Here is a 57,671-nt window from a genome sequence, read left to right on the forward strand (position 1 = left end):
CGCTAAAGTTTCCCCCGGTGCTACGAGCGATACGATCAATAATGCGGCTGCGACTGTCGGTCATGACTGTTTCTCTTTTTGCCGTTGCTGCCATTGAGACTGAAAACTAGACTTTTCCGGTGCGGGAAAATCTCTGTGCCGGGTCCAGCCAGATAAAAAGGGTAGAGATTGAAAACGGGGCTTTCGGCCGCGAGCGATAGCAACGAGCCTCAAGTTGAAATCATTGAGTCTTCTGTAAATCGCCGGGTGACGGCTAAGCCGGCAGAAAATCTTTACTGCCCATTGGGAGATACCTGCGTGTTTTTTCTCGCGCTGCTCGCGGTCGCGCAGTTTGCGCATCAGCCCCGGCAGGGGAATGCGAACGGGGCAGACGGATTCACAGCGGCCACAAAAAGTACTGGCGTTAGGCAGTTGATTGTCTTGTTCTTCGTGGCGCAGCAAGGGGGTGAGTACGGCGCCCATTGGTCCCGGGTAAACACTGTTATAAGTGTGCCCACCCACAGACTGGTACACCGGGCAATGGTTCATGCAAGCGCCGCAGCGAATGCAGTGCAGCATTTTTTCGTATTCGCTGCCCAGCAGTTCGGAGCGCCGATTGTCCAGTAGCACAATATGAAACTGTTCGGGGCCGTCTTTGTCTCGTTCTGAGCGCGCGCCGGTAAAAAATGAGGTGTAGGTGGTAATGTCCTGACCGGTGGCGCTGCGCCCCAGTACCCGCAAAATCGCGCTGGCATCTTCCCAGGTTGGAACAATTTTATCGATTGAGGTAGTAACAATATGGGTGCGCGGTAGTGTCGCGGTCAGATCGCCGTTACCTTCGTTAGTAACAATTGCCGCAGTGCCTGTTTCGGCAATTAACATGTTGGCGCCGGTTATGCCTACATCCGCTTGTAAAAAGCGATCGCGAATGACCGCGCGGGCTTCGTTAACAATATCGGCAACTTCGTCCAGCGCGCGCTCGCCGAGTGCATGATTTTCGCGAAACAGCGATTGTACCTGGGCTTTGGTTTTGTGCAGCGCCGGAGCCACGATATGGCTGGGGCGCTCGTTAGCCAGTTGCAGAACATATTCGCCCAAATCTGTCTCTTGCGGTTCTACACCGGCCGCCTCTAAGGCCTCATTCAGGTCCACTTCCTCGCCCACCATAGACTTACCTTTGGTGGCTGTTTTGGCGTTTTGCTGTTGGCACAGGCCGATTACCAGTTCGCGCATCTGTTCCGGCGTTTCGGCCCAATGCACTTGGCCGCCGGCCTCAGTCACTTTTTTCTCGAAGTGGAGCAGATATAAATCTAGGTTTTTGAGGGCGCGAGCGCGTACCCGCTGCGCCTGATCGCGCAGCTGCTCAAAGTTGCCAATTCTGTCAATCGCCGCTTGGCGCTTGTGGACAAAACCAGAGCCGGCTTCTTCTAGTGCTTCTTGCAGATGTTTGTCTACCAGCGAGGCGCGCGAGCGAATGATAAAGTCGGGTTGAGGTTCGTGCATCTGTACCTGGCTCATATCACTCTCCTTTCTCGAGCGCAGGAGAGTGTTCGCCGATGGCCGGGGTATTTAATTCTCCGGCCAAGACTTCTGCGATGTGGCGCACCTGTACCCGGTTCGGATTATCTGGCTCCAGGCGTTGCAACCTACCGGCGATATTGAGCAGGCAGGATAGGTCACCCCCCAGCACCATGCTGGCGCCGGAGCGACGAATATTATCCACTTTGTTGCTCACCATGCGGTTGGAAACATCGGAATACTTAACGCAAAAGGTGCCGCCGAATCCGCAGCAAACGTCTGTGTCCTGCATTTCGGTGACATCGAGATTGGCGCAACGCTTGAGCAGGGTGCGGGGTTGCTGCTTAATATTCAGCTCGCGTAAGCCGCCGCAGCTGTCGTGGTAGGTGACGCTTTGTGCGCTCAAGTCGAGTGCCGTTTGTGCGGGGGAATAATCCAGTACGTCGGTTAAAAATGTGGTCAACTCATAAACCTTTTCGCAAAACGCTTTTACCGCTTTACGTCGTGGGTCGTATTCGTCAAATAACTCCGGGTAGTGGGTTTTCATTGTGCCGCCGCAAGATCCTGACGGAAGGACGACATAGTCATACCTCTCAAACTGCTGCACGATATTCCAGGCAAGCGCACGAGCTTCCTCGGGCTGGCCGTTGTTGAAAGCCACCTGGCCACAGCAGCTTTGCGGGGGTACGTGAACCTCACAGCCGGCGCGTTCGAGCAGCGTGGCGCTCGCAAAACCGATGCTGGGGCGAACCAGATCAACCGGGCAGGTGACAAATAACCCGACTTGGGCTTTGGATTCTGATGGGGTTGGGGGCGTCTCAGTCATGGGCTTGATTGCGCTAGGCAGAAACAAAGGAAAGAAAAAAGTGCCGGCCGGAGAGATAACCGGCACCAAGGAGGATGCTACACAATACCGGAGCGGCTGCCGCCTGTGTCTGGCCGCGCTTTAGCGGTTTGCTGACGATAGCCGGAGGCTCGGTATATCGCGAGCGAATCAATGGCGGCGTTTTTGTTTTTTCGTGCCATCGCCAAAATGGGAGAGACGTCGGTATTAAAGGCGGCCTTCAACGTGTTGCTGGCCATAATAGCGTCGTTATCGTTTTGGTAGCCTTCCAGTGCTTTGCGGTCTACCAGCAGTGCTTTAATAAACGAACGCTGAACTTCGGTGGCTGAATTGATCAAACTTTCAATCGGGTCGGTCACATTGTGCGACTGATCCAGCATATAGGCGGGGGAAAAGCCCTCTTGTTTGCGGTGCTCGGCATCCACCAGTTCATTAAAAATTAAAAACTGTTGGTAGGGGTGCAGCGAGCCACTGTCCAGATCGTCATCGCCGTATTTACTGTCATTAAAATGGAAGCCTCCCAGTTTTTTAAACTGGATTAAACGCGAGACAATCATTTCAATATTCACGTTAGGAGCGTGGTGCCCCAGGTCCACCAGAGATTTACAGCGCTCGCCGGTTTCCATGGCGGCGAGAATATTCGAGCCCCAATCCTGGATCACGGTGGAGTAAAAAGCCGGTTCAAACATTTTGTGTTCGATATGCATTTCCCAGTCGTTCGGCAGCCCCTGGTAAATGGCTTTGGCGCTGGCGAGATAGCGCTCAAACGCGCGCTGGAAGTGTTGTTGGCCAGGATGATTAGAGCCATCACCAACCCACACGGTCAGCACCTTAGAGCCGAGTTGTTTGCCCCACTCAATCACCTGCAGGTTATGGGCAATGGCCTGTTCGCGCACTGCTTTGTCGGCGTGACTCAGGCTGCCGTATTTGTAGGAGAGCTTCTGGTCTGGTTGATCCTGAAAGGTGTTGGAGTTTACCGAGCTCCAGCCCAGGCCGTACTGATCGGAATGCGCTTTCAGCTCGCTGAAATCGTCGACGGCATCCCAGGGAAAGTGTGGCGAAATTTCGCTGGTGCAGCCGGACATCTGGTTAATGACGGCGCAGTCTTCGACTTTTTCAAAAATATTGCGCGGCTCTCCGATGCCCGGAAAACGCGCGAAACGCGTACCACCGGTGCCAGTGCCCCAAGAGGGTACGGCGATGTCGAAAGCTTCGGCTTGCTCGGTTAGCGCTTGAATATTTAAACCGCGGCGCTCAAGTTGTTCGCCCAGGGCGTCGTAATCTTTTTGCAGGTCGGGGGTCAGTTGATCGTTTTTCTCGGCGACCAAATCCGGGGAAATAGGGTATTTCATATTATCGTCCCGTTGTTTCCGGTGGTTATTATGTGAGCGCCCCGGTGGGGCTTAGGGCGCTTATCTATTTATTTTATAGCTGCTCTGTTAGCGGGTAAACGAGGGCGCATGGCCCGCGTCGACGTTGATGATATTGCCGGTAGACTTGGCTGACAAATCCGCGGCAAAAAAGTAAGTTGCCTCGGCGATGTCTTCCGGTAACACAGAGCGCTTGAGCATGCTGCGCTGACGATAATGCTCTTCCAGTTCGTCGTTGCTGATGTCGTAGGCGGCGGCGCGCTCTTTGCGCCAGTCGCCGTCCCAGATTTTCGAGCCGCGCAGCACGGCGTCCGGGTTGACCACATTGCAGCGAATACCCACGGGCGCGCCTTCCAGGGCAATACAACGGGCCAGTTGTATCTCTGCCGCCTTGGCGGTGCAGTAGGCCGAGGCGCCGGGGGAGGCGACCAAGCCGTTCTTGCTGACCACGAACACCACCGAGCCACCGGTGTTCTGGCGCTTGAGCAGCTTAAAGCCTTCGCGCCCGACCAGGAAATAACCCGTGGCCAGAATATCGATATTCTTATTCCACAAGTCCAGGCCGGTTTCTTCCAGGGGTGCCGAGCTGGCAATGCCCGCATTAGACACCAGAATATCGATGCCGCCGTATTCGCGCGCCACGCTCGCCATGGCATCAACCACTGTGTCTTCTTTCGTTACGTCGCAATGAACTTGGCGCACGACATCTTTGCCAAACACGTTGATTAATTCTTCGCTGGTGTTCTCCAGTGCCTTGGCATCGATATCGGCGAGCATAACGCAAGCGCCTTCGCGCAGCATGCGCGCGGCGGTCGCTTTGCCAATACCACCGGCGCCGCCGGTAATAAACGCCACCCGGCCAGCAAGGGATTTGGGTTTGGGCATGCGCTGCAGCTTGGCTTCTTCAAGCAGCCAGTACTCGATATCAAAGGCCTCTTGCTCGGGCAGGCCTACATACTCACTGACACCGCTCGCTTCCCGCATAACGTTAATAGCATTAACGTAAAATTCGCCGGCAATACGCGCGGTGGCTTTGTCTTTGGCAAAAGTGATCATGCCTACACCGGGCACCAAATACACAACGGCGTTGGGGTCGCGCATGGCAGGGCTGTTGTCGCGCTTACAGCGGTTGTAGTAGTCCGCGTAGTCCTTGCGATAAGCTTCCAGTTGACTGTCTAGGCCTTGGGTGCAGCGCGCCAGCTCGTCTTCCAGGTTCGACGCGGTGGGATCAAAGTCCACCACCAGTGGACGAATTTTGGTGCGCAAAAAATGGTCGGGACAAGAGGTGCCCAGCGCCGCCAGGGGCTCCAGCTCGGCCGAGTTTACAAACTCGATCACTGTGTCCGAATCGTTAAAGTGGCCCACTTTGTATTGCTCGTTGGTAATTTTGCCGCGAATTAACGGCATCAGTTGGCTGGCCACAACTTTGCGTTGCTCGGCTTGCATTGGCTCTTGATATTTCGCGCCGCCGAAAGCCTCACTGTTATTGTTGGCTTCCAGCCAGTCCTGCGCCTTTTGAATAATATCCAGAGTGGTTAAGTAGCACTCTTTGGCGTTGTCGCCCCAGGTAAAAATGCCGTGGCCTTCGAGCATAATGCCTTTAATCTCAGGGTTGTTGCGGGCTACTTCTTCTAATTTCAAGCCCAGGTCGTAGCCCGGACGTTGCCAGGGCAGCCAACCCATCTGGCCGTCAAAAATTGTTTCGGTCAGCTCTTTACTGTTTTTGGTGCAGGCGATGGCAATGGCCGCATCCGGGTGCATGTGGTCCACATGTTTGTGTGGAATGTAGGCGTGCAGCGGTGTGTCGATGCTCGCGGCTTTGGGGTTGAGGTTAAAGGTGCAGTGGGGTAGGTAGCCCACCATTTCATCTTCGTGCTCAAGCCCGCGGTAAAGTGATTTGAGCTGCTGCAGCTTTTCCATATACAGAGTAGAGAAGCCGTCCAAGGCAATTGATCCCAGGTCGCCACCCGAGCCCTTAACCCACAGAACCTCGGCATCGCCACCGGTGAGAGGATCGGTCATGTTGATCTTGGCGGAGGTGTTGCCGCCGCCGAAGTTGGTGATGCGTAAGTCGGAACCGAGCAGATTTGATCGGTACTGCAACAGTTCCGGCTCGCTCATGCTGGCGGCTTTCTGATCATCCCATAGGTTTTGGAGTTTTAAGGACATAATCATTGGCTCTCATTTATCGGTGAACGGTCAACGGCGTCATGGGGCCGCCTTTCTGATTGACAATGATTGTATGTGATTAAAAGTGTGCGGTCAAGGAAGTAATTTGTGTGTATATTGCTTTATTAAGGTTGTTTAATTTCATTTTTAACGTTAGTGTTCATTAATAATCAAATACGTTCATGTTGAAGTTATTCGACTCCGAGCCTAGGAGTCGGTTCAGCCGGCGAGAATAAAAATGACGAATAATAATGAGTTCGAGCGCACCGCTGTGCGCCCCGAACGCCTTGAGCCCGCCCGCCATTTTGCGGCCAGTTACTCAGGTGAACATGTAGCGGGAACCGAGTTTGTAATCGGCGCACTGTTTGTGGCCTGGGGTGTGGGCGTGCACGACATTCTGTGGGGGCTGCTGTGGGGTAATCTGCTCGCGGTTCTAACCTGGGGCCTGATTTGCGCCCCCATCGCGGTGAATACTCGTCTGACCCTATATGCCTACCTAGAGCGAATTGGCGGTAAGGGCATCATTAACCTCTATAGCATTGTTAATGGTGTTCTCTTCTGCGTGTTGGCGGGGACCATGATTACCGTCTCGGCCTCGGCTGCGCGAATTTTGTTTGATATCCCGGCGCAAGTAAATTGGTATCCCACCAGCGCCGGGTTTGTGGCCGTTGCCGTTCTGGTCGGAGCCCTGGTTACGGTGATTGCCGCCAAGGGGTTTCGTCGCGTGGCGATCTTTTCTCAGATTTGCGCGCCCTGGATGATTTTGATGTTTGTGGTGGGCGCTTTGGCGATGTTGTCTGTGCTCGCGGCCCAAACGCCCGAGGTGCCCGGGCAGGGTGTGGGACAAAGGCTGCTGAGCATTGCCGATACCCACATATGGCAAGGCAATAAAGAGAGCGAGCTGGGTTTGTTGCATGTGGCCGCCTTTGCCTGGGTCGCCAATCTGGCGATGCATGGCGGCTTGTCGGATATGACCCTGTTGCGTTACGCGCGGCGCTCGTCTTATGGTTTTTTCTCGGCGCTGGGAATGTTTATTGGTCACTATCTGGCCTGGTTGTGCGCGGGTGTTATGGGGGCGGGTGCGGCTTTTGTGCTTAAGACATCGATACAAGAGCTGGATGCCGGTGCGGTGGCTTTTCAGGCATTGGGAGCAACGGGGATTCTGGTGGTTATCATTGCCGGGTGGACCACCTCCAATCCCACCATTTATCGCGCAGGTCTTGCGTTTCAATCGCTCTGCCCACGCTGGAGTCGCACCACGGTGACGGCGATTACTGGCGTGGTTACTACGCTGATTGCCTGCTTTCCATTTGTGTTTACCCAGTTGATGAGTTTTGTCGGGTTGATGGGGTTGATTCTAGCACCGGTCGGGGCTGTGATCGTCACGGAGCACTGGTTGTTTTCGCACCTGGGTTTAACCCGTTACTGGAGCCACTACCGCGGCAATTATATTAACTGGCCCGCCTGTATCGCTTGGTTTATTTCTCTGCTGGCTGCCTGGATTTTTCATTGGCTGGGATTGCACTTGTTTTTCCTGTTATTGCCCACTTGGGTTACCGCCACTTTGCTTTATATTGGCTTGGCGGCCTGTAGCGGCGCCAGAGCCCCTTATAATGAGCAGGCCACGGCGCTTGAGCAAAGTGAAGTTAAACGGCGCGAGCGCGAACGCGATTACCTATTGCAGTTTGCGCGAGACAAGTCGTTTGCCGGGTGCAGCAAAAGCTCTTTAGTGCGGATCGTTGCGCTGAGTGTGGCGGTACTCTCTTTGTTGTGGTGTTTGGCCTTGGGTGTGCAGGCGCTGCGCTCTGGCAATGCAGACTGGGTGAAAGACTGGCTGTTGATTCCCACGATACTTTATATGCTATCGGCCATACTCTGGTCGTTTTTAAAAGAACGGCAAGGGCCTGCTTGCCAAGAATAAATGAATTAAAAGATAGAAGCAGCTTGCTTGCAAAAGCACTGGCAGAAAATCTGAGGTTATTGAGTCGTATGGGTTACGTGGTTGTACTGGATATTGGCAAGACCAACATTAAAGTGCATGTGCTGGATGAGCGCATGCAAAGTGTTTTTGAGCAAGCAAAGTCGAACACGGTGGTGAATGCTAATCCTTACCCGCACTTTGATGTGGATGCAATATGGGAGTGGTTTCTCGATGTACTTAAAGGTGTGACAGACAAGTTTTCGATCGATGCCATCAGTGTGACCACCCATGGGGCCACCGCCGCACTGGTCGATCGAACGCGCTCCGATAACGGCTTGGTGCTTCCGGTGTTGGATTACGAGTTTAGCGGGCCGGATAGTGTCAATGACGACTACGCTCAAGTCCGCCCGCCGTTTACCGAGACGAGCTCTCCGGCGTTACCCGCCGGTATGAACCTGGGCCGTCAATTGTACTGGCAGCAAAACCAATTCTCAGAGGCGTTCGCTAAGGCGACAGATATTTTACTTTACCCTCAGTACTGGGTGTGGCGGCTGACTGGTGTTTGTTGCTCGGAAGTGACGTCTTTGGGTTGCCACACGGATCTGTGGCAACCGGCTCAGAAAGGTTTTTCCAGTCTGGTCAAGCGCATGGGTTGGCAATCACTGTTTGCCGAGCTAAAGCCCGCCGACACTATGGCGGGAGTGGTCACCCCCGAGGTGAGCGAGGCGACAGGTTTGCCTGCTTCTTGCCCGGTAACGGTAGGCATTCACGATAGCAATGCCAGCTATTTACGCTATGTAAAAGCAAGCAAGGGCGAGCCTTTCTCGGTTATTTCAACCGGCACCTGGGCGATTACCATGGCCAATGGTGGCGAAGGTGCCGTTTTGGATGAATCTCGAGATATGTTGATGAATGTCGACTTTCGCGGCACACCCGTGGCCTGTGCACGTTTTATGGCGGGCCGGGAGTACGAAAGTATCTGTAAGCAAATGGGTGCTTCCCCTTCTGAGCCATACGCGCTGCAAGACCTGGAAAGGATTATCGAAACGGGCGCCTATGCAGTGCCCGCCTTCTGCGAAAACTCAGGTCCTTTTGCGGGGCAGAGCGGATCGATCAACACGGATCAAGGTATTCATGGCGCTGCTCTTGCGTCTTTGTACTGCGCCTTGATGCTGGATCTGGAGCTGGACTTGTTAAAAGCCGAGGGCGATATTTTCCTGGAAGGCGCGTTTTTAAAAAATACATTGCTTTGCCAGCTGCTGGCCACTTTGCGCCCCGAGCAGCGCCTGTTTTTATCCGGTGATTCAACTGGTACGGTTAAAGGAGCGGCCGCATTAGCTGATCCTGACGTATCCGTCGCGGAAGAACGAGTGCGCTGTGAACCACTGTCGCTGAGTGGGCTTGTGTCCTATCGCGAGCGTTGGCGAGAGCGGTGTCAGTCTTTGTAAATAATGAGGTATAAATATAATGCGAACGCCCGTAAAAAAATCTTTTAAAAAAACGCTAAAACGCAAAGGGTCGAGTGTTCTGCTCTGCGGCCTTTCTCTGGCCGTGACGGCTTGTAGTTCGGGGCCGGAATCGGCAGGAAGCCAAAGCAGCTCAACACAGGCTTATTCTGGTGCTCGCCAGCTTGAACAGCTGGGTCGGGGGCTAATTGCCGTTCCTGCCGATGAGGGTGTTTTGGTGAGCTGGCGAAAGCTGCAAGGCGATTCGGACCAACTTTCGCTTTCTCTGTATCGGGGCGGCGAACTGATAGCAGAGCAAGCCGTCTCCCAGAGCACGAATTTTCTGGATCGGCAGGGAGGTGCGGGCACAGAATATGAGTTACGTGCGAATGGGCTGGTGTTGGCAAGTGTAACGGCCTGGGAGACGCCCTATCTGAACTTGCCCATTGATCAACCAAAAGACAGAACCACGCCCGATGGCGAGCGTTACTCTTATACCGCCAATGATGCCAGTGTGGGAGATTTAAACGGTGATGGGCGCTATGAAATTATCCTTAAGTGGGACCCCACCAATGCCAAAGACAACTCTCAGAGTGGCTACACCGGCAATGCTCTGATCGATGCCTACACCCTCGAAGGCGAGCGCTTGTGGCGCATTGATATGGGCCCCAATATTCGCGCCGGGGCTCACTATACCCAGTTTATGGTGTATGACTTTGACGGGGATGGTCGCGCTGAAATCGCCATGAAAACCGCTGACGGCACCGTTGACGGTGAGGGGAAAGTTATTGGCGACCCGAAGGCGAACTGGGTGTCGGGCGAGCAAAAACAAGAGGTGCGAGATCGCACTGGCTCGCAAGTGACCTCAGATGGACGCTACATCGGCAATTTGAAAGGTCGCATTTTAAGTGGGCCTGAATACTTCTCGGTGTTTGAGGGCGCTACAGGTCGCGAGTTGGATACCGTTGCCTATATCCCGCAGCGCGCGCCCGGTAACGACAACCCAAGCTCTGAACAGATGAAAAAAATCTGGGGCGATGGCTACGCCAATCGTTCCGAGCGCTATCTGGCAGGCGTTGCTTACCTGGATGGCGAGCAGCCCAGCGTAGTCATGGCGCGCGGTTATTACGAGCGCAGTGTGATTGCCGCCTACGATTTTAGAGACGGTGCCATTTCCACGCGCTGGGTATTCGATTCAGCAGCGCCGGGTGTTCCCGATCATTTTGGCGGCCAGGGCAACCACCAGCTGTCGGTAGCCGATGTTGATCGCGACGGTAAAGATGAAATTATCTACGGTGCCATGGCGCTTGATCATGACGGCTCCCCCAAGTGGACCACGGCTCTGGGCCATGGCGATGCTATGCATGTGTCGGATTTAGACCCTTCACGGCCCGGCCTGGAGCTGTTCGGCGTGTACGAGTCAGTTCGCCATAACGGTGGCATTGGTTCGGCGGTGATAGACGCCGAGGATGGCACTGTGTTGTGGAGTAAGAGCGCAGAAAAAGACAATGGCAGAGGTCTGGCCGCCGACATTGATCCGCGTTACCCGGGGGCAGAAGTCTGGGCTCTGAACGCGCCGGAGCTATTTAACATAAAAGGCGAGCCGGTAGCGCCGCAAAGGCCTAGGCAGGTGAACTTCGCCATCTGGTGGGACGGCGACCCGCTGCGCGAACTGCTGGACGGTACCACGATTTACAAATGGAACTGGAATGCTGGCACTTCCGAGCCGATTTTAGAGACCGAAGGCACAAGCTCCAATAACGGCACCAAGGCGAATCCCGCTCTGTCGGCGGATATTCTCGGGGACTGGCGTGAAGAGGTGATATTCCGCACGGAGGATAATCAGTCGCTGCGAATTTACTCTACGCCTATTGCCACCGATATCAGCCTGACAACCCTGATGCATAATCCTCAGTACCGTTTGTCAGTGGCCTGGCAGAACACCTCTTACAACCAACCCCCACACCTGGATTATGATGTGGGAGAGAAGGTAAAGAGTGCAAAACAATAGTGCTAGACACAAAACCGATACTCTATCGACAATAACTTTCTAGCCTAACCGGCTCTTCTGGGCCGGTTTTTATTTGTAACCTATATGTTTTGTCGGTCGCTTGGCGCGCTCGAACCGGCGTATGGCGGATCGATGAAAATCTTGTTTTGAGAATTTAAAAACCAATCATAAGCCGCAAAAATGGAGGCTATATGCCGCGAATAATCAATAAAAGCCTGGCGCGACGGGCGGGTAATCTCTCGTTGGGTTTGTTGTGTTGCGCGAGTGTCATTTCCTGCAGCTCCCAAACGACTCCTTCGGAAGATGACGGTTGGAGGTCACTGTTTAACGGTAAAAACCTGGATGGCTGGGTGGTCAAAATTCACCACCATGAGCTCGGCGATAACTACGCCAATACCTTCAGAGTTGTCGATGGTGTTGTTCAAGTTAATTACGATGGCTATGAAGGTTTTGGCGAGCGGTTTGGTCATCTTTTTTATAAAGAACCTTTTTCCGCCTATCACCTTAAATTTGAGTATCGTTTCACCGGGCAGTGGCTTGAGGATGCACCTGGTTATGCCTACAGAAACAGTGGGGTAATGTTCCACTCCCAGGCCCCGGATACCATTTTAAAAGAGCAGGATTGGCCAATCTCTGTGGAGTATCAAATGCTCGCAGACAGGGGGGATGGCAAACCCCGGCCCACGGGTAATATGTGCTCACCCGGTACCGATGTGTTTTTTAACGGCAAGCTCGATGAACGTCATTGCATCAACTCATCTTCGGCGACCTATGCCCCGGGCGAATGGGTTAAGGCAGAGCTTATTGTCGATGGCGACTCCCGGGTGGTGCATAAAGTTAATGGCGATAAAGTATTAGAATATACCGCCCCTCAAATGGGCGGCGGTGTTGTCAGTGGTTATGACGCAAAAATTTGGCGGCAAGGAAAGCCGTTGCAAGAGGGCTATATTGCGCTGCAGTCTGAAGGGCAGGGCGTAGAGTTTCGTAATATCAAAATTAAGCAATTAAGCAGGGGTTTCTCAAACTAATTTTTTAGCGCTATAGTAGCGCGATGATAAAAAAGCCCCGGTACACATGCCGGGGCTTTTTTTGTTCGTGGAAGGCGCCTTGCGACGCCTTTTAAGTCTTTGCGATTTACATTCTGTAGGTAAAGCCCAGGGAGAATTCGCGGCCAGACCACTGGAGGTCATTGGTGCGACCGACGCCTGAAGTTTCCAGTTTTACCTCTCTGCCCAGGTTGCGAGCGTCGAGGTAGAACTTCAGATTGTCGTTAAGGGTGTAGGCGATTTTACCGTCAATATAGCCGCTGGCGTCGACAAATACCGGCAGGCCATCAAACACGCGCGAGTAGAATTCATCGCGATAGTTATAGGCGACTTTGATGCTCCATGAATCATCCTCGTAGAAAGCTTCAAGGTTGTAGGAGTTTTCGGACTGCCCACGCAGAGGCATACGCTCGCCGGTCAGCGGGTTAAAGTCGTTGACGTTATCGGCGGTAATGTAGGTGTAGTTGGCTTTGGCACCCGTGTTAGCTAACAGCCCTGGTAAAAAGTCAAAGAAGGTAGACGCTTGCAGCTCAACACCCTTGGTCTTAATGCCTTGCTTGTTCACCTGTTGCGTTACATCCCACAGGGTACCGTCGTTAAAGAAATCAACATCTTGCTGTACTTCAGCGCCGAAGATATAGCTGCTGATATCCTTAATAAAATAGGCGCCCGAAATAATAGAGCTTTCATCCGGGTACCAGGTCAGTGCGACCTCGCCCTGGGTGGCGCGATAGGGGTCCAGATCCGGGTTACCTGCGGTACAGGTGTTGGGGGTCATCTGATCTACCGCGAGTGGGTAGTCGCGCAAGGTACAGTCGGCATTGATGTTAAGGTCGTTAATGTTCGGGCGGGACATTACCTTGGCGGCGCCTACATAAGCTTCCAAGCCCTCCATGATTTCCAAGGTCAGGTTAATGCTTGGCAAGACATCAACAAAGTCTTCTTCAACAGTTTGGCGGCCTTCAAAGGCACGTGGGTCGTCCGGATCTTCAACCCCTGCCAGATCTTCGCCGTTAGGGCCGTAAATTGGATTGCCGTCTTCGTCGGTCTGTTCTACCAATACGCGAATGCGCGAAAAACCTTCCGAGGCGGTTTCTGTGCGCGCCACACGCACACCGAAGTTACCGCGTAAAACCATGCTGCCTATATCTGTTTCAAAGTCGGCCTGAACATAGGCGGATTGAGTCTCAACGTTAATATCGTAACGGCTGTCAATCGGTGTCAAATTACCACGGGCCGCTTCGGCGGAGCTGTAACCGCTGCGCTCAAGCAGGGCGTTGAGGTAGGGGTCGGTATCGATGGCCATATAGCTTTCGATAACGTCTACATCCAGATCATAGTCGCGGAAGAACTGGTCTGTAGCAAAGCGGTTTTCAACCAGTACCGCTTCGTGGTCATCCTGAGTCCAGATTCGGGTTTCGCCGTCGACGGTATAAGGGTTGCCCACGGTTTGCATCAGGTTGTAACCCCAGGCGTTGTTGGAAAACTCCTGGTCGGTGAGAATAAAACCGGTACGGTATGCGGTAAAGATCGAGTCCTCGGGGTTGTAGATAACATCAAGCTTGGCGACATTTTCCGCAGCATCGTTCTGAAAGGGCGAGTATTTGAAGCGATCCAGTGAGGTGTACTGGGTGCCGTCGTTTATGTGGAACTTGTCGAAGGTGTCGTTGACGTCATTTTGGTTAATGATATAGGCATCGGAAAAATCGATTTCCGGCAGTTCGTTAACCTGGGTCACGACAATACCACCGACATTGTTCTGCGCCGATTGAGTGTCGCGCGAATCAATGTCTTCAAAAGTTGTCGAGCGGGCAATATAGCCATCGATAACCCAGTTATCATTGATGTAATCAAAGCCCGCATGCATAACTTCGCGCTCTTGATCCCAGTCGAAGTTGAGGGTCCGGTTTCTCACTGTGGCGCCAATGGGTGTGCCCGCAGCGTTAAACCCATTGGTGGTCAATTGGACAACGTTTTTGTTGTCATCGAGTACGGCATTTTCCAAATCAAAAGCCGAGCCTACCTCAACTTGGAAGTTGCGGTCGGTGGCCACTTTATCCCGGGTGCCTGAGGTGTAGGATACATCGAACGAAAAGTTGTCGGTCAGTTGGTATTGCACTTCTATGTTGGCCGACAGGCGGTCTTCTTCACGGCCCCAAATACTGTAACGTGGGGTGCTGGGGCTATACTCGTACCACTGCTCCAAACAAGCTGTTTCCCCGGCCGCATCAAGCCCGGCGTCCATACATTCCTGCTTGCTGGAGTAATCGGCGTAGAGTTGATCCACTGAGGTTTTGTTGGGGTCCATATCAACGTCGTGATACTTCTGCCAGTTGGTGTTGCGCAAACCGTTCAGCGTAGGGTTGACCTTTGATCCGGTGACGTTAACCAGAACGCCCAATCTGTCGGTGAATTTATAGACGCCTGTTAAATTGTATTTAGGCATCACATCGTCGAGCATGGTGTTGTATTGGGCTTCAGCGTTGACTGAGAAAAAGTGGTCGTCGAATTCATTGGGCTTGCGGGTGTTAATCTGAATGGTGCCGCCCACGCCACCTTCGGTGATTCGCGCTTCAGAGCCTTTATACACATCAATGGATTTAACCAGCTCAGATGCCATATCGCGGAAGTCAACGCTGCGGCTACCGCCCATGCCCATGGCCGAGACGCCATTCAGCTCAACCCGAACCAGGCCTGATTCGACGCCGCGAACGCTTACCGAGGTACCTTCGCCCATGTCCCGTTCGAGTTGGATACCTGATATACGTTGCAGTGCTTCGCCGATATTTTTATCGGGGAACTCACTGATATCTTCGGCAACAATGGAGTCCATCATGGTGCCGGCTTCGCGCTTGCGATCCAGTGCGCTGGTGTAGCTTTGACGAATACCGCTGACAATGATTTCTTCAAGCTTGTAAGAGTCGCTTTGCTCTTCAGGTTGGTTTTGTTCTTCTTGCGCATAGGCATGAGTCGTGGCCAGGGTGCCGATGGTGGCGCCCGCCAGGATAGAAGTGATCCGCTTGGCTAAAGAGTTTTTCTTGAACACAGGGGTCTGTGTGTTGATGCAGTCAAGGTTATTAGACTGATTGTAATTATTCATTATGAAGTCCCGCCCTTATTGTTAGTAAGTGGAAATTTTATTGAATAGTGACTTTTCTAACAGGGGTCATACTATAACCAAAAAAAATCAAATTCAATAAAATACAGCCAAATATGAACGTGAGGTCACCAGGGTAACGGTGTGTGATGATCGGTAACGATTGGTAACAGCTTTAGAGTTTAAGGAAACAAGGGCTGGTTTGCAGTGTTGCGACAGGTTTGTGTGTTGTTGGTTTGCGCGCACATTCTATTGCTGCAGACGCAGAGCATTAATAGTTGTGCGCTTTAATTCAGGGCTGTGCCCCAGTTGTAGCGGCTTGTGGCGAGGGGGTAGGCAGTTAGGGCTGGCCGCAATAGTGTTGATGGATTTTTAATTCTTGCGGTGCGCGCGCGCCCTAGGAGCGTACTCACAATGCTCGCAGGCTGGATTTACTGAAGAATCTTGGCAAGAGGCGCTAAAAAACACTAGAATCGTGACCAATCCTGATGTAATGTGATTGTTGCTGGTTGATTATTGGCGTAAAAATAACGATAAATGATTAGGTCCGTTGCTATTCAGCATTTATATGAACAACCCGGTTTCATCGCCACATAGTTTTCAGACTTAGCTCTATCACTACTTTCTTAGAATCACTTTCGGAGACAGCATAATGAGAAAAGACGGAAGGTATTTCAAAGGCAAACGTTACACCTCGGCAGCTCGGTTTGTGCCACTGGCACTAACCGCCATGCTCGCCGCCTGTGGTAGTGACGATTACACCCCGGCCGAACCCTATGAGGCTCCTCCTCCGGAGGACGTTGAGCGCGATACCACTGGCAGCTCCAATGTCGAATACTTGGATCGAGGGCTGGTGGTGCTGCCTGCCGAAGATGGCGGCAATGTGCTTAGTTGGCGTTGGTCAGGGCTTGATGAGCAGCGAATTCGCTTTGAAGTTTATAAGAACGATGAGTTTTTCAGAACGGTGCGCCCCGGTGAGCCAACCTTCCTGGAAGATATCAACGGCCAGGCCGGCGATAGCTATCAAGTGGTCGCGACCGTGGATGGCGAAGAAAAAGATTCTTCCGATGTTGTGCAGGTTCAGGAAAAATCCTATCTCAGTATTCCTCTCAATAAACCTGCTAACGGTTTTGTCGACGGGGTTGAATACAGTTATATCGCCAATGACGCGTCTGCAGCCGACCTGACCGGTGACGGTCAGTACGAGCTAATCCTTAAATGGGAGCCGGACAATGCTAAGGATAATTCCCAAGGCGGCAAAACCGGCGACGTATTGATTGATGCCTACACCCTGGAAGGGGAGCTTTTGTGGCGTATCAATCTGGGCCACAATATTCGTGCTGGCGCTCACTACACGCAATTTATCGCTTACGACTTTAACCAGGATGGCCGCGCGGAAGTTGCCATGAAAACCGCCGACGGTACCGTTGACGGGCGCGGCACGGTTATTGGTGATGCCGATGCCGACTATCGCAACGATGGCGGCTATGTGCTGGACGGCCCCGAGTTTTTAACCATGTTCGAAGGTGCAACCGGCGAAGCTTTAAGCACCGTTGATTACATTCCGCCGCGCGGCGACGATATCAACGCAATTTGGGGTGATGATTACGGCAACCGTGTCGACCGCTTTTTGGCGGGCGTTGCGTATTTGGACGGTAAAACTCCAAGCCTGGTAATATCTCGTGGTTACTACACCCGCGCGGTGGTGGCCACCTATAACTTCGATGGCAATAACCTAACTCAGAACTGGGTTTACGATTCGAATAACGATACCGGTGCGAGCCTTGCAGGGCAGGGTGCTCACAGCCTGAGCGTTGCCGATGTTGACAGTGACGGCGCAGATGAAATCATCTTTGGTGCCGCCACCTTGGATAACGACGGCTCTGTGCTTTACAGCACGGGATTAGGTCATGGGGATGCTCTTCATGTGACCGATATTATTCCAGGCAATGATGGCTTGGAAATTTTTATGGTGCACGAAAGTTCAGGAGCATATATCACCGACGAAGGTAACTTTGGTGTCGAAGTGCACGATGCTGCCACCGGCGAAATCTTGATTTCCCAGCCGAGTAATGGCGAGGGTGACGATGTTGGTCGTGGTGTGACTGGCGATATCGACCCGAACTATCCAGGTATGGAAAGCTGGGGTTCTCGCGGTGGTTTGATGGCCGCTGACGGTTCAATTATTTCCGAAAACAAGCCGGCCATGAACTTTATGGTTTGGTGGGACGGCGATCTTAACCGTGAAATGCTGGACGGCACCGAAATTACCAAGTGGAATTCGGAGTCTCTGCTGGTAGAGAAAGAACCTTTGTTTAACGCGGGCACTTTCTCTAACGGGCTGGCCGTTTCGAATAATGGCACCAAGGCCACACCGGCATTATCGGCGGATATTCTGGGGGACTGGCGCGAAGAGGTTGTTCTCGCCAACGAATCCAGCACCCGTTTGATGATCTACTCAAGCAACATTCCGACGGATATTCGTCTGCCGACGCTGATGCATGACCGCCAATATCGAACGGCTATTGCCTGGCAGAACGTGGGTTACAACCAGCCGCCACACCCGAGCTTTTATATGGGGTCGGACATGGAGTTGTATGACCATGTGATCAAGGAGTTGCCCCAATTTAAAACGCAGGCCGTCGCAGGCCAGGCGGCAACTGGGGTTACTGTTCAGGGTAATAACGACAATATTCTGGTCAAAGTTTTCCCAGGGGATGCCGCACTTGGCTCGGCCACTATCTTCCGCGCGACGGTCAATGATCGCTCAGCGGCGACAGAAGTGGGCATGCTGGAAGGTGGTCAAACGTCTTTTGTCGACGAGACAGCCGTTCCGGATGTGACCTATTACTATTGGGTTGAAGCCGATATTGCCGGGCTTGATGGCGCTTACGAGGCGCGTATGACGTCTACGCTTATCCCCCGGGTTGCGGTGGCAAGTATGGATAACTACGTGGATTTAACCTGGGCGACCAGTCTTAACCTGAGCGATGTTTATATTTATCGCGCACCCACCGACGAGGAAGGCATGGTTCCCGAAAAACCAACGTCCTCCTATGCGCAGGTGAATGGTAAGGCGAGAACCTGGAGCGATGCAGGTACCGAAGAAGGGCAAAAATACTATTACTGGGTTGAGCTGGTAACAGCTGCTGGTGATTCCATTGTTGCCGATCCAGTGTTTGGTGAAAATTTGGTTGTGCCTAAAACCAACCTCAATGCGACCTATGAAAACGGCGTTCTGAATGTTTGTTGGAACCTTGAGAATGTCGAGCCGGGCGCTACCTACAATGAACTCTACCGCAATGATCAGAATCAGGCGGGTGGTCGCACGCGGATTTATCCGATTAGCGATCCAGCTGTGATCTATGACGGTTGCTTTGAGGACGTAGGGCCTGAAGGTGGTTTCCCTGAGGGGCAAGGTTACTGGTATATGTTCAAGCAGGTGGGTAACACGGAAATTGTCGGTCCGTTTGGTAACGGCCTTGCGAGCAATGTAACCAACCTGTCTGCTGAGCTGGATCCTTTGCTAGGCACCATTAACGTAACCTGGAACCTTTGGAATTTTGGTCAGGATATCGTCAATGTTGATCTGTATCGCAATACCAGCGCCTCGATGAGTGGCCGAACTCTGGTGCGTGAAGATGTGCGCGCTCGTGACGGTCGTTTGCGTGACACAGGTGGTAATGACGGCTTTGTTGAAGGGGAAACCTATTGGTACTCCTTTGAAGTACTGCTGGCCGACAACACCGTGATCAATACCGACCCGGAAGGCGAAGTGCTGTTTGAATTGCCCGCGCCTGAAACAAATCTGATTACTCGTCTGGAAGACGGCGGTATTCGTATCGACTGGAATCTCGAGAACTTCCAGGGCGAAATGAGTCAGATCGAGCTGCTGCGCAATACTGAAGCGTCGGACCAAGGTGCTATGGTGGTTGCCTCTGAAGAGCTTGAGCCGCGCGGCGTTTACGCCGAGTACGACGGCCTGGTAGAAGGGCAGACTTACTGGTACATGATGCGCGTTACTATGGCGAACGGCGATATTATTACCGGCGAAGCTCTGGGCGAAATTGTGTACGAAGCTAATCCGACTACCACGAGCGTAACCATTAACGAAAATGAAGATGGTTATTGCGAGATTTCAAATGGTGCGATTGAGAGCAACTGGGCAGGCTTTGAAGGTGATGGTTTCTCCAACACGGATAATGCTGAAGGGGAATTTATTTCCTATAAAGTCAATATCCAGGAGGCTGGCACTTATCGCTTCTTGCTTCGCTATGCGAATGGTGCCGGAGATAACCGTTTCGCTCTTGTCGATATCAACAGCCAGATCGGTGCAGCGACAATCGATATGGAAAGCACCAGTGGTTGGGATGTTTGGATGGAAACCCACGTTGACGTCGAGCTCGAGCCGGGTGAGACGGACATCAAACTGCGCGCCGGCTCCGGTGGTGGTTTGGGTAACGTCGACTATCTGTTTATCGATGCCTTGACCACAGACAGTGCGCCACAACGGATTGCTTGCGCACCCTAAGTACCGGGTTAGTTTAAATAAAACCCGTTAGTAAAAGGCCAGGCGCAAGCCTGGCCTTTTTTATGGGGGATTGAGGATTAGTTTTTTGCTGTCGATTTCCCACGTTATCCGGGTGACGTTTTGTCCGTCCGGCATTTAGTCGCATTTCCAATAAAGCACGCCTTTTTATATTTCAATTGAACATTTCGTGGGTTACAATTGCCTGGTTATGATTGCAAATGACGTAACGTGATAAATAATAAGTAATGATGCCGAGTCACTTATAGGTGATCACAGGCTAAATGGTAGGAGAATAATAATGAGGGCTAACCCAAAGCAGCCCCATGCTCTAAAAGTGTTTTGCTCATGCGCCGCCATCGCGGCGACAGTGGCATTCATTGTTTACTTTGCGGTGGCCTCAAGCTCCAGCCGGGGCACGACACTTTTTGTCGCTTACGCTCAGAACAGTCAGCCTGTGATTGACGCTTTGCAGCTGCTGGGTGAGCGGGTTGAGCAGAAGACTGACGGCGCCGTGAAGGTCAAATTTTTTCCCGACAGTCAGCTGGGCGGTGAACGCGAATTAGTCGAGCTGTTGCAGGTGGGTGCGGTGGATATCACCAAAGTATCTGCCGGTCTTATGGAAAGTTTTTCGCCAGTTTACGGCGTCTTTTCCATGCCATTTCTTTTTGATAATACCGAGCATTTCTATCGCGTTATGGATAGCGCCGAAATTATGGCGCCGATTTATGCGTCGACGCAGCACAATGGTTTTGTGGGCATGGGTTATTACGATTCCGGTTCGCGCAGCGTTTACGTAAAGGATAGGCCTGTGCGTTCGGTGGAGGATTTAGCAGGCCGCAAACTGCGGGTTATGCAAAGTGAAGCGGCGATTGAAATGATGCGTCTGTTGGGCGCGACCCCGGTGGCGATGGGGCAGGCGGAAGTCTACACCGCCATGCAGCAGGGCATTTTGGACGGCGCCGAGAATAACGAGTTTGCGCTGACGATTGCACGGCACGCGGAAATTGCCAAGCACTACACTTACACCATGCACACCCGTATCCCCGATGTGGTGTTGATCAGCAACAAAACCTTGGAAAAGTTAACCGATGATCAGGTGGCCGCCGTTTACGAGGCCATGGAAGAATCCATCGAATTTCAAAAGCAGGCCTGGAGTGAATCGATTGAAGCGACTCGCCAACTTGCGGTCGATGAATTCGGGGTGACTTTTTATGAGGTTGATTTAAAGCCCTTCGTTGAAGCGGTGCAGCCCATTTACGAGGGGCTGAAACCTTACCCCGAACAGTACGAGCTTTACCGCGATGTTCGGGCATTGGGCGATTGAGTGCTGACTCGGATCGGTGCAATTATCTGGGAGTGGATCGGAGTAATCTATGATTAATCGCGTTCGCAAGACGCTGGACCGAATTATTGTGGCGGTGTGCAGCATCTGGTTGCTGGCCATGGTCGCCATGACCTGCTGGCAAATTATCAGTCGTTATTTACTGGGGGTTCCCAGTACTTACTCTGAAGAGTTTCTGCGTTTTTCTCTGGTGTGGGTGTCCATGCTGACAATTGCCTACGTGGTGGGCTTGCGCAAACACGTCAGGTTTACCTTGTTTTCCGATAAGGCCTCGGAGAAGGCGCAACGTTACTGGCAAATCTTGATTGAGCTGGCGTTTTTAGCCTTTGCTGTTTTTATCCTTGTGCAAGGCGGCTATCACGCCAGCAGCATCACCATGAACCAGATTTCCCCCTCCTTGGGCCTGCCCATGGGCTATGTCTATTTGGCTTTGCCCATCGCCGGGGCCGTGTTAGCGCTGTACAGCCTGCTCAATTGTATTCAGTTGTTTACCGGTGAGATGGATCCCGACGAGGAGGCTAACAATGCTTGATGCCGCTTTTGTTTTAATAGCGTCTTTCGCTTTGTTGCTGGTGTTGGGCATTCCCATTGGTATTTGTATCGCCGTGTCATCGGTGATCACTATTGCCTTGGTGTTACCTTTGGAAATCGCCCTGTTTACCACGGCGCAAAAAATATTTTCGAGTCTGGATAGCTTTTCCCTGTTGGCGGTTCCGTTTTTTATTTTATCCGGCGTGATGATGAACACCGGTGGTATCGCAATTCGCTTGGTGAATTTTGCCAAGCTTTTTAGTGGGCAGATTCCGGGCTCGCTCTCCCATACCAATATTGCTGGCAATATGATGTTTGGTGCGATATCCGGTTCGGCCATTGCGGCCTCTACCTCTATCGGTGGCGTGATGGTGCCCATGAGCAAAAAAGAGGGTTACAAAAACTCTTTTGCGGCGGCGGTCAATATCGCTTCGGCGCCTACGGGCATGCTTATTCCTCCCACCACGGCATTTATTTTGTATGCGCTCGCCAGCGGCGGCACTTCAATTGCGGCGCTGTTTGCCGGCGGTTTGATTGCCGGTGTGCTCTGGGGTGGTGGATGCATGCTGGTGACTTATTTTATTGCGCGGCGCCGGGGTTATCGCTCGGAGCGACTGGTGGAAAAAGGCACGGCGCTTCGGGTGACTCTTGAGGCCCTGCCGAGCTTACTGCTGATTATTGTAGTCGTGGTGGGCATTATCGCGGGCGTGTTTACCGCGATTGAAGCCTCGGCAGTGGCTGTGGTTTACACCGCCTTTCTTACCATGGTGGTGTATCGCTCGGTATCCATGGCGGGCTTGCGCGATGTGCTGGCGCAAACGCTGGTGATGTCCGGCATTATTATGTTCCTTTTGGGCACCTCGTCGGTAATGTCTTTTGCCATGGCCATTACCGGTCTGCCGGAATTGATCAGCGGCATGATTCTCGGCCTGTCGGATAATCCCATTATTGTGTTGTTGGTGATAACGCTTTTCCTGTTGTTGATCGGCACCTTTATGGACATTGGCCCGGCTATTTTAATTTTCACCCCAATCCTTTTGCCCATTGCCTTAAAGATTGGTGTAGACCCGGTGCACTTCGGCATTTTGATGGTTTACAACCTGTGCATAGGCACGATTACTCCGCCGGTGGGCAGTGGCTTGTACGTGGGCGCCAGTGTCGCCAATGAAAAAGTGGAAAAAATATTACCGTCTCTGATGCCGTTTTATGGCGTGATCATCTTGGTTTTGCTGCTGATCGCTTTAGTGCCTGAGGTGACTTTGTTTTTACCAAGAATCTTGGAGTTGTAGTCCCCGGTTTTGTCCGCACGGGCCCTTGGATCAGGACGTTACCATCACAAAAAATAATCAGTGGGAGTAGAAGAACATGCAGCTATCGAGACGAAGCGCTATGAAACTGATGGCCTCGGCGACGGGAATGGCGGCATCCGCCCCTTATGTTTACGCCGGCAGTAAGTCGACGCGCGGCGCTCAGCCTGCGACCCCATACCAGATGAATCGTTTGGTGCACGGCGTTTGCTATTACCCGGAGCTGTGGCCAAAAGAAGATGTTGACCGCGACATCGTCGAGATGAAAAAGTTGGGCATTAACCTGATTCGCATCGGGGAGTTCGCCTGGTCAAGCATGGAGCCGCAAGAGGGAAAAATTTCCACTCGTTTTTTTCGCGACGTGATGGATAAGTTCCATGACGCCGGTATCTCAGTGGTGTTCTGTACGCCCACGCCCACGCCGCCGCGCTGGTTGACTTACGGCCACCCGGATCGCTTGTTTGTTAACGCCGATGGCGAGCGCTTGATTCACGGCGCGCGCCAACATGTGAGCTACGAACACCCCGCCGTGCGCGAAGCCAGTTTCCGAATTATTAAGGCCATTGCGCAGGACTTGGGAGATCATCCGGCGCTGGTGGGGTGGCAAATTGATAACGAACTCAAATGTCATGTGGCGGAAGATTTTAGTCCCGCGGCTGTGGCTTCTTGGCATCGCTGGTTGAAAGAGCGCTTTGGCACCATTGAGCGACTGAACAAAGAGTGGGGCACCCACATTTGGAGCACCTACTACAATTCGTTTGAGCAGGTGCCTGCGCCTTTCAAAACGCCGTTTTTGCACAATGCTTCCCTAAGTACCGCGTATCGAATGTTTAACCGGGAGCGTATCGCTGAGTTCTCGGATCAGCAGTGCGAGATTATTCGCCAGTACTCTAAGGCGCCGATTACCCACAATACCAATCCGGCGTTCTCGGTGAATCACGAGCGTTTGTTTGAAAATTTGGACTTTGCCTCCTACGACGCTTACCCCTCCAGCGAACAGTGGGATGCGCTGGTGTTTCGCAGCGATATGTATCGCGCCGCTAAACCGGGGCGCCCCTTTTGGCTGATGGAAACCAGCGTCGCGCATAACGGCTGGTTGGGAAATCACAGCCCGATGCATCCCGAAGGTTTTCTCGCGGCCGAGGCCTCGCTGGTGTATGCCATGGGCGGCGAGGGGTTTTGTTACTGGCTCTGGCGTCAGCAGCGTACCGGGGCCGAAATTCCCCACAGCGCGGTGCTCAGCAGTTGGTATAAGCCGTCTATTGGTTACTCCCAGGTTGAAAAAGTTGAGCAGATGCGACAAAAGCTGGAGCCGCTGCTGGTAAACAGCCAACCGCTGGTGCCGGAAATTGCCGTCACCTGGTCCGACCACGCCCGGGCGATGATTGAAACCGAGCCCATGGATAAAGACGAAAATTTCCCCGATAAGTATCAGGGTGTGGTGCAACTGTGGCACAAAAAAGTCTTCGAGCTGGGGTACCACCGTGAAGTCCGGTTTGAAGGTGCCGCCCTTGATGGATTGAAGTTTTTGATCACCCCGGCCATGCCCTATGTCAGTGAAGAGTTTCTGCAGCGGGTAATTGAATTTGTCAAAGCCGGTGGGATCTGGCTGGCCGGGCCGGGCACGGGTATGCGTGGCCGCGAGCACAGTATTCCCACCGATTCCGGTCTGGGGCTGCTGGATGATGTGGCCGGTGTGAGCGCCGAGTATGTTTTCCCGCTGACCGGTACTGGCATACAGGGTAAGGCCGGCGGCAAGACGCTGGATTTCACCGGTTGGTGCGCGGCGCTAAAGGCGGACCACGCCGACACCCGAGTGCTGGGCACTTTGGAAACCGAGCTGGCGCCGGGCACGGCGTTTCTCACCGAGCGCCGACTGGGTAAGGGCAAGGTCGTACTGCTGTCTGCTCACCCCACTGGCGAGACCGGCGAGCAATTTTTGCGTGAGCTGATTCAGCGCTACGCCCGCGAGCTGCAATTGCGCCCGCCGTTTGAGGTGAGCGCCGGCACGGTGGTGGCGCCGCGAGTGGATCAACAGGGGCGCCGTTTGTGGATCGCCGTCAACATGGATGGCCAGGGTGGTCGCTTGGACCTGCCCAGCGGCGCCCGCGATGCTTCCAGTGGCGAGGCTTTGCAGGGCTCAAGCGTTACTGTTGCCCCCTATGGGTGGAAGGCAGTTGTGCTGCCGTCGTAAACCCTGATCTTGCGGCCCCAGGGGCCGCCTGCCCACAGCACGAGGTATATGCCATGAGCGATAAGCCCCTTCCCCCCGTTGCCGTTAATCGCCGCGCTTTTTTGCACGGCGCCCTGTCAATGGCTGCGCTGGCCGGTTGCACGTCGACCGCCCTGGTGAAAAAACAAGCCATGCCCATGGAGGAGGTTAACGTGTCGGCACCATTTGCCATGCCGACCCTGCGGATTCCCGACTTCTCCGGCCGTCCGTCCTACCGTATTACCGACTTCGGTGCCAGGCCGGATGACAAGGTGGCCAATGGTAAAGCCATTCACCGCACCATCGCGCTGGCCTCCGAAAACGGCGGCGGCACGGTGGTTATTCCTCGGGGCGAGTGGCTGACCGGTAAAATCCACCTGCAAAGTCACGTTAATCTGCACTTGGAAGAGGGCGCTGTTCTGCTGTTTTCTGAGGACCCGGCCGATTACCTGCCAGCGGTAAAGACTACTTGGGAGGGAATGGAGTGCTATAACTACTCGCCCCTTATTTATGCCTATGGTTGCGACAATATTGCCATTACCGGCAAGGGCATGCTCAAGGCCCGGCTGGATGTGTGGGAGGTGTGGTACGGCCGTCCCAAGCCGCACATGGATGCTCTGGCCGAGCTGTACCATATGGCCGCCAAGAGCGTACCGGTGCAAGAGCGTCAAATGGCGTATGAGGGGGCCAACCTGCGTCCTCATTTTGTGCAGTTTAACCGCTGCCGTCATGTTCTGGTGGAGGGCATCTCGATAGAGAATTCCCCCTTTTGGGTGCTGCACCCGTTTCTCAGTAAGGATGTTGTGATTCGCGGTGTGAGTGTGCACGCCCACGGTCACAATAACGACGGCGTAGACCCGGAAATGACGCAAAATATGCTGATTGAGAATTGCACCTTTGATCAGGGGGATGACGCCATCGCGGTTAAGTCGGGGCGCAACCAGGACGCCTGGCGACTCAACCGACCCGCCAAAAATATCGTTATGCGCCACTGCCGAATCAAGCAGGCGCATCAGCTGCTGGCCGTGGGCAGCGAGCTGTCTGGGGGCGTTGAAAATATCCTGGTCGAGCACTGCCAGTTTGACGACGGCACCGAGTACGCCGGTACCGGCAACCTGGTATTTATCAAAACCAACGAGCGTCGCGGTGGTTTTGTGCGCAATATTACCGTGCGGGACGTGACCGCCGTTGCCCTGGAGGGTGGGGCGCTCAGTATTGCCACGGATGTGCTCTATCAGTGGCGGGATTTGGTGCCCACCTACGAGCGCCGCCTGACGCCCATCGAGGGAATCACCCTGGAGAATATTCGCATTGAGCAAGCGCGCTACCTGTGCAAGATAAATGGCCAGCAAGCCCTGCCGGTAAAAGACGTCACCCTGAATAACGTTCGCGCCGACCAGTTGAAGGAAGCGGCCATTCAAAACACCCATGTGGTTCACTTTCAGCGCCGCTAACAGGACCGGTGTTTAGCGGCCTTAATCGGCCTCTCTCGTGATGCTTTTTAGCGGGGGCGGGCCGTGGAAGGCTTCAGGCACATTTTCTCCTCCCGTCAGCGGTTTTGCGCCCCAATTCGGCTCAGCGGTGTGTTTATTCACGGGGCCGGGAGGCTGCTCGATGGCGCCGGCACGGGTGGTGTGGGGTAGCTCTTTTGGTGATTGATAACAGTCTTAAATCAATCATATAAAAACAAAACAAATCAATAGTTGTCATTATGTGTCGAACATGCTAGTTTTTATCGGTAAATTACAGCCTTGTCGCTGTCTGATAACGATAAAACCGTGCGGGAATGATGCTGGATGAATCGACGTGAATTTCTCAAAAAGGGGGGCGTGGCCGCTTCTCTTCCCCTTGCGCTCCCGGCGCTCAACAGTGGTTGTGCGAGCAGCTCACCGGCGCAGGCCACCCAGGCGCGCCAGTCCGGGCACCTGAGCTGGCTAGAGGGCAAAGAGCCGGCGGTTAAGGCCGGTACAACCTGGGGGCACCCCTGGCCGCAGGGGGCTCTCACGCGCGAGCAGCCTTTGAGTTTGGTTAACGCATCAGGGGATAAGGTGCCCCTGCAGAGCTGGCCAACCGCCTATTGGCCCGATGGCAGCATCAAGTGGACCGCGCACGCGGTTCCGGCGGGAATCTCACTCGGAGATCAGTTTCAGGTAAAAAAGGAGCGTGGGCCCGCCCCGAATCTGCCGGTTCGAGTGACCACCTCCGCTGACTCAATCACGGTGGATACCGGTGTGGTGACAATTTCTGTCCCCACCAGCGGCGAGCATCTTATCAGCACTCTGTCACGCGACGGCCGCACGATAAGTAAAAACGCACGTCTGGTGGGATTGGTACAGGACCAAGTTGAGCCGGACGCCGTCGCCCAGGTCTTTGCGTTTCAATCCCAAACCCAGTCGGTTTCGGTCGAGCAAGAGGGGCCGGTGCGCGCGGTGGTTAAAATTGAGGGCGTTCACCAAATTGACAAGGGTAAGCAGTGGCTACCCTTCACCCTGCGCCTTTACTTATACAGTGGCGCCGAGTCGGTGCGAATCAGCCACAGCTTTGTGTTTGATGGCGATGACCAAAAAGATTTTATTCGCGGTCTGGGGTTGCGCTTTGATGTCGTGCAGCGCGATGAACTCTACGATCGTCATGTGCGTTTTGTGGGCGAAAATGACGGCCTGTGGGCCGAATCGCCCCAGGGTATTACCGGCCTGCGCCGCGACCCGGGCAAAGCTGTGCGCGACGCCCAGATTGCGGGCCGTAAAACGCCGCCTTTAAGCGAGTGGCCAAGCGATGTCAGCAGCAGATTGAAATGGGTTCCGGTCTGGAACGACTTCACCCTATCCCAGCTTAGCGCCAATGGCTTTGCGATTAAAAAGCGCACCAAAGCCGGCCACGCCTGGATCAATGCCGACCAGGGCCAGCGCGCGGCGGGCACCGCCTATGTAGGTGGCGCCTCCGGGGGTGTGTTGTTCGGTATGCGCGACTTCTGGCAATTGCACCCGGTACAAATTGATATTCGCAATGCAGGGCAGGAAGAAGCCGAAGCCACCTTATGGTTTTGGTCGCCCGAGGCGCCGCCCATGGACGTGCGTTTTTATCACGACGGCCTGGGGCAGGAAACCTACGAGCAGCAATTGGATGCGCTGCGCATTACCTATGAGGATTACGAGCCGGGTTTTGGTACGGCCTACGGCGTAGCGCGCACCACGGATTTTGTCCTGTGTGTGATGGGCGCTACACCCTCGCGCACCACCAGCGTCAACTGGGCCCGCGAAATTAACACCCCCGGGCAGGTGATGGCGGCGCCCGAAGATATTCTTAAAACCGGCGTGTTTGGCGGCCTGTGGAGTCTGCCAGATCGTTCCTCGCCGAAGAAAAAACAGATTGAAGATCGTCTCGCCTGGCAGGTGGATTACTACCGCCAGCAAGTGGATCAGCGCCACTGGTATGGCTTTTGGGATTACGGCGATGTCATGCACACCTACGATGTTGACCGCCACGTGTGGCGTTACGACATTGGCGGCTACGCTTGGGATAACTCCGAGCTCTCGCCGGATTTGTGGCTGTGGTATTCCTTTTTGCGCAGTGGCGATGCCGCAACTTTCCGCCTGGCCGAAGCCATGACCCGCCATAACCGGGATGTGGATATTTACCACCTGGGCCGTTTTAAAGGCCTGGGCACCCGTCACAATGTGCAGCACTGGGGTTGCAGTGCCAAACAGCTGCGCATCAGTACGGCGGCCTATCGCCGTTTTCATTATTATCTCACCGGTGACGATCGCACCGGCGATGTACTCAACGAAGTGATTGACGCTGGCGAAGCACTGACCCGCGTCGACCCCACCCGTAAGCTTGCCAACCGCGAGCCGGTGCCGGGGCCCGAGCGGATGCAAGTGGGCACCGACTGGGGGTCGGTGGCGTCAAACTGGCTGACGGCCTGGGAGCGCACCGGCGATGACCAGTACCGCCAACGACTGATCGGGGCCATGCGCACTATTGGCGGCAATGCCGATGGTTTTTTTGCTGGCACCTACGGGTTCGATCCAACCACCAAAAAGTTGTTTGCACCGGCGGATGGCGAGGCCCAGGTATCGCACCTAAGTGCGGTATTTGGCCTGGTAGAGATTAATGCCGAGCTAATTCAGCTGCTGGATGTACCCGAGTACAAAGCCGCCTGGCTGCGCTATTGTCGCTTGTACAATGCCAGCGATAAGGAAAAGATCGCCGCAGTGGGCAAAGCCTTTGGCACTCATTTGGAAGCCCCGCACTCGCGCCTGACGGCCTACGCCGCCGCGCAGAATAAAGATTCGGCTCTGGCCAAGCGCGCCTGGAAAGAGTTCCGCCTGCCGCAGGAATTCGCCCTGCAGTGGACGGGTGATCATCAGGCCATTCTCGATGTAAAAGGCCCACAGGTGCTCAACCCGGTAGTCGAGGCTCCCTGGTTGTCCACCAATGACAGCTCCCAGTGGGGCTTGGCCGCAATTCAAAATTTAGCGTTGATTGGTAATGCGTTGTAAACGCCGGACCGGTTTTTAACTCATTTAATACTCTAGAGGTTGTAACAAGTATGCCTACGGTTGCTCATAACATTGAATACACCAGCGTCCGCAACAGCATTGATAAGCTGATCGATAATCTGGTTAACATTAAAGACGAAACCGGCGAGTTTTTGCTTAAGCTGGAAGACGGCCGGGTAATTGATACCAAAGGCTGGGCCGGGTGGGAGTGGACCCACGGCATCGGCTTGTATGGCTTGATGAAATACTGGGACATCACCGGTGATGATAAGCCCCGACAAATTATTGAAGACTGGTTTAGTGATCGTTTTAAAGAAGGCACCACCACCAAAAACGTAAACACTTATTCGCCTTTTCTGACGCTGGCTTATATGTATGAGCGTGACGGCGACCGTTCCTACTTGCCTTATCTGGATGTGTGGTCAGAGTGGGTGATGCGCGATATGCCCCGCACCGCCGAAAATGGTCTGCAGCATATTGTCTACAACTCAGAGAACTACCAGCAGATCTGGGACGACACCCTGATGATGAGCGTTATGCCGCTCGCCAAAATCGGCTTGGTGCTGGATCGCCCGCACTATGTGGAAGAAGCCAAACGTCAGTTTATGCTCCACATTAAATATTTGTCCGATCGCAAAACCGGCTTGTGGTTTCACGGCTGGACCTTCGATGGCAACCACAACTTCGCCGATGCATTGTGGGCGCGCGGTAATAGCTGGGTCACCATCGCCATTCCCGAGTTTATCGAGCTGTTGGATTTACCCGAAACCGATGGCTTGCGTATGTTCCTGGAGGAAACGTTGGAAGCGCAGGTTAAAGCGCTGCAACAAACTCAACATGCCGATGGCCTGTGGCACACACTGCTGGATGACCCCGACTCATACCTGGAAGCCTCGGCCGCTGCCGGTTTTGCCTACGGTATTCTCAAAGGTATTCGCAAAGGTTACCTGGATAAAAAATACGAAGAAGTAGGCATTAAGGCGGTTAAAGCGGTGCTGGATAACATCAGCGCCGATGGCGAGTTGCAACAGGTTTCTTTCGGCACCCCGGTATTCGACGACCTGCAGGGATACCGGGATATTCCGCTAACCTCCATGCCCTATGGTCAGTCCATGGCAATTCTGCTGCTGGTGGAATACATGAACTACTACATCTAATTGCTGTTTACCCCGCCTTATTTTTTTAAAAGTAGGGCGGGGCTGCTTTATCAAATTCACAAAACCGCCAAGTCCATCCATTCGGAGTGTGAGTAATGGAAAAGATTGCGTTTGTTATGCAGCTTAAGCCCGGGTTCGAACAGGAATACCAAAAACGTCACGAAGAAATCTGGCCAGAGCTTGAGAAAGAACTTCGGGATGCCGGGGTGTCGGACTACTCCATTTTTCTGCACCCAGAAACCCTGCAGTTATTTGGCGTGCTTAAGCGCGAAGATAATCACACCATGGATGATCTGCCACAGACTCAGATTATGCAGAAATGGTGGCGGCATATGGCGGACATTATGGACACCCACGCCGACAACAGCCCGGTCACCACGCCTTTAAATAAAGTGTTTCATTTGGAGTAGTGCATGGGTGTGAGTCATAAAACCTTTGCCGCGCCCCAAGGGCTGTGTTTGCTAATACTCGCCTTAAGCTTGCTTTGGGTTGCGGGCTGCGCAACCGTACCCCCGCAACAGGTGCAAACGGATACTCTACCCGAGCCTGGCCCCTTGCTTTACCGCGCGGACTTTGCCAGTGCCGAATCGGTTTCTGACTGGGTAATGGAAGGCCCGGGTGAAGTTTATTTCGATCAGGGCTGGATGACGATGCTGTCCCCGGACGAGCAAGGTCATCACGTTTTTTGGTGCCCACAAGAGTTTCCCGATAATTTTATTGCCACCTGGGATGCGCAAAACCTGTATCTGGAAGCGGGCCTGGTGATTGTATTTTTTGCCGCTTCTGGCGTGAATGGTGAAGATATATTTTCCCCGGACCTGGCTCTCAGAGATGGCACCTTCACCCAATACACCGAGGGTGATATAAAAAGTTACCACATATCTTACTACGCCAATGCCGCGCACAACCCAAGCCGCGGCCACGCCAATTTACGCAAGAACAATACCTTTAGCTTGCTGCAAAAAGGCGAGCTTGGTATTCCCACAGAATCCACGCGCCCTCACGAGATCACCCTGGTAAAGGAGGGCAGTCGTATCCGCCTCTATGTGGATGAACGCAAGGTGATTGATTACACCGATGATACGCCGATGGTGGATGGTGTTGACACCGGCCCGTCACTGGCAGGGGGAAAGATGGGATTTCGGCAAATGAAGTGGACGCAGTTTCGCTACCGAAATTTTCGCGTTTACGCCTTGCCGTAACCATTGGCCGAAACCATCGACCGTAAACACCGACCCAAACATGCAAGCCCCGCAATTAATTGTCCGTGCCAGAGACGTGATAGGGGAAATCCATAATAAGAGGCGACAGCTCGCGTTTGCTCAGTGAATTTTACTCGCTGTTATAAAACACACTATTAGCCCGACAAGTTGAATGCCCAGGCGACAGACTTGAAAAATAATAACCACGACTTTTAGGAAGGCCATAACCATGAGATTTTGCAGAACCTTTGCCGCGTTGACGAGCCTGTTGTTGGCGGTAGCCTTGAGCGCCGAGGCGCAAGCTAAACCCGCGGTTAAACTGCATTGGCTGAAACCCGATGCCGCCCGCGCCAGCGTGGGCACCACTTGGGGCGCGCCCTGGCCCCAAGGCGCGGTTCAAGCGCAGAGCGAATTCACGCTTAGCGCTGAGTCCGGATCTTTGCCCGTGCAAAGTTGGCCGCTGGCCTACTGGCCCGATGGTTCTGTGAAATGGAGCGGTCACGCCATAGCGCCGCTGGCAGTGAACACCGACTCGCTGACCCTTGCGCCCGGTAATGGCCTTCAGCCCGAGCAGGCATTAACGGTGCGCGAGGACAAAAACAGTATTCGCGTGGACACCGGGGCTATTCAAGCGGTGCTCTCTAAATCTGGCACACAGCTGATTGAATCGATCAGTCGTCAAGGTCGGGAAACACTACACAATGGCCGCTTGGTTATTCTGGCGCAGAATCAGGCTGAGCCGAAAGTGGGCGAGCCTCTTACCGTCAATGCGTTTAACGGTCAGCTGAACACGGTCACCCTGGAGCAAGACGGGCCCCTACGGGCGGTGGTCAAACTCGAAGGCAAGCACGTCGGTGAGAACGGCCGAGCCTGGATTCCGTTTGTGGTGCGCCTGTACTTTTACGCCGGAGACGATTCGGTGCGGCTGGTGCATAGCATGATCTACGACGGCGACCAGAACCAGGATTTTATTCGTGGGGTGGGTGTCCGGTTTAATGTGCCTATGGACGGTCCGCTGCACGACCGGCATGTGCGTTTCTCGGGCGAGAGTGACGGGCTGTTTGCCGAAGGTGTGCGCGGCATTACCGGTTTGCGTCGCGATCCGGGTGAAGCGGTACGCCGGGCACAAATCGATGGACGGGCGACACCGCCGCTTAACCAGTGGGCCAAAAGTGTCTCTGACCGAATCAATGTTATTCCCGCCTTTGGCGATTACACATTGACTCAATTAAGCGCCGACGCGTTTTCAATTCGCAAGCGCACCCAGCCCGGCTTGGCCTGGGTAGACTCCGCCGCCGGCGGACGTTCGAGCGGGCTGGGTTATATTGGCAGCCCCGAGGGTGGGGTAGCCTTTGGTATTCGCGATTTCTGGCAGAGCCATCCGTCGCAATTGGATATTCGCAATGCGGCAACCGATAGCGCCCAGGTCACCCTGTGGTTTTGGTCTCCCGAATCTCGCGCTATGGACATGCGTTTTTATCACGACGGTATGGGGCTGGATACCCACGAGAAACAGCTGGATGCTATGGGTGTGACCTACGAAGATTACGAGCCGGGTTTTGCCGATGCCACCGGCGTGGCCCGCACCAGCGAGTTGCGGCTTTGGGCACTGCCCGCTACTCCCGATAGGGACACCACCGTGCAAATGGCGCGTACCCTGGCCGAGCCTCCGCAAATGGTAGCCCGCCCGAAAGATTATAAAGCGGCCGGCGTTTTTGGCGCGGCCCTATGGAGCTTGCCGGATCGCTCCACCCCGGCCCAAGCCGCCATTGAAGATCAGCTGGATTTTTATCTGGATCATTACCTGACTCAGGTCGAAGAGCACCACTGGTACGGCTTTTGGGATTATGGCGACGTGATGCACAGTTATGATCACGACCGCCACACCTGGCGCTATGACGTAGGCGGTTTTGCCTGGGCCAACTCCGAGCTTTCGCCGGACATTTGGCTTTGGTATTCCTTCTTGCGCACCGGTCGCGCCGATGTGTTTACCATGGCCGAAGCCATGACCCGCCACACCGGTGAAGTGGATGTATACCACCTGGGGCGTTTCGAGGGGCTGGGCTCGCGCCACAATGTTAATCACTGGGGCGACAGCGCCAAACAGTTGCGTATTAGCACCCCCGCTAATCGTCGCTTTTATTATTATCTGACCGCCGATGAACGGGTGGGGGATTTAATGCGCGCAACTCTGGGGGCCGAGCGACGACTGCTGGACGTGCCGCCGCTGCGTAAACTCAACCGCCCCCAACCGGATTTTGCCGGCAAACCCTACAGCATGATGATGGGGCTGGGCACCGACTGGAACTCGGTGGCGGCCGCCTGGCTGACCGAGTGGGAACGCACGGGGGAGCCCGAGTATAAGGACAAGCTTTTGCGCGCGATGCGCAGCATCGGCGAATTTAAACAGGGTTTGCTTTCATCGGGTACCGCTTACGATCCCGACACAAGTCGTTTTTACCGAGTGGGTGAGGGGGTGTCCGGCTCCCATCTGGCAATGGTGTTCGGCGGTGTAGAGATTAATGCCGAGTTGATTCAGTTGCTGGATGTGCCCGAATACGAGGCGGCGTTTATTCAGTATGGGCGCTTTTTTAATGCCTCTCGAGAAGAGAAAGCCGAGATTATCGGCCAGCCCTATAACCGCAATCTTAATCTGGAGCAGGCGCATTCCCGCATGACCGCATACTCTGCCTGGAAGCTGGACGATAAAGCATTGGCGGAGCGGGCTTGGGACGAGTTTTTTGAGGCTAAGGCGGGCATAAAAGTGTACGGCGCGCCTTATCCGTCGAAAACCATTACTCCGCCTGCGGTGTTGGCTCCGGTCACCGAAGCGCGCGGGGTGTCTACCAATGCCGTCTCGCAATTTGGATTAACGGCCATTCAGATTATGGCGTTGATTGGTGAGCAGGCGCCTGAAAATATTCCGGAGCGTGACTGATGCGATATTTTTTATTCCTGTTTTTGCTGCTCGCACTGACGGCCCAGGCCGATGATATTCGACCTCTTACAGCGCCGCCTGCTGACCATTCTTCAGCGACGGCATTCACACTCGTCAGTGGCAATCGGGCAGCGCCCATAGTCGTCGCTGAGAATGCAGCCAAGGTGATACAAATTGCCGTGCGCGATTTTGCTGCCGATGTCGAGCGTGTGACCGGCGTGCGGCCGGATATTCTCAACACGCCGCCTCGCAATACGCCTTTTGTTCAGGTGGGGCTCGCCGACGACTTACAAAATCGCTGGGAGGCGTTTCGGCTTTCGGCCGACTCGACAGTCTTGGCTGTTGAAGGCGCCGACCCGCGCGGGGTGGCTTTTGGTGTGTACGAGCTATCGCAGCGTATTGGCGTCTCGCCCTGGTATTGGTGGGCCGATGTGCCGGTTGAGCGGCGCGAGCATTTATATCTGAGCCTCGGGCGCGAAGCGGTGGATGCGCCTGCGGTAAAGTATCGCGGTATTTTTATTAACGACGAATGCTGGGGGCTGGGCGCCTGGGCCGAAAAAACCTTTGAGCCGGACGTGGGCACCCTGGGGCCGAAAACCTATGCGCGTGTTTTCGAGCTTATGTTGCGCCTGCGCGCCAATGCCATCTGGCCCGGCATGCACCCCTGTACCACGCCTTTTCATCAGGTAGAGGGCAATAGTGAGCTAGCCGATGACTACGCGATTGTGGTCGGCTCCAGCCACGCGGAACCCATGCTGCGCAATAACGTGGGCGAGTGGGATAAACCCAAAGACCAATACAACTTTTTGACTCACCGCGACACGGTGATGACTTACTGGGAGCAGCGGGTTAAAGAGCGCCGCTCCGGCGAAAGCCTGTGGACCCTAGGCATGCGTGGCATTCACGACAGCGGTATTGTCGGACCCGAATCCCAGCAAGAGCGCATCGCTGTGTTGGAGGAGCTTTTTGCTGCACAGCGCAATTTACTCGCTGAACATTTGGGCGATGGCGATGCTACCCAAGCGGCACAAATTTTTGTGCCCTACAAAGAAGTGCTTAAGGATTATAACGCGGGGCTCAAGGTACCCGAGGATGTAACCATTGTCTGGCCGGATGATAATTTCGGCTATGTGCGTCGCTACGCGACACCACAAGAGCGAGCGCGCTCCGGTGGGCTCGGGGTTTATTATCACCTGTCGTATTTGGGCTCGCCGCTTTCCTGGCTTTGGTTTGATTCGCAATCGGTGTCGCTGGTGTGGTCGGAAATGGTTCGCGCCTACGAGCAGGGCGCCCGTTCTTTTTGGGTGGGTAATGTGGGCGATTTAAAAGCCCATGAGTTAAGCACGGAGTTTTTTCTCGACCTCGCCTGGAACGCTGATCGAACTTCGCCCGAGGCGCCCATGCAGTTTTTGCAGGATATGGCCGCGCGGGATTTTGGCGCCGAGCATGGGAAGGCTATCGCCGACATCTGGAAACGTCATCAGCACTTGGCGTTTGCGCGCAAGCCGGAGCACCTGCAGTGGCATCTTTCTTTGCAAGACTATCACCCCACCGAGTTGACCGACGCGGAAATCGAACAGCGCTTGCAGGCCTATCAAAAGCTGGAGTCGGATACCGCGCAGATCGCAAGTTCAATTGCCCCAGCCGCACGGGATGCGTTCTATCAGCTGGTGGAATACCCGGTGCGTGCAGCGGCGGCCGCTAACCAGCGTTATTTTTTGGCAGAGCTTGCCAGGCGACAAAAAGCCCGTGGCGCACCCGCCGCTCCGGCGACCTTTGCAGCGGCTGAGCAGGCCGCAAAGCGTATAGAATCCTTAACCCGTAGGTACAACCGCGAGCTTGCCGCTGGCAAGTGGCAACATATTCTCACCAATGGTGGCGTCTCTCCCAAGGATTGGCTGCGTTTCCAACCCGAGCCTCTTCCGCCTTTGGGCGCGCAACAAAAGACGGTCAAAGAGTCGCTTAAACCTGCGATCAACAGTCGCGACTTGTCCACCGCGCAAATACCCTCCGATGCCCGAGTGGGAGACTTTTTTGAGTTCGAAGGGGTAGTGTCCATCAATGCCGGGCATTTCACCGCGCGCGAGGACAATGCCGAAGGCGGCTGGCGTTCGGTGGAAGGCCTGGGGCGCACAGGTTCAGCGGTGACGCTATTGCCATCGACTCTTACCGTTAACCCGGATGCCGCTCCGAAGCTTAGCTATCGCTTTTATGTGGCAAGCGGCGGCGAGGCCCAAGCGCATGTTCGCTTGTTGCCAACCCATCCGATTGTGCCCGGCAAGGGGTTGCGTTTGGCTCTGGCGTTGGATGATAACCAGCCGCTTGCGGTTAACGTAACCGAGGGCTTTGATACCTACAGTCAAGAGTGGAAAGAGCAGGTCTTAGCCAATGCCGCTCACGCGACTGTGCAGCTTCCCCAGGCGCTTGAACCTGGCTGGCATACCCTGCATTTAGTGGGCGTGGATGCCGGGGTTGTGGTGGATAAATTTGTGATTGATTTCGGCGGGTTAAAACCTTCCTACGATGGCCCGCCGGAAACCCGTGTTTTGCAAACCACGGCTTTAGAGTCCGACGCGAAAGTCTATCGGTTTGATTTTGGTTCCACTGCAGCGGAAGGCTATACAACGCTTGGCTCGCAAACACGATACTCACCTGAGCGCGGCTACGGATGGGTGGGCGTCAATACTCCCGATTGCGACGAGGGGGACGCTTGTGTCTCGGATAAACCTTTTACGCTGGCGGTGGATGTGCCGGAAGGCAATTATCAGGTGAAAGCTATTTTGGGTGCGGACCGTGCAGCCCAAACAACGATAAAAGCCGAATCCCGTCGTTTGCTGCTACGCTCTGTTGCAACGGCTGCAGGAGAGCAGACCGAGGCAAGTTTCACCGTAAACAGGCGCAGCCCCCAGCTCGAAAGCGGAGGGCGCGTAAGCCTTAACGCGCGCGAGACCGGCCCACAGATGATTGCGCACTGGGATAAGTATTTGACGCTCGAGTTTCTCGGCAGCCCCGCCGCCGTGAAAGCCCTTGAGATTACGCCGGTGCCAGAGACAACCACGGTGTTTATTGCCGGGGATTCCACGGTTACCGATCAGCGCAAAGAGCCCTGGGCCGGTTGGGGACAGATACTGCCGGCCTTTTTTGACGCGAACGTGGCCATCGCCAATCACGCCGAATCGGGGCGGGCGCTGTTTAGTTTTGAAGCGGAGCACAGGTTGGAAAAAGTACTGGGGGCCATGAAACCCGGAGACTATCTATTTATTCAGTTCGGTCACAATGATCAGAAAGATAAAACCGAGGGCGCCGGTCCGTTCACGACTTATAAGCAGGATTTACGTGAATACATTGCGGCGGTGCGCGCTAAGGGCGGTATTGTCGTATTGGTTACGCCCATGGAGCGTCGGCGTTGGAAAGATAACAAGCCCACAGAAACCCTGACCGATTTCGCCCAGGCGGTACGTCAGGTAGGGCAAGAGCAGGGCGTCGCGGTGATTGATCTACACCGGATGAGTTTGGAGATTTACGCCGCGCTTGGCGAGGCGGACTCTAAAGAAGCGTTTGTTCACTTTCCGGCAAACAGCTTTCCCGGCCAGACAAAACCTATTAAGGACGATACTCACCACAGTGTGTACGGTGCGGATCAGCTGGCGCGTGCGGTGGTTGAAGGTATTCGCAAGCATGTGCCTGCGCTGGCGGTGCATTTGCGCGATGAAGTGCCGCCTTTTGATCCGGCTACACCTGGCTCACCGGATTCTGTTGATGTTCCCCCAAGCCCGGTGTTTACCCTAGAAGCACCCGAAGGAAACTGAGCGACAAGCTGGGAAGTCGCTCAGTATTAAACTGTGGGGCTTTCCCGGGCGCTGGTTTACTCAGCGCACTGACGAAGATGCTGCAAAATACCCTGCACGTTATCCGGGTTAGTACTTTCCAGAATGGTGTGAATGCCTGGTTTGAGTTTTTGCAATTTTGCGATCAGGTGGCGGTGATCCATGTCGCCGCTACCCGAAGGCAAGTCGCCGTGTTTCAGGCCGTCTTTAATCACAAAGTCTTTGCTGTGAATCGCCACGATGCGATCGCCAAATAAATCGAAAGCCTCGTCCATTAGCGCTTGCTGTCGGTGGCATTGGTCCAGCGGGAAAAAGTTAACCGGGTCGTAAATCACCTGAACATTGGGCGAATCTACTAGCTCCAGAAGCTCCAACATTTTTTCGTAAGTGTGCACGGTATGATGGTGCGCCACACCTTCAATGCCCACAATAGTGCCGTATTTTTCGGCGGTGTCGGCCAGGCGCCGAACCGACTCCACCAACTCTAAAAATGATTCTTTTGTTCGGCTGTCTGGATGAAAAGTGCAATCGCCATTTTTTGAGCCAGTCTCGGTGCCCACAATCGCGCAGCCAAAATCCCGCGCAAAGCGCAAGTGCTCTTCAAAGCGTTTTAGCCCTTGTTCTTTGGCTACCGGGTCTGGGTGGATGGGGTTGATATAGCAGCCCAATACCGCAATGGAAATTCCCTGTGCGGCAAACGCATCGCGTACCTGATTGGCAAAGCCCGGGCTTAGTTGCCCGGGTTGCTCACCGATAAAGGGAAAGGATTTGGCGGGGGCAAGCTGTACGCAAGACGCGTCATATTGGCCGAGCCGGGCGGCGATCTCTGCGGGTGTGCCCTGGCCGTAGTCGTGTGCTCTCAGGCCCAAGTTCAGCATAGTGTTTTGTCCTATTTAATCGTTCGTCTTTGTAAAACGTTTCTGTTTTTCTGAGTGTGTTTTTTTAGCGCGTCTATTGCTATTGCAACCAGTCGGCCAGTTTATCGGCGACAATCTCGGCGGTGAACTTTGCCCCCTCGAGTGAGGTGTGGGTGTGCTCATCGGCAAAGAATGCTTCTACCTTTTCTGGGCCTAACTCGTCGTAGCGCTGGCCTACCAGTTCGTGCAGATCAATCAGTTTTACGCCGCTAATGCTCGCGACCTGGCGCGCCCATTGGGGGTAGCTGTCGTCGGGGCGGGCGATTTTATCGCCGCTGTCATCCCAGATTTTGCGGGGCACTGGGGTAAAAAGAATAGGCGTTACTCCCTGAGCCATCGCCTCGCCGATCATCTTGCGCAGGTACCAGCCGTAGGTGTGAACCGTCTCAGTTTTACCGGTCAGCATATTGTCGATGGTTTCCTGCGCTTCGCTTATGCCGTCAATGGTGCCCCGGGCGCGCTGATCGTCGTTGAGCGCTGCCGAATCATTGTGGCCGAATTGAATCAACACATAATCCCCGGGCCGGGTCATATTTAAGGCCCGTTGCCAGTGCCCGCCGGTAACAAAGGTGCGGCTGCTAAAGCCGCCAATGGCGCGATTGACCAGGTTGTAGGAATCATTCTCGAGGTAATCCCCCAGAAAATCGCCCCAGCCCCATTGGCCGCCGGCGCCATCGCCCCAGCCGTTGCGCACCGTGGAATCACCCACCATAAAAATGCTGGTTTTCTCGGGGGTGGCTACCACGGGCAGACGCAAAAAAGTCCAGTCGTAGGCGATAACCTCGCGACCTTTATCGGAATATAAATCGGCCGCCAGGGAGGGGCGCAGCCCTTTGAGCGCAGAGACAATAGTCTCGGCATGAATCTCGGCACCGGCGCCGTTAAAGTGGGTGTGATCTTTGGGGTAGAGTTCTGCCACCTTTGCGGGGCCGAGCTTTTCCAGTTTGTCGGCCACCAGGTTGGTGACATCGATAAACGGGGTTTCCAGCTCCCAGGCCAGTTGATGCATCCAGTAGCCGTACTGACCGTTGCGCCGTTCAATTCTCCCCTGGTCCCAGCGATTGCGCGCGGTTAACGACAGCAGAATCGGCGTGGCGTCTTGGGCGCGCACGTCGGCCACCATCTGGCGAATATAGTGGCCAAAGGTATAGACGGTTTCATCTTTGCCGGTCACTTGATTGGCAATATCGGTTTGCTCGTTGCCTAACCCAGGCAGTGAGCCGCGAGCGCGCCGGTCGTCATTAATTTCACCGGCATCGTTATGACCGAACTGAATCAGTACCAAGTCTCCGGATTCTACGTCTTCGATCAGCGCTTGCCATAAGCCTTCGGTGATAAAGGTTCGGCTGCTTCTGCCGCCGCGGGCGCGGTTGTTGACGGTGACTTGCTGTTCGTCAAAGTAAGATTGCAGCTGCGCCCCCCATCCCTGGTGGTCCTCTTCTTGGTAAGAGGCGGCGGTTGAGTCGCCGGCAATAAAAATGTGCGGTGGGCGCAAGTCATCGGCCAGACTGGGCTGGCTGACTAAAAGAGTTAGGACCATGGAAATAAAGAAACTGACTCGTCCCGTCCACATGCTGATTTCCTCGCGAGTTAAATGCCGGTGAATAATGCTTTTTATCATTGTCGATAGATCGGAAACGGCCAGACCAAGGCGCCGGGGTGTGTCTTATCGTGTCGCCCCTGAGTCTTGTCAGGCCAGTCTGCGGGGGTAAGACTATCATTATATGATCTTTAATGACTACAAATGGTTTAAATAGATTTTATGTGATTCTGGCAGACGCAGAATCAGCCACCTTAATAAAGCGCTTGTTAAAGGGCCACAATAAGGCTTTTCTTGAGTCGGTCCAAGCCGTACTAGTGCGGCTCAAACTCTATTTCTGCGGCGCCTGATGCCTTCTCGGCACTTTCTCATCGCCAGCCTGACATCTTATAGATTGTAGTTGATTTAAAATGATCGATAATGATAGTCTGTGATTTGTTGCTGCGTGACATCGCGATGCTCGGGTAACGAACCGTTTGCTCGGGAATATCGCTATTGCCCCTGTGGCCCAGCCCATTGTGTCTGGAGGGATTCCGCCCCTGTGTGCGAACAGTCCCTAAAGGCATTCCTACGTGCCGCGTGTATCAACGAGAAATGTTTTGACGATAACAAAAGTGTCGCAGGCAAACTTGGAAAAGTGCCCTGCGGTGACAAGATAATTGAGGTGAGAAAATGAAAGAAGACATTATAAGTTTGCTGGGCGAAGAAGCCGATTCTCTGCTAGAGCATCAATGCAAAGCGATACCCAAAGACAGCATCATTCAGCCCAGCCCGGATTATGTCGACAATATTTTTTCTGTGACCGATCGCCCCGCGCCGGTGCTGCGCAATTACCAGTCGTTGCTTTCAGTCGGTCGTTTGTCGGGTACGGGGTATATGTCTATTTTGCCCGTGGATCAGGGTATTGAGCACTCGGCGGGCGCCACTTTCGCGCCCAACCCGATCTATTTTGACCCGCAAAATATTGTCGAGCTGGCGATAGAAGGTGGCTGCAATGCGGTGGCGTCTACCCTGGGTGGTTTGGGTTCGGTAGCACGGCGCTACGCTCATAAAATTCCTTTTATTGTAAAGCTCAATCACAACGACGCGATGGTGTATCCCTCCAGTTACGATCAGCGCTTATTTGGCCAGGTGCGCCAAGCCTATGATATGGGCGCCGTTGGTATTGGCGCGACGGTGTATTTCGGCTCTGAGAGTTCACGTCGTCAATTGCAGGAAATTTCCGAAGCGTTTCAGCAGGCTCACGAGCTGGGTATGGTGACGATTCTGTGGTGCTACTTGCGTAACGATGGTTTTAAAACGGCTGACGGAGATTTTCACTTGGCGGCCGATTTGACCGGCCAGGCGAATCACTTGGGCGTGACCATTCAAGCGGACATTATTAAGCAAAAAACGGCGGAAACTAACGGTGGTTTTAATGCCGTTAAAGTGGGTAAAACGCACCCTAAGGTATACGGTGAGTTAACCACCGAGCATCCTATTGATCTGGGGCGTTATCAGGTTGCCAACTGCTATATGGGTCGTGTTGGGTTGATCAATTCCGGTGGCGCCTCAACCGGTGAGGGCGACTTTTCCGAGGCGGTTCGCACCGCGGTCATTAACAAGCGCGCCGGCGGTATGGGGCTGATATCCGGTCGCAAGGCGTTTCAGCGCCCGTTCGCCGATGGTGTGAAGCTGCTGCACACTATTCAGGATGTGTACTTGGATAAAAGCATATCCATTGCCTGATTGTTTTCCGGTTGAAATCTGAATGCATGCGCGGGTCGTTTTTTTGGCTCGCCGGAAAAAGGTGATTTGTTATGAATATTATTGAAGAACGCTACGCGGTTCATCGGGACGACTTCAAGTTTTACGATACCGAAATGCTGCGCCAGCACTTTTTGATCAAAAAAGTGTTTGCGCCCGATCAAGTGTTGTTTGTCTACACCCATTACGAGCGCGTGATGGTCGGCGGTGCTATGCCCGTTAAGGAAAAGGTAGCGCTTGAGCCCGTCTATCAACAAAAAGCCAGCCACTTTCTCGAGCGCCGTGAGCTGGGCGCGATTAATGTGGGCGGTAAAGGCTCGATTACTGTCGATGGTGAGGTTTTTGAGTTGGATACCAAAGAGGCGCTCTATATTGGTCGGGGCGCTAAAGATGTTGAGTTTGCCAGTGCCGACCCGGCTCAGCCGGCTAAGTTTTATATGAACTCTGCGCCGGCGCATCACGCTTACCCCCATAAAAAAGTGGGTATGTCAGACGCCAAGGTTCTGGAACTGGGTTCGTCGGAAACCTGCAACGAGCGGCGTATTAATCAGTTGTTAATTAACGAAGTAGTTGAAACTTGTCAGCTGCAAATGGGGATGACCGAGCTGCAGCCTGGCAGTATTTGGAACACCATGCCAGTACACACTCACAGCCGACGCATGGAGGCCTACTTTTATTTCAATGTTCCCGATGAGCAGGCGGTGTGTCACTTTATGGGGCCGGCCGAGCAAACCCGTCATATCTGGGTGGGTAACGAGCAGGCAGTAGTGTCGCCGCCCTGGTCCATGCACTCGGGGGTGGGCACCGCTAACTACACGTTTATCTGGGGCATGGCGGGTGAGAACCTCGACTATACCGATATGGACTTTCATAAACCCCATACCCTGAAATAATTTTAAACGCGAACTTAATATCAGGTGGCATTATGTCCAGCGAACTATTTTCCCTTAAAGGTAAGACGGCACTGATCACTGGGGCGACTCACGGTATTGGTATGGCAATGGCGATGGGTTTGGGTAAAGCGGGCGCAAAAATTGTTATTAACGGTCGCTCGTCTCAGGAGAAAATTGATCGCGCGGTAGAAACCTATCAAGCCGCAGGGGTCGAAGCCTATGGTTATCGTTTTGATGTGACCGACGAGGACCAAGTAGTAGTGGCGGTCGATAAAATTGAGCAAGAAGTAGGGCCTGTCGATATCCTGGTGAATAACGCCGGCATTATAAAAAGAGTTCCACTCTTGGATATGCCGGTGGCCGATTTTGAAGAAGTTATCAAAACCGACTTAACCGGTGTGTTTACCATGACCCGCCCGGTAGCGCGAAAAATGGTTGAGCGTCGCGCCGGCAAGATTATTAATATTTGCTCAATGATGAGCGAGCTGGGGCGCAACTCGGTAGGAGCATACGCCGCTGCCAAAGGCGGACTGAAAATGCTGACCCGCAATATGGCCACCGAGTGGGCCAAACACAATGTTCAGGTCAACGGTATCGGCCCCGGCTATTTTGCCACCAGCCAGACCGAACCCATTCGGGTGGACGGTCACCCGATGAATGATTTTATTATCAACCGTACACCCGCCAGCAAGTGGGGTGACCCCGACGATTTGCAGGGCGCAGCCATTTTTCTTGCCAGTAACGCCAGTAATTTCGTAACCGGCCAGGTCGTGTATGTCGACGGCGGCATTCTCGCCACCATCGGTCGGCCAGCAGGTGAGGACTAGACGCTGTTGCCCGTCAAAAAGGCTGAATGCTCAAGCCGACTCTATTGAAGGTGCTCCCACAGAGGATCAACCTATGTGGGAGAGTGAGGGGTGGGGCGTCGGAGGTCTGATGTCTGACGCGGAACCTAAGTAAAAAGGTGAGCGGGTTTTTATTCGCCGACCTGAACCCGTCAACCTTTTCTTTTATTTCCCGCTCACCGTCAACCGTTCTCCATTTCTATTCCCATCCGACATCCGACACGATAGCGTTCTGCGTGAAACGGAATTTTATTCGTGCACCGTATCCCGTCAGCCGTTCCCCACATTTATCAGCGTCAGACGTCCGACCTCAGACGTCTGACGTTTATTCATACTAATAAACCCCGCGAATATGCGCCGCAACTTCGTTTTGGTAAAACGCCTTGAGCTCTTCGTGCAGCGATTGCGGCAGCGAAGGCAGTTCACTGACTTTAGCGTTTTCCAGCACTTGTTCGGCGCGGCTGGCGCCGGGAATAATGGTGGTAACGGCAGGGTGGTCGAGAATCCAGCGCATGGCCATTTGCGCGGTGGTGTAGCCCTCTGGGGTTAGCTCTTTCACTCGCTCGGCCAGTTCAACGCCTTTTACAAAGGGAATGCCAGCGAAGGTTTCTCCCACATTAAACGCTTCACCGTCTTTGTTGAAGTTGCGATGATCAGTTTTATCAAATTGAGTATCGGGTTTAAATTTACCGCTCAGCAGGCCACTGGCCAGAGGCAGGCGTGCAATAATGCCAATATCTTTTTCATCGGCAATTGGCAGCAGTTCTTCTACCAGTTTCTGACGGAAGATATTAAAAATAACCTGCAGTGAGCTCAGGTCGTCGTGTTGCGCGCAAATCAGGCCTTCTTCAACAGTTTCTACACTGGCACCAAAGTACTGAATGTGTTTTTCCTGTTGCACGGTGCGCAGCCAGTCGAAAATTTCACCGCGCTGCATCACTTCGGTGGGAATACAGTGCAGCTGAATTAAGTCGATACAATCGGTTTGCAGTCGGTCCTGGGCGCGCTTAAGGCTGTCGCGCAAATCGGTCAGTGAGTAGCCGTCGGGGTAGGTGCCGGCGCCGCGCCCGTACTTGGTGGCAATATAAGGTTTGTTTGCCAGGCCCTGGGTGTGTTCGCCTACATAGGTTTCACTTTGTCCGGCGCCGTAGACATCGGCGGTATCGTAAAAATTAATCTTGGCTTCTTGGGCGGCATTAAATATGGCGTCGACGTTACTGCGCTCAATAGGGCCGAAATCGCCGCCCAGCTGCCAGCAGCCGAGACCGACTTCGCTGATTTTAAAGTCTGTGTTGCCGAGGGTTCGGGTTTTCATAGTCTCTCCTTGCAGTGAGTTTTCGCCGTGTTTCCGGCGATTAGTCAGTTATGCTACCACGACCGGTGTGACAGCTATGGTTCTTAACATTCTTTTAAATAGTGAATGTGCTCATAGGTTACTTGGCGCGAGCAGTGTTATTCGGTGAGGCAGGCCGGGTCAAAGGTATACTCGCCCCTGAGCCAGGCGATGATTTCGCGCGCAGCTTCGTGTTCGCTGAGAGGTTCATATCTTTTCAGCAGGCGCAGCCGTTCGCTATCGCCCAAATTGTTCAGTCCTTGTTGCGCGAAAAAATCCGCATCTTGCGCTAAAACGACCGCAAGTGGGTGGGGGAGGGTATGCTGCAGAGCGGATTCTAAGGTGGTGGGGCCGCCCTGCGTCACTCCCTGTGCAAGTGCGCATAGCGCCGGTAAAGACAGAGCAAACTGATTCATTGGGTTGGCGGCAATGCCGGCGATAGCGTCACGGTTGTGAAAGCGGCTGGCCTCTGGTGGTTGCAGATATAAATGTTTGGATTTTATCGCGCCATCATTGACCGGATAGTTATCCCAAAGAAAAGGTTTACGCCCTAGCTGATGGGCGGTTGCTTCGAGGTGCGCGAGTGGATAAGTCTCTGAGCATACTTTAGGGCCGGTCCAGAATATCTCTATGCTCGGGTCGAGCTCGCGCCCGAGTTGTGTCAGATAGCCTTTGGGGCGAGCGCCGAAGACTTTATCGAGCACAGGGTCATCGGAATAATAAGTGGGGCACAGCAATATCGTGCCGGCAGTGCTGCGTTGTGCTGCGCGGTGCGCAAGTTCGGCCTGGCGCTTGGCAAGGCCGGGTATATCACCGCGCATATCGTCGAAAAACAGGCCCAGCCAGTTCGGATCTAGCTCGTTGATTCGTTTTATTTTTCTATCCAGGGCGTCTGTGTCAGCCTCGCCGCTGGCACTGCACAAATCCAGCGGACTGAGCCCCAGGCCAAAGCTGATGCCCGCGGTGCGATAAGTGGCGCGCAACTGCTGCAGGGCCAGCCAGTCGTCGGCCGGCCAGTGCTCGCGCCACCGGCTGCGCAGATGACGGTCGGATTTCGGCGCGTAGAGGTAAAAATCAAACCCTTCGCGGCGCATAAAACTCGCCAAGCGCTGGCGCTGCTCCCAGCTCCAGCTGCGGCCGAAAAAGCCTTCAAGAATACCGATCGGTGGGGGGGCTGTCTGAGTCATAGCGCTAGCTTAATGGCTTTGTGGTGTCTTAGGAAGAGGCTGGGTACGTCTAAGTTTTACTGTAATTTCAATGACCTGTAGCGCTTAAGAAAGGAGCGAAGAGGGCGAGTCAGATTGACACAAAGGCCCTAGATGCCTATGATAGCCGCCTTTTTGCACCGCACTGCACCTTCGTTGGCGCTTCTTTGCGCTGGCACTTAATACACCAATAGGTAAACACGTCTGGCGCACCAACTTGGAGCGTCAATCTTAAGGGCGTGGCAGTGTGGGAGTCCACCTAAACATGACTGTAATAGAGGATGCGGAGTAACTCATGCCCAGCCGTACCGAATTGACTACCTGGCAAGCACTTCAGGCTCATGCGAGCGAAATGAGCAAACGTCACATGAGTGACCTTTTTGACGAAGACGATCTTCGATTTGCCAAATTTTCCCTCCAAGCCCCCAATATACTGCTCGACTACTCCAAAAACCTCATCACCGAAGAAACCCGCACCAAGCTGCTCGATCTGGCAGAAGCCTGCGAAGTAGAATCCTTCCGCGACAAAATGTTTGCCGGTGAAAAAATCAACCGCACCGAAGACCGCGCTGTGTTGCATGTCGCGCTGCGTGATCAGTCGGGTGAGGCTCTGGAAATTGATGGCGAAGATGTTCGCTCGCAAGTAAAGCACGAGCTTGAGCGCATGAAGTCGCTGGTGGCGCAGGTGCGCAGTGGCGACTGGCGTGGTTATACCGGCAAGGAAATGACCGACATCGTCAGCATCGGCATTGGTGGCTCCAATCTGGGCCCATTAATGGTCACAGAAGCGCTGTCCGCCTACGGCGATGGGCGCTTGAACGTGCACTATGTGTCAAACGTAGATGGCTTCCAGATTGCCGATACCCTGCGCGATCTCGATCCCGAAACCACCTTGTTTGTGGTCGCCTCGAAAACCTTTACTACACTGGAAACCATGACCAACGCGCGCTCGGCGGAGTCCTGGTTCCTGGATAAAGCTAAAGACAAGAGCTTTATCAATCGCCATTTTATTGCTGTGTCCTCAAACCGCGAAAAAGCCACCGAGTTTGGGGTCGCCGAAGAAAATATCTTCGATATGTGGGACTGGGTCGGCGGCCGCTTCTCGCTGTGGTCTGCGATCGGCTTGCCCATCGCTCTGAACTTGGGCTTTGAAATTTTCGAAGAGCTACTCGAAGGCGCCTTTGAAATGGACCAGCACTTTCGCACCGCGCCTTTGGCGAAAAACGCACCGGTTATGCTGGCGCTGATGGGTGTGTGGAACAACAACTTCCTGGGCCGTAAGGCACATGCGCTGTTGCCGTATGATCAGTGTCTGCACCGTTTGCCGGCTTATATGCAGCAGGCCGAAATGGAAAGTAACGGCAAGAGCGTTAACTGGGCCGGTGAGCGCATCGACTATTCCAGTGTGCCACTGATTTGGGGTGAAGTTGGTATTAATGGCCAGCACGCTTTCTATCAGTGTCTGCACCAGGGGACTCAAGTGGTACCAGCGGACTTTATCGGCTCGGTAGAGCCGTCTCTTGCCGTTAAAGGCCACCACGACGCGCTGATGGCCAACTTCTTTGCTCAGTCTGAAGCGATGATGCGCGGTATTACCGCCGAGCAGGTGCGCGAAGAGCTGACCGCCAAAGGCATGTCGCCCGAGCGCATTGAAGAGGTTGTGCCACATAAAGTGCACGAGGGTAACCGCCCCACCAATACCATTTTGATGCAGAAGGTAAGCGCTCGTTCGCTGGGTTCATTGATTGCACTGTACGAGCACAAGATCTTCGTTCAGGGCATTATTTGGGAGGTTCACTCCTTCGATCAGTGGGGCGTAGAGCTGGGTAAAGTTCTGGCCAATGGTATTCAGGCGGAGTTGGCCGCCGATGCCGAGATCGATGCAAAGCATGATGCCTCGACCCGCAATCTGATAGAATATTACAAAAATGCGCGGCCGTAAGGCCCGCCAGACCCTGACACAGGGCACACAAAGGGGCCGTTAGTGCCCCGCAAAGCGATACCGCGGCACAGCCCTAGTGCCGGGGTGTCGTTTTATTGTTTTTGCGCCGCTGATTTGACGGCCTTAAACGAGATTAAAAAGCAAGTCCAAGGCGTTATAAACGCCCGGCCATATTAGAGCGAAAAGCCCCATGGCCACCGCGCAAATTAGCGTGGGTTTGAGGAGAGAGTGACACACTATAGCCACACAAACGGCCTAGATTGGGGATTAACCCGGCGCGCCGCTTGTATTTCTGAGCATACTGGATCAGTGGTAACGAAATGACCGATAGCAAAATTGCTGCAATTACCGACCGAATAATCGAAAAAAGCCGTGCAACGCGCGAGGCCTATCTGGCCAAGATTGAGCGCGGACGCTCCAATGGCCCGGCCCGCAAGCGTTTGTCCTGCGGTAATCTGGCGCACGGCTTTGCCGCCTGTGGCTCTTCAGACAAACAGGCACTGGCTGAAGGCGACGCCCCCAACCTGGGGATTGTCTCGGCCTACAATGAAATGCTGTCGGCCCACGAGCCCTATCACAGTTACCCAGATTTAATTAAAAAAGCCGCCCACGGTGTGGGTATGACGGCGCAGTTTGCCGGTGGTGTACCGGCCATGTGCGACGGCGTAACTCAGGGTCGTGACGGCATGGATTTGTCGCTGTTTTCGCGCGATGTGATTGCCATGGCGACGGCCATTGCCCTGTCGCACGATATGTTCGACGGCGCTATGTGCCTTGGGATCTGCGATAAAATTGTTCCTGGGCTAACCATCGGTGCGCTGTCTTTTGGCCAGCTGCCAATTATATTCATTCCCGCAGGTCCCATGACGCCCGGCTTACCAAATGCCGAGAAAGTGCGCGTGCGTCAGTTGTTTGCCGAGGGCAAAGTGGGCCGCAAAGAACTGCTGGAAGCCGAAAGTGCCTCCTACCACAGCGCCGGTACCTGTACCTTTTACGGCACCGCAAATTCGAACCAGATGCTGATGGAGATTATGGGGCTGCACCTGCCCGGCAGCTCGTTTGTAAACCCGGGTACGCCACTGCGTGACGCGCTGACCGAAGCGGCCGTGCAGCAGTTGGCCAAGATTACTACCCACGGCAACTACACTCCCATGGCCGAGATTGTGGATGAAAAAGCTGTGGTTAACGGCATGGTGGGGCTGCTGGCTACCGGCGGTTCTACTAACCACGCGATTCACTTAATGGCTATGGCACGTGCGGCCGGTGTGGTGGTTGACTGGCGCGATCTGTCAGAACTGTCCGATGCGGTGCCGTTGATGTGCCGTATCTACCCCAATGGCCTCGCGGATATTAACCGCTTTCAGGCGGTGGGCGGCATGGGCTATTTGATGCGCGAGCTGCGCGATGCCGGAATTTTGCACAACGATGTCAAAACAGTGATGGGCGAGGGCGGTTTAGAGCCCTACACCAAAGAGCCTTTCCTGGAAGACGACAAGCTGGTTTGGCGCGATGCGCCGAAAGACAGTTTGGACGATGGTGTGCTGCGCCCGCCGAAAGCGGCGTTTAGCCCCACCGGTGGCATGAAGCTGCTTACCGGCAACCTGGGTCGCTGTGTAATCAAAGTATCGGCGGTCAAGCCCGAGCACCGTCATGTCAAAGCGCCCGCTATTGTGTTTCACACCCAAGAGGCTCTGCAGCAGGCTTTTAAAGCGGGTGAGCTGGATAAAGACTTTATTGCCGTGGTCCGCTTTCAAGGCCCCAAAGCTTGCGGTATGCCCGAGCTGCACAAGTTAACGCCGCCTTTGGGTGTGCTGCAAGATCGTGGCTACAAAGTGGCACTGGTGACTGACGGCCGTATGTCCGGGGCGTCGGGTAAGATTCCGGCCGCGATCCACCTGACCCCAGAAGCTCTGGATAAAGGGCCAATCGGTCTGGTGCGCGACGGCGATATTGTCGAAGTGGATGCCGAAAACGGCGTGCTGCAACTGCACGTTGATGACGCCGAGTTGCAGGCTCGCGAACACGCCGAGTGCGATCTCTCACCGAGCCATGAAGGCATGGGCCGCGAGCTGTTTGCACCGCTGCGCCAAACCGTGGGTTCGGCCGAAGAGGGCGCCACCGTTTTTCGCTGGTAAGAGTGAAACGGATACAGGCGTAAAAAATTTAGAACGAGTGGGATTTATTAATGCAAAAGCCTTTTGATTTTGTCATTTTTGGGGGCGCGGGTGATCTGGCTCTGCGCAAATTGATTCCGGCTTGGTACCGCGCGTACCGCGAGGGCCAGATGCCGAAGGGCTCGCGGATTTTCGGTACCGTGCGTCGCCACGAGCAGGCCGAAGGCTATCGCGAAATGGTGCGTGAAGCCGCCTACAGCTACCTGCGCGATGACGAAATCGATAATGACACCTGGAAAGAGTTTGAAGAATGTGTTCACGGTGTTTATATCAATATCACCGAGCTGGACGAGCACTGGCATTCGCTGGCAAAAACCCTCGAAGAGGGTAACGAAGAGCGCGTTTTTTACATGGCAACGCCGCCAGCGGTATTTTCCGAGTGCTGCAAAAACATTCACGATGCCGGAATGATTACCCCCACCTCGCGCGTGGTGGTAGAAAAGCCGCTGGGTTACGACGCCAAGTCGGCCGATTCCATTAACGCCGATATCGCCCAGTACTTCGAAGAAAACGCGATTTTCCGTATCGATCACTACCTGGGTAAAGAAACCGTTCAAAACCTGCTGGCGCTGCGGTTTACTAACTGTATTTTCGAACACCTGTGGGATTCCAAATCTATTGACCACGTGGAAATCAGTATTTCCGAGACTGTAGGTTTGGAAAGTCGTGCCGGTTTTTACGACGATGCCGGCGCTCTGCGAGATATGGTGCAGAACCATTTGATGCAGCTGTTGTGCTTGGTCGCCATGGAGCCGCCGAGCAAGTTAAACGCTGACAGCATTCGCACCGAAAAATTGAAGGTGTTGGACGCCTTACGCCCCTTGGTGGGTGACGATGTGGCTAAAAATACCGTGCGCGGTCAGTATGTGGCCGGTGAAATGGGCGGCAAGCAGGTGCAAGGTTATTTGGACGAGCTGGGCAAAGACAGTAACACCGAAACCTTTGTTGCGATTCGCGCGCACATTGATAACTGGCGCTGGTCTAACGTGCCTTTTTACCTGCGTACCGGCAAGCGTTTAAAGCAGCGCTGCGCAGAAATTATCATTCAGTACAAAACCCCGACCCATCATATCTATCCCGATTCTGCAGGGGCCATGATCCCCAACCGTTTGGTCATCCAGTTGCAGCCGGACGAGCGTGTGCAGATGATCGTTACCTCCAACAATCTGGAAAAACACGATGCCGAACTGGTGCCGGGCGTGATGGATTTGGGGCTGACCGATCGCTATGAAAAATTCTACTCGGACGCTTACAAGCGGTTGATGTTGGACGCTGCGGCCAATAACCCGGCGCTGTTTATTCACCGCAATGAGGTAGACGCGGCCTGGAACTGGATCGACCCCATTATCGAAGCCTGGCAACGCCCTGAAAACAAACCTAAGCCCTATGCGTCGGGCAGTTGGGGGCCGAAAGAATCCGAAGACTTGCTGCGCACCGATGGCAGCGCTTGGTTTAATGCAGGCGATAACATTTTAGGAGAATGCTAATGGCTGTCACAGAGCGCTTTTTTGACTCGCGTGAAGAAATGATCGATGCGGTATTTGATCACACTATCGGCGCATTAAAAGAAGCCATTGAAAAAGGTGATGGTGCCAGCTTTTTGGTGTCTGGCGGCAGTTCTCCGGCGCCCATCTATAAGCGTTTATCCGAAGCCGACTTGGATTGGAATCAAATAAAGGTCGCCCTGGTGGACGAGCGCTGGGTTGATTTTGATCACGATAAAAGCAACGAAGCCTTTATTGTAAAAACTTTGCTGCAAAATAACGCCGCCAACGCCAAGCTGATTGGTATGAAAAATACCAGTGATACTGCAGCTGCCGGGCTGGCGCAGTGTGAAGCGGCTTATCACACTTTGCCATCACCGTTTGACGTTACGGTGCTGGGCATGGGGCCGGATGGCCATACCGCCTCTTTGTTTCCGCACGCCCAGGGGCTTGCCGAGGCGTTAGAAACAAAAAACCTCTGTAGTGCTATTACCGCTATTAAAAGTGAGGTGACCGGCGATTGCACCGAGCGTATGACCTTGTCGCTAAATGGCATTGTCAATTCGCGCCATGTGCTGCTGCTGATTTCTGGCGAGGAAAAACTCGCCACCTATCGCGAGGCCCTTGAAGGCGATGATGTGGCTGCCATGCCCGTGCGTGCAGTGCTCAACCAGCAGGACGTAGCGGTAACCGTTTATTGGGCTCCCTAAGAGCAACAAACATTTGAATGTGAGGACAGATACGTGGGTTTATCCATTGATGAGATAGTAAAGGTTGCACCGGTCGTGCCGGTGATGGTTATTGAAAACCTGGAAGACGCGGTACCTCTGGCGCGCGCGCTGTACAACGGCGGCTTGAAAGTGCTCGAGATTACCCTGCGTACCCCCGTGGCACTGGATGCTATTAAAGCCATGGTGAGTGAGCTGCCGGAAGACGCTGTAATTGGCTCAGGCACAGTGGTTACTCCCGAAGACCTGCAAGCCTCGGTAGACGCTGGAGCCAAGTTTATGGTGAGCCCTGGCACTACGCCCGCACTGATTGAAGCGGCCAAAAAATGTCCTGTACCGCTGTTGCCGGGCATTGCCACGCCTTCAGAGGCGATGAACTTGTACACCCAGGGCTTTACTCACATGAAGTTCTTCCCCGCAGAAGCGGCAGGCGGTGTACCCATGGTGAAGTCTATCGGCGGACCTCTGCCACAGATTACCTTCTGCCCCACTGGCGGTATTAATTTAGAAAAGGCGCCGACTTACCTGGCGCTGCCCAACGTTGCATGTGTGGGTGGCACTTGGATGGCACCAAAAAACCTGATCGCGGAGAAAAAGTGGGACGAAATTGAAACCCTCGCCCGCCAGGCGGCCAGTCTCGAGCGTTAATCGAGACTTTTTTATTTACGAGTGAGTTAGCAATTGCCGGTAAGCCCGGCAACGTCAATTGACAGGAGAGAAACACATGACCATTAAAGTAGCTATTAACGGTTACGGACGTATTGGCCGCAATGTGCTGCGTGCACTGTATGAGTCTGGCTACCGCGATCGCATTCAGGTTGTTGCGGTAAATGATTTGGGTGATGCTGAGCTGAATGCCCACCTGACCAAGTACGATTCAGTGCACGGCCGTTTCCCCGGCGAAGTATCCGTTAGTGGCGACAAAATGATCGTTAACGGCGACGAAATCCAAATTACCGCTGAGCGCAACCCCGCCGATTTGCCCTGGGGCAAACTGGGCGTTGACGTGGTTTACGAGTGCACCGGTATTTTCACCAGTCGTGACAAAGCCAAGTCTCATTTAGAAGCGGGCGCTAAGAAAGTTATTATTTCTGCTCCGGGCACCGATGTAGATGCCACCGTAGTTTACGGCGTAAACAACGACGTGCTGAAAGCGTCTGATGAAATCATTTCAAACGCATCTTGCACTACTAACTGCCTGGCCCCTGTAGCGAAAGTTCTGAATGACAAGTTTGGTATTGAGCAGGGCTCTATGACCACCATTCACGCCTACACTAATGATCAGCACCTGAGCGATGTATTCCACAAAGATATTTATCGCGCACGTTCTGCCACTCAGTCTATGATTCCGACCTCTACCGGTGCCGCCCGCGCCGTTGGCCTGGTGCTGCCCGAGCTGAACGGCAAGCTGGACGGTATGTCTGTTCGTGTGCCGACCATCAACGTATCTCTGGTTGATTTGAACGTGCTGGTTAAAGAAGACGTTACCGTTGAGCAGGTTAACGCGGCGATGAAAGAAGCGGCCGAAAAGGAAATGCCTGGTGTGTTGGTTTACAACGATGAGCCTCTGGTATCTATCGACTTTAACCACCATCCCGCGTCTTCAAACTTTGACTCTAAGCAAACCAAAGTAATGGGCGGCCGCTGGGTAAAAATTATGTCCTGGTATGACAACGAGTGGGGCTTCTCCAATCGTATGCTGGACAACACCATCGCACTGATGAACGCCAAGTAAGAAAAGAGAGAGAGCTATGTTACGCCGTACCAAAATCGTCAGTACGCTGGGCCCGGCATCCGAGTCTGAAGAAGTTCTGGAAAAGCTCATTCTCGCCGGCGTTAATGTCGTGCGCTTGAACTTTTCCCACGGCTCGCCGGAAGATCACAAAAACCGCGCCGAGGCGGTTCGCCGCCTGGCGGCCAAGCACGACCGCTTTGTCGCAGTGCTGGGTGACTTGCAGGGCCCCAAAATCCGTATCGCGCGTTTTGCCGATGGCCCGATCAAGTTAAACATTGGTGACAAGTTTATTCTGGATGCCTCGCTCGAACGCGATGCGGGTAACCAGGAGCGCGTGGGTATCGACTACAAAGAGCTGCCGCAAGATTGTAAGCCTGGCGACAAACTGTTGCTGGACGACGGTCGTGTGGTGCTGGATGTGGATAAGATTGAAGGCACCGAAGTATTTTGTACCACCAGCGTTGCCGGCCCGTTGTCTAACAACAAAGGCATTAACCGTCAGGGCGGTGGCCTGTCTGCGCCAGCTTTGACCGAGAAAGATCTGGCTGATATTAAAACCGCTGCTGAAATCGGCGTGGATTACCTGGCCGTATCTTTCCCGCGCAGCGCCGATGATATGAACCAAGCGCGTAAACTGCTGCATGAAGCGGGTGGTACCGCGGGCTTGGTATCTAAAATTGAACGCGCTGAAGCGGTGGCCGATGATGAGACTCTGGACTCGATCATCGAAGCCAGCGACGCGGTGATGGTCGCCCGTGGCGACCTGGGTGTAGAGATCGGCGATGAAGAGCTGATCGGTGTGCAAAAGCGCATTATCACTCGCGCCCGTGCGCAAAACCGCACCGTTATTACCGCGACGCAAATGATGGAGTCGATGATTAACTCGCCTCTGCCGACTCGCGCTGAGGTTTTCGATGTGGCAAACGCCGTATTGGATGGTACCGATGCGGTAATGTTGTCGGCAGAAACCGCGGCGGGTAACTTTCCGGTAGAGACCGTACAGGCGATGGCGCGCGTTATCGTGGGTGCGGAAAAGCATCCACAGGCGTGCCGCGAAACTTACCGCGTTGACGAAGAGTTCGGCTCAATCGATCAATCGATCGCGCTGGCGACTATGTACACTGCCAACCATTTGGATGGTGTGAAAGCGATTATCGCGCTCACCGAGTCCGGTACCACACCGCGACTCATGTCTCGCGTAGGTTCGCAGCTGCCAATTTTTGCTTTCTCTCGCTATATTGAGACTCAGCGCCGTGTAGCTTTGTACCGTGGTGTTCAGCCAGTGCCGTTTGACACCGACGAAGTGCCAAGCAAAAAAGACTACAGCCGTGCGATCGATATTCTCAAAGATCGTGGCGTGTTAAAAGACGGCGATCTGGTGATTCTCACCGCTGGCGACAGCAACCAACTGGGCGGCACCAACACCATGAAAGTGATGCGTGTGGGCGACTGATTCAGTGTGCTACACCAGTCAAAAACGGCAGCTTCGGCTGCCGTTTTTTTATGCGTAAATGCTAAGATGCAACGCTTCAGACATTACGGTGGAGACCTGTTATGGCGTTTGTGCGCTGGATTCTGGCGATAATTTTTATTAGTTCCTCTGGTGCTCTGCTGGCGGAGCCGTCCCCTTTGCTGCAAGAGCTAAAAGGCCAGTGGCAGCAGGGCGGTATTTTGCGCGGCAAAGTCCAGCCCGGCACTCAGGTTAAATTTAACGGTAAAGACATTCCTGTGGGCGAGGGCGGTGAGTTTGTACTGGGCCTGGGGCGCGATGCAGACACGGATGCAAACTTGCTGCTCGAAGGGCAAGGGCGCCAGTGGCAGCAGAGCTACACCGTGGCAAAGCGGGATTATCGTATCCAGCGTATCGAAGGTGTGCCGCAAAAAACCGTCACTCCATCGCCGGAGCAACAGGAACGCACCCGCCGCGAAGCGGCCCGAGTGTGGCAAGCGCGCCAGACTATGCGCCAGAGCACCGAGTTTATGCAGGACTTTAAATGGCCCCTGGTTGGCCCCATTACTGGAGTCTATGGTTCGCAGCGCATATACAATGGCGAGCCGCGTTCGCCCCATTACGGGGTGGATATTGCCGCACCCACGGGTACTCCGGTGCAGGCGCCCGCCGGTGGCGAGGTCATACTGGTGGAGCCTGATTTGTTCTATTCAGGCGGCACCTTAATCAT

The 57,671-nt window shown here is 54.0% G+C and carries 37 protein-coding genes (2 of these 37 only partly in view); 27 read left to right on the plus strand and 10 right to left on the minus strand.

From position 1 onward, the window contains the following. The 5 genes from NHM04_RS00995 to NHM04_RS01015 form a co-directional block, all read right to left on the minus strand. A protein-coding gene (locus NHM04_RS00995; RefSeq protein ID WP_254265196.1) for an LUD domain-containing protein crosses the window boundary here: on the minus strand, positions 1-64 show its start. 593 nt of this gene lie to the left of the window's left edge; 64 of the gene's 657 nt are visible here — the first part of the coding sequence; its start codon is at positions 62-64; its stop codon lies off the left edge, out of view. Further along, positions 61-1,497 (minus strand): LutB/LldF family L-lactate oxidation iron-sulfur protein, encoded by a 1,437-nt coding sequence (locus NHM04_RS01000; protein ID WP_254265197.1) that lies wholly within the window; start codon positions 1,495-1,497, stop codon positions 61-63. Before NHM04_RS01000 ends, NHM04_RS00995 begins: the two co-directional genes overlap by 4 nt. 1 nt (position 1,498) lies before the next feature. Beyond that, on the minus strand, positions 1,499-2,323 hold the full coding sequence (locus NHM04_RS01005) for a (Fe-S)-binding protein (protein WP_254265198.1): 825 nt from the start codon (positions 2,321-2,323) through the stop codon (positions 1,499-1,501). A gap of 77 nt (positions 2,324-2,400) precedes the next feature. After that, positions 2,401-3,693 (minus strand): L-rhamnose catabolism isomerase, encoded by a 1,293-nt coding sequence (rhaI, locus tag NHM04_RS01010; RefSeq protein WP_254265199.1) that lies wholly within the window; start codon positions 3,691-3,693, stop codon positions 2,401-2,403. 87 nt (positions 3,694-3,780) lie between these two features. Next, positions 3,781-5,880, minus strand: coding sequence for a bifunctional rhamnulose-1-phosphate aldolase/short-chain dehydrogenase (locus NHM04_RS01015; protein ID WP_254265200.1), 2,100 nt, complete (start codon positions 5,878-5,880; stop codon positions 3,781-3,783). A gap of 238 nt (positions 5,881-6,118) precedes the next feature. On the opposite strand from NHM04_RS01015, the gene NHM04_RS01020 reads away from it, so the two are divergent. The 4 genes from NHM04_RS01020 to NHM04_RS01035 all read left to right on the plus strand — a co-directional run bounded on the left by NHM04_RS01020 (position 6,119) and on the right by NHM04_RS01035 (position 12,285). Then, positions 6,119-7,801, plus strand: coding sequence for a cytosine permease (locus NHM04_RS01020; protein ID WP_254265201.1), 1,683 nt, complete (start codon positions 6,119-6,121; stop codon positions 7,799-7,801). Positions 7,802-7,869: 68 nt separating this feature from the next. After that, complete coding sequence (locus NHM04_RS01025; RefSeq protein WP_254265202.1) at positions 7,870-9,249, plus strand: FGGY-family carbohydrate kinase; 1,380 nt, start codon at positions 7,870-7,872, stop codon at positions 9,247-9,249. Positions 9,250-9,268: 19 nt separating this feature from the next. Further along, on the plus strand, positions 9,269-11,257 hold the full coding sequence (locus NHM04_RS01030; protein WP_256527005.1) for a rhamnogalacturonan lyase: 1,989 nt from the start codon (positions 9,269-9,271) through the stop codon (positions 11,255-11,257). Positions 11,258-11,448: 191 nt separating this feature from the next. After that, the gene (locus NHM04_RS01035; RefSeq protein WP_254265204.1) at positions 11,449-12,285 is read left to right on the plus strand and encodes a DUF1080 domain-containing protein; all 837 of its coding nucleotides are present in this window, start codon (positions 11,449-11,451) and stop codon (positions 12,283-12,285) included. Between the two features lie 106 nt (positions 12,286-12,391). Here NHM04_RS01035 and NHM04_RS01040 read toward each other — a convergent pair whose 3' ends face one another. Further along, positions 12,392-15,403 carry a TonB-dependent receptor gene (locus tag NHM04_RS01040; protein WP_254265205.1) on the minus strand — a complete coding sequence of 1,004 codons (3,012 nt, stop codon included), beginning with the start codon at positions 15,401-15,403 and terminating at the stop codon, positions 12,392-12,394. Between the two features lie 649 nt (positions 15,404-16,052). Here NHM04_RS01040 and NHM04_RS01045 point away from each other — a divergent pair. From NHM04_RS01045 to NHM04_RS01100, 12 genes are all read left to right on the plus strand, one after another. Beyond that, the gene (locus NHM04_RS01045; RefSeq protein ID WP_254265206.1) at positions 16,053-19,931 is read left to right on the plus strand and encodes a carbohydrate-binding protein; all 3,879 of its coding nucleotides are present in this window, start codon (positions 16,053-16,055) and stop codon (positions 19,929-19,931) included. Positions 19,932-20,229: 298 nt separating this feature from the next. Beyond that, complete coding sequence (locus NHM04_RS01050) at positions 20,230-21,255, plus strand: TRAP transporter substrate-binding protein (protein WP_254265207.1); 1,026 nt, start codon at positions 20,230-20,232, stop codon at positions 21,253-21,255. Positions 21,256-21,304: 49 nt separating this feature from the next. Beyond that, positions 21,305-21,805 (plus strand): TRAP transporter small permease, encoded by a 501-nt coding sequence (locus tag NHM04_RS01055; protein WP_254265208.1) that lies wholly within the window; start codon positions 21,305-21,307, stop codon positions 21,803-21,805. After that, positions 21,798-23,093 (plus strand): TRAP transporter large permease, encoded by a 1,296-nt coding sequence (locus tag NHM04_RS01060; RefSeq protein WP_254265209.1) that lies wholly within the window; start codon positions 21,798-21,800, stop codon positions 23,091-23,093. The genes NHM04_RS01055 and NHM04_RS01060 overlap by 8 nt, the downstream gene beginning before the upstream one ends. Before the next feature lie 100 nt (positions 23,094-23,193). After that, entirely contained in the window at positions 23,194-25,305 is a 2,112-nt protein-coding gene (locus tag NHM04_RS01065) for a beta-galactosidase (RefSeq protein WP_254265210.1), read from the plus strand. A gap of 53 nt (positions 25,306-25,358) precedes the next feature. Beyond that, positions 25,359-26,777 carry a glycoside hydrolase family 28 protein gene (locus NHM04_RS01070; RefSeq protein WP_254265211.1) on the plus strand — a complete coding sequence of 473 codons (1,419 nt, stop codon included), beginning with the start codon at positions 25,359-25,361 and terminating at the stop codon, positions 26,775-26,777. Between the two features lie 342 nt (positions 26,778-27,119). After that, the gene (locus NHM04_RS01075) at positions 27,120-29,825 is read left to right on the plus strand and encodes a Tat pathway signal sequence domain protein (protein WP_254265212.1); all 2,706 of its coding nucleotides are present in this window, start codon (positions 27,120-27,122) and stop codon (positions 29,823-29,825) included. Between the two features lie 50 nt (positions 29,826-29,875). Next, on the plus strand, positions 29,876-30,982 hold the full coding sequence (locus NHM04_RS01080) for a glycoside hydrolase family 105 protein (protein WP_254265213.1): 1,107 nt from the start codon (positions 29,876-29,878) through the stop codon (positions 30,980-30,982). Positions 30,983-31,077: 95 nt separating this feature from the next. Further along, positions 31,078-31,392, plus strand: coding sequence for an L-rhamnose mutarotase (gene rhaM / locus NHM04_RS01085; RefSeq protein WP_254265214.1), 315 nt, complete (start codon positions 31,078-31,080; stop codon positions 31,390-31,392). 9 nt (positions 31,393-31,401) lie between these two features. After that, positions 31,402-32,184: a DUF1961 family protein gene (locus NHM04_RS01090; RefSeq protein WP_254265215.1), complete on the plus strand. Its 783-nt coding sequence runs from the start codon at positions 31,402-31,404 to the stop codon at positions 32,182-32,184. 229 nt (positions 32,185-32,413) lie between these two features. Beyond that, positions 32,414-35,122 carry a Tat pathway signal sequence domain protein gene (locus NHM04_RS01095; RefSeq protein ID WP_254265216.1) on the plus strand — a complete coding sequence of 903 codons (2,709 nt, stop codon included), beginning with the start codon at positions 32,414-32,416 and terminating at the stop codon, positions 35,120-35,122. After that, entirely contained in the window at positions 35,122-38,931 is a 3,810-nt protein-coding gene (locus NHM04_RS01100; protein WP_254265217.1) for a glycosyl hydrolase 115 family protein, read from the plus strand. Before NHM04_RS01095 ends, NHM04_RS01100 begins: the two co-directional genes overlap by 1 nt. 56 nt (positions 38,932-38,987) lie before the next feature. Here the strand turns inward: NHM04_RS01100 and NHM04_RS01105 are convergent, their stop codons facing one another. Further along, the gene (locus NHM04_RS01105) at positions 38,988-39,827 is read right to left on the minus strand and encodes a sugar phosphate isomerase/epimerase (RefSeq protein WP_254265218.1); all 840 of its coding nucleotides are present in this window, start codon (positions 39,825-39,827) and stop codon (positions 38,988-38,990) included. A 79-nt stretch (positions 39,828-39,906) separates the two neighbouring features. Further along, entirely contained in the window at positions 39,907-41,487 is a 1,581-nt protein-coding gene (locus NHM04_RS01110; RefSeq protein WP_254265219.1) for a rhamnogalacturonan acetylesterase, read from the minus strand. A 591-nt stretch (positions 41,488-42,078) separates the two neighbouring features. On the opposite strand from NHM04_RS01110, the gene NHM04_RS01115 reads away from it, so the two are divergent. From NHM04_RS01115 to NHM04_RS01125, 3 genes are all read left to right on the plus strand, one after another. Continuing rightward, entirely contained in the window at positions 42,079-43,134 is a 1,056-nt protein-coding gene (locus tag NHM04_RS01115; protein ID WP_254265220.1) for a class I fructose-bisphosphate aldolase, read from the plus strand. Between the two features lie 71 nt (positions 43,135-43,205). Continuing rightward, positions 43,206-44,045 carry a 5-dehydro-4-deoxy-D-glucuronate isomerase gene (kduI, locus tag NHM04_RS01120; RefSeq protein WP_254265221.1) on the plus strand — a complete coding sequence of 280 codons (840 nt, stop codon included), beginning with the start codon at positions 43,206-43,208 and terminating at the stop codon, positions 44,043-44,045. A gap of 32 nt (positions 44,046-44,077) precedes the next feature. Further along, positions 44,078-44,872 carry a gluconate 5-dehydrogenase gene (locus tag NHM04_RS01125; RefSeq protein ID WP_254265222.1) on the plus strand — a complete coding sequence of 265 codons (795 nt, stop codon included), beginning with the start codon at positions 44,078-44,080 and terminating at the stop codon, positions 44,870-44,872. Positions 44,873-45,224: 352 nt separating this feature from the next. On the opposite strand, the gene NHM04_RS01130 is transcribed toward NHM04_RS01125, so the two are convergent. Further along, positions 45,225-46,205, minus strand: a complete 981-nt coding sequence (locus NHM04_RS01130) for an aldo/keto reductase (RefSeq protein ID WP_254265223.1) — start codon at positions 46,203-46,205, stop codon at positions 45,225-45,227. 137 nt (positions 46,206-46,342) lie between these two features. Beyond that, a complete protein-coding gene (locus tag NHM04_RS01135) occupies positions 46,343-47,410 on the minus strand; it encodes a beta-N-acetylglucosaminidase domain-containing protein (RefSeq protein ID WP_254265224.1) in 1,068 nt (355 codons plus the stop codon). Positions 47,411-47,723: 313 nt separating this feature from the next. Here NHM04_RS01135 and pgi point away from each other — a divergent pair, with 313 nt between their 5' ends. The 8 genes from pgi to NHM04_RS01175 all read left to right on the plus strand — a co-directional run. Further along, a complete protein-coding gene (gene pgi, locus NHM04_RS01140) occupies positions 47,724-49,370 on the plus strand; it encodes a glucose-6-phosphate isomerase (protein WP_254265225.1) in 1,647 nt (548 codons plus the stop codon). Positions 49,371-49,690: 320 nt separating this feature from the next. Next, positions 49,691-51,505 carry a phosphogluconate dehydratase gene (gene edd / locus NHM04_RS01145; protein WP_254265226.1) on the plus strand — a complete coding sequence of 605 codons (1,815 nt, stop codon included), beginning with the start codon at positions 49,691-49,693 and terminating at the stop codon, positions 51,503-51,505. Between the two features lie 50 nt (positions 51,506-51,555). Continuing rightward, positions 51,556-53,031: a glucose-6-phosphate dehydrogenase gene (gene zwf / locus NHM04_RS01150; RefSeq protein WP_254265227.1), complete on the plus strand. Its 1,476-nt coding sequence runs from the start codon at positions 51,556-51,558 to the stop codon at positions 53,029-53,031. Continuing rightward, positions 53,031-53,738, plus strand: coding sequence for a 6-phosphogluconolactonase (pgl, locus tag NHM04_RS01155; protein ID WP_254265228.1), 708 nt, complete (start codon positions 53,031-53,033; stop codon positions 53,736-53,738). The genes zwf and pgl overlap by 1 nt, the downstream gene beginning before the upstream one ends. 33 nt (positions 53,739-53,771) lie before the next feature. After that, entirely contained in the window at positions 53,772-54,404 is a 633-nt protein-coding gene (locus tag NHM04_RS01160; RefSeq protein WP_254265229.1) for a bifunctional 4-hydroxy-2-oxoglutarate aldolase/2-dehydro-3-deoxy-phosphogluconate aldolase, read from the plus strand. A gap of 76 nt (positions 54,405-54,480) precedes the next feature. After that, positions 54,481-55,491: a type I glyceraldehyde-3-phosphate dehydrogenase gene (gene gap / locus NHM04_RS01165; RefSeq protein ID WP_254265230.1), complete on the plus strand. Its 1,011-nt coding sequence runs from the start codon at positions 54,481-54,483 to the stop codon at positions 55,489-55,491. Between the two features lie 16 nt (positions 55,492-55,507). Next, positions 55,508-56,944 (plus strand): pyruvate kinase, encoded by a 1,437-nt coding sequence (gene pyk, locus NHM04_RS01170; protein WP_254265231.1) that lies wholly within the window; start codon positions 55,508-55,510, stop codon positions 56,942-56,944. Positions 56,945-57,045: 101 nt separating this feature from the next. Continuing rightward, positions 57,046-57,671 carry the 5' portion of a M23 family metallopeptidase gene (locus NHM04_RS01175; protein ID WP_254265232.1) on the plus strand. Its footprint extends 208 nt past the window's final position, so only the first 626 of its 834 coding nucleotides appear in the window; its start codon is at positions 57,046-57,048; its stop codon lies beyond the right edge, outside the window.

The sequence above is a fragment of the Gilvimarinus sp. DA14 genome, assembly GCF_024204685.1.
GTDB lineage: Bacteria > Pseudomonadota > Gammaproteobacteria > Pseudomonadales > Cellvibrionaceae > Gilvimarinus.

What these genes read in the sequence shown, in the direction of transcription:
- NHM04_RS01000 (WP_254265197.1), bottom strand. Translation starts at nt 1,497, where the DNA reads ATGAGCCAGGTACAGATGCACGAACCTCAACCCGACTTTATCATTCGC.
- NHM04_RS01005 (WP_254265198.1), bottom strand. Translation starts at nt 2,323, where the DNA reads ATGACTGAGACGCCCCCAACCCCATCAGAATCCAAAGCCCAAGTCGGG.
- rhaI (WP_254265199.1), bottom strand. Translation starts at nt 3,693, where the DNA reads ATGAAATACCCTATTTCCCCGGATTTGGTCGCCGAGAAAAACGATCAA.
- NHM04_RS01015 (WP_254265200.1), bottom strand. Translation starts at nt 5,880, where the DNA reads ATGTCCTTAAAACTCCAAAACCTATGGGATGATCAGAAAGCCGCCAGC.
- NHM04_RS01020 (WP_254265201.1), top strand. Translation starts at nt 6,119, where the DNA reads ATGACGAATAATAATGAGTTCGAGCGCACCGCTGTGCGCCCCGAACGC.
- NHM04_RS01025 (WP_254265202.1), top strand. Translation starts at nt 7,870, where the DNA reads ATGGGTTACGTGGTTGTACTGGATATTGGCAAGACCAACATTAAAGTG.
- NHM04_RS01030 (WP_256527005.1), top strand. Translation starts at nt 9,269, where the DNA reads ATGCGAACGCCCGTAAAAAAATCTTTTAAAAAAACGCTAAAACGCAAA.
- NHM04_RS01035 (WP_254265204.1), top strand. Translation starts at nt 11,449, where the DNA reads ATGCCGCGAATAATCAATAAAAGCCTGGCGCGACGGGCGGGTAATCTC.
- NHM04_RS01040 (WP_254265205.1), bottom strand. Translation starts at nt 15,403, where the DNA reads ATGAATAATTACAATCAGTCTAATAACCTTGACTGCATCAACACACAG.
- NHM04_RS01045 (WP_254265206.1), top strand. Translation starts at nt 16,053, where the DNA reads ATGAGAAAAGACGGAAGGTATTTCAAAGGCAAACGTTACACCTCGGCA.
- NHM04_RS01050 (WP_254265207.1), top strand. Translation starts at nt 20,230, where the DNA reads ATGAGGGCTAACCCAAAGCAGCCCCATGCTCTAAAAGTGTTTTGCTCA.
- NHM04_RS01055 (WP_254265208.1), top strand. Translation starts at nt 21,305, where the DNA reads ATGATTAATCGCGTTCGCAAGACGCTGGACCGAATTATTGTGGCGGTG.
- NHM04_RS01060 (WP_254265209.1), top strand. Translation starts at nt 21,798, where the DNA reads ATGCTTGATGCCGCTTTTGTTTTAATAGCGTCTTTCGCTTTGTTGCTG.
- NHM04_RS01065 (WP_254265210.1), top strand. Translation starts at nt 23,194, where the DNA reads ATGAAACTGATGGCCTCGGCGACGGGAATGGCGGCATCCGCCCCTTAT.
- NHM04_RS01070 (WP_254265211.1), top strand. Translation starts at nt 25,359, where the DNA reads ATGAGCGATAAGCCCCTTCCCCCCGTTGCCGTTAATCGCCGCGCTTTT.
- NHM04_RS01075 (WP_254265212.1), top strand. Translation starts at nt 27,120, where the DNA reads ATGAATCGACGTGAATTTCTCAAAAAGGGGGGCGTGGCCGCTTCTCTT.
- NHM04_RS01080 (WP_254265213.1), top strand. Translation starts at nt 29,876, where the DNA reads ATGCCTACGGTTGCTCATAACATTGAATACACCAGCGTCCGCAACAGC.
- rhaM (WP_254265214.1), top strand. Translation starts at nt 31,078, where the DNA reads ATGGAAAAGATTGCGTTTGTTATGCAGCTTAAGCCCGGGTTCGAACAG.
- NHM04_RS01095 (WP_254265216.1), top strand. Translation starts at nt 32,414, where the DNA reads ATGAGATTTTGCAGAACCTTTGCCGCGTTGACGAGCCTGTTGTTGGCG.
- NHM04_RS01100 (WP_254265217.1), top strand. Translation starts at nt 35,122, where the DNA reads ATGCGATATTTTTTATTCCTGTTTTTGCTGCTCGCACTGACGGCCCAG.
- NHM04_RS01105 (WP_254265218.1), bottom strand. Translation starts at nt 39,827, where the DNA reads ATGCTGAACTTGGGCCTGAGAGCACACGACTACGGCCAGGGCACACCC.
- NHM04_RS01110 (WP_254265219.1), bottom strand. Translation starts at nt 41,487, where the DNA reads ATGATAAAAAGCATTATTCACCGGCATTTAACTCGCGAGGAAATCAGC.
- NHM04_RS01115 (WP_254265220.1), top strand. Translation starts at nt 42,079, where the DNA reads ATGAAAGAAGACATTATAAGTTTGCTGGGCGAAGAAGCCGATTCTCTG.
- kduI (WP_254265221.1), top strand. Translation starts at nt 43,206, where the DNA reads ATGAATATTATTGAAGAACGCTACGCGGTTCATCGGGACGACTTCAAG.
- NHM04_RS01125 (WP_254265222.1), top strand. Translation starts at nt 44,078, where the DNA reads ATGTCCAGCGAACTATTTTCCCTTAAAGGTAAGACGGCACTGATCACT.
- NHM04_RS01130 (WP_254265223.1), bottom strand. Translation starts at nt 46,205, where the DNA reads ATGAAAACCCGAACCCTCGGCAACACAGACTTTAAAATCAGCGAAGTC.
- NHM04_RS01135 (WP_254265224.1), bottom strand. Translation starts at nt 47,410, where the DNA reads ATGACTCAGACAGCCCCCCCACCGATCGGTATTCTTGAAGGCTTTTTC.
- pgi (WP_254265225.1), top strand. Translation starts at nt 47,724, where the DNA reads ATGCCCAGCCGTACCGAATTGACTACCTGGCAAGCACTTCAGGCTCAT.
- edd (WP_254265226.1), top strand. Translation starts at nt 49,691, where the DNA reads ATGACCGATAGCAAAATTGCTGCAATTACCGACCGAATAATCGAAAAA.
- zwf (WP_254265227.1), top strand. Translation starts at nt 51,556, where the DNA reads ATGCAAAAGCCTTTTGATTTTGTCATTTTTGGGGGCGCGGGTGATCTG.
- pgl (WP_254265228.1), top strand. Translation starts at nt 53,031, where the DNA reads ATGGCTGTCACAGAGCGCTTTTTTGACTCGCGTGAAGAAATGATCGAT.
- gap (WP_254265230.1), top strand. Translation starts at nt 54,481, where the DNA reads ATGACCATTAAAGTAGCTATTAACGGTTACGGACGTATTGGCCGCAAT.
- pyk (WP_254265231.1), top strand. Translation starts at nt 55,508, where the DNA reads ATGTTACGCCGTACCAAAATCGTCAGTACGCTGGGCCCGGCATCCGAG.